Source organism: Chryseobacterium sp. MYb264 (assembly GCF_035974275.1).
In the GTDB taxonomy this organism is placed as follows: domain Bacteria; phylum Bacteroidota; class Bacteroidia; order Flavobacteriales; family Weeksellaceae; genus Chryseobacterium.
The window spans coordinates 576,714-634,384 of the sequence record NZ_CP142422.1; the positions used below are offsets into that span (position 1 = coordinate 576,714).

The window sequence follows — 57,671 nt, forward strand, 5'->3', positions numbered from 1 at the left end:
CACCTAATAAAGTTTTTCCAGGAAAAGCAGTAATTAATGGTTCCATGGGGGCATTGGGCACTTGGGGAGGCACCGCGGGAGCTATTTACAGTCTTTTTTATTTTGGAGTAGATGCATTTTATGGAAATGGTACAGGATGGGATGGTGTAATGAATGACATAGAGTCGGCAGAGCAAAAAGGAAATTATAATATTGATTGGGGAACAATGGCACCGAATGGAGCATAAAAATTAATGTCATGATAAAAAAAGCATATCACTATTTTTACTACAAAATATACAAATCCATCGAGTTTACTTCAAATGAAATTGGGGGAAGTTTTTTGATTGATTGGAAAGCCTCTTTGGTAGTAGATGCTCTCATTTATTCTATAATTTGTACATTATTCATTTATTACACTATTTTTTTTGACAGGTACATTCATCTAAGCGAAAGTAACATTGATGTATTAATAATTGTTATTCCTGTTTTTTTGCTTAATTATTTCGTTTTTCATCATCAAAATAAGTGGAAAAATATTATTATTTCTTTTGATCAATTACCTAAAAAAAAGAATATCATTGGAGGGTGGATTGTGTTTATCATTATTGTCTTCATCATAGGTAATCTGATCTATTCATTTTACCTAATGAGCCTGATCGATTGGAGCAAGTACCCATAATATTATGTGTAGTAAAAAGCAGATTATTTTTAGTCATTCCAACATCGAAAAGCTAAAGAAAATGGATGGAGAGTATAAAAATGGGAAATAATCAGCTGCTTTTTTCATATTTAAAGTAAATAAATTCAGCACCATTTTATAAAGCCTTATGAATTAGGGCATTTACACAATGCCCTAATTTTGATTTAATCATGATGAAAGGATATTCGGCAATATATCCTTATGGATCTCAAAAATTTTAAATTATGAAAAAAGCTTATTATTACTTTTTCTATAAGTTATACAAAATAATGTTGTGGACATCGTCGCCTTTTGAAAATTTCTATAGTAAGTTTAGAGCCAGCCTGGCTTTGATCGCTCTGGAGCTTTGGGTTATTTTCACAATTCGAAATTATTATCACATTGTGAATAATAGTAACCCAAAGCTGAGTTCTAATTTACTACTGTACGTAATAACAGCTCTTATTATAATTTCAAATTATATATCAATTGATTATTATAATTATGTATGGGAAAAATACAAAACTGAGTTTGATAAATTACCGAAGAAAAAAAATACTTTAGGAGGAATTATTGTATGGGGAATCATTTTATTTATAACCGTGAATTTTCTTTTATCAATACATTATTTATATCAAAAATTTTATGGTATATTAAAATAGTAAAGATGAAAATTGGTCAAGATTTATATTATTCAGAATATATAGGAATATTTCAAACAACAGAGACCGATTTTTCAGATAGCTATAGTGTATTTTATCTTATAAACCATCAAAGAATCACCCGATTTAAAATCATGGGATTGTATTATAGTAATATAGATGACATAGTAAAAAAAATACCTTTAACCTAGATTAAAAATACCTTGTCGATGAAAAAATATTTGTATTTATTATTTACAGGGAAAATAAGAATCGAAAAATGATAATTCTGCGATAAGAGTTTTAGTCTTATTTAACAGAATCATGCGAAGAGGATAAAGATGGTAAATAATTAATTATATTTTTAATACTTAGAGAAAACAATATATTAGGTAATCAATAATACCTTAATTTTGATCTAATCAGTATGATAAAATGTACATAGATTCAGCCGGGATCGATGTTTAATTATTTTGCCAATGGAGGAAGCGTAGATGGTCTTTCTTTTAATAAAGGATATGCCATATGGTCTACCATGGATGATGCTAAAAGCAATATGTATTATGACGGAGATCAGATGTTATCGGGAGATACGGGAGGTATTAGCTTTCATAGAGCAAAATTTAGTAGCGATTTTAGTCAAACTATGTCAAACATCTCATGGCTAGCAAATACGTTAATTGGAGCTGGTGCTACTGCCAATATCCCTGGAACTGGTGCATTTAGGCACAATGAGATTTGGCACGTTACTAAAACTAAAGGAACGTCTTTTGTGTGGCAAGATAGATGGCGTAACCCAGGAGCCAAATATTGGAGAGGGCAACAGGTAAGAGCTTATGAGCCCGCAAAACGGTTAGGAAATAAATTAACGAAAGCCAGAGGAGTACTTTTAGCCGCAGATATTGCAATGTCGGGGGAAGTAAAACCATCACATGCAATTAATGCCTTTATGCTAGGTATTTCAAGAACAGGAATTGGGTCAATAGTTGCAGGCGCTTGGTTTGTTGCCGATATGGGAACAGGGGGCAGTCAATTATTTAAACGGTAATGGTTTTAATACACTGTCTGATGTTATTGACAAATCAGTTGCAAATGAATATGGTAAACTTGAACTATATGATGGACTTTATTAAAAAAATAGGATCATGAAAAGCAAATTTAATACATCGCGTTTCCTTAATGTTTTATTGGTATTATTTGGTTTTATTGTTTTATTAATTTTTACAATTAAAATTTTAAATAAAATGTATATAAAAGGTGTTAGTACAAATGATTATATATTTCTCACTTTCTTTATTACACTCATTATATTCGCTATAAAACATCTAAATGATATTAAATATATTGTAGTACAGAAAGAGAAAATACGCTTTTTTTCAATTCTAAGACCCTTTGGTAAAGATTTATATTATTCAGAATATATAGGAATATTCCAAACAACAGAGACCGGTTTTTCAGGTAGCTATAGTGTATTTTACCTTATAAATCATCAAAGAATCACCCGATTTAAAATCATGGGATTATACTACAGTAATATAGATGAAATAATAAAAAAAATACCTTTAACCAATATCAAAAACACCTTGTCAATGAAAAAATATTTGTATTTATTATTTACAGGGAAAATAAGAATCGAAAAATGATAATTCTGCGATAAGAGTTTTAGTCTTATTTAACAGAATCATGCGAAGAGGATAAAGATGGTAAATAATGAATTATATTTTTAATACTTAGAGAAACAATATATTAGGTAATCAATAATACCTTAATTTTGATCTAATAAGTATGATAAAATGTACATAGATTCAGCCGGGATCGATGTTTAATTATTTTGACAATGGAGGTAGCGTAGATGGTCTTTCTTTTAATAAAGGATATGCCATGTGGTCTACCATGGATGATGCTAAAAGTAATATGTATTATGACGGAGACAATATGTTAACAGGAAATTCTGGAGGAATGACTTTTCATAGAGCAAAATTTGGGTCGGTTATGAATAACTGGTATGATATAGGCAGCAAAGCAAACTGGTTTGTATCAGCAGCGGGCTCCGGCATTGGTACTTTTGCAGATAGATTTTATATTGGTACAGCAAGACCCAATGCTCCCATTAGCTTTTTTGGCAGAAATTATTATGGTAATGGAAGAACTTTTATTAAAGCGGCGCCTGTAGCTGGTGCAATAGGTAAAATTTCTTTTTGGGGAGGCCTCATTATGGATGCTAAAGGAGTCATGAATTATGCAGAAGATCCGAATTCTCCTAATGCTGTTCATCCAGGAAAAGCAGGAATAAATACGGTTATGGGAATAATAGGTTATAAAGGAGGAGCATATGGGGCAGTAATTAGTACATTATATTTTGGAGTAGACGCTTTCTATCCTAGAGGATGGATTGGAGCTTCTGAGACTGCCGCAAGAACGGAAGCTTATGAGCAACAAATGACGGGTCATCCATTTTTCAGTAATTCAGCATTAAAATTTTAAAATTATGAGAAAAATAAACAAAATTTATGACTATTTTTTTTATAAAATGTATAAATGGGTAGAATATACATCAGAATTGGGAGGTGGAAGATTTTGGAATGATTGGAAAGCAAGCTTATCAATGGATATGTTACTATATTTTATTATAATGTCCATATTCATTTATTATAAGCTATTTTTTGGACATTATATTTATATGATTACTTATAATAAAAATGTGTATATTCTAGTAATTCCCATATTCTTATTTAATTATTTTGTTTTTAATCACAATGACCGATGGAAGTATATAATACAAAAATTTGATCATTTACCTAAAAAAAAGAATATCATTGGCGGATGGAAAGTATTTATCATCGTATTACTAATAATAAGTAATCTTATATTTTCATTTTATTTATTATCTCAACAGGCAAAACAAAATCAAACAGGACCTTATGCTCCGGAAGTTGTAAAAAAAGAAAGAAAAGAAGACTCTTTACAGAAAACTCAGCAAATTGAAAAGCTAAAGAAGATATATGGTGAGGATAAAAATGATAAGTAATCAATTATATTTTAGTAATTACAAGACAATAATTTTTAAAACAATAGAAATCATGGCGTTAGCGCAATGTTCTGGTTTTGGTTTAATCAGGATAGAACCATTGATATCTCTGGAAGAACGCCTTATTTTACTTCCGGTAGGCAGATGCATAATTCATTCTTGGGGATAAACCCCGGAGAGGGCGGCGGTGGCGGCGGATATTCCTTCAGCGGAAATTCAGCCGGGATCGATGTTTAATTATTTTGACAATGGAGGTAGCGTAGATGGTCTTTCTTTTAATAAAGGATATGCCATGTGGTCTACCATGGATGATGCTAAAAGTAATATGTATTATGACGGAGACAATATGTTAACAGGAAATTCTGGAGGAATGACTTTTCATAGAGCAAAATTTGGGTCGGTTATGAATAACTGGTATGATACAGGCAGCAAGGCAAACTGGTTTGTATCAGCAGCAGGCTCTGGCGTTAGTAGTTTTGCAAACAGATTTTATATTGGTACAGCCAGACCCAATGCTCCTATTAGCTTTTTTGGCAGAAATTATTATGGCAATGGCAGAACTTTTATTAAAGCGGCGCCTGTGGCAAGAAGTATTGGAAAGTTTTCGTTTGTTGTAGGGGTGGGTATGGATACAATAGGTACTTTAAATTATTTGGATAATCCTAGTTCCCAAAATTCTGTTCATCCTGGAAAAGCAGGATTAAATACCGTAATGGGAATAATTGGTTATGAAGGAGGAATACCCGGATCAATTATCAGCGCTTTATATTTTGGAATTGATGCATTTTATCCAGGAGGATGGGTTGGAGCATCACAAACAGCCGATAGAACTGAAAAATATGAGCAACAAATGACTGGACATCCATTTTTTAGTAATTCAGCATTAAAATTTTAGTCTATGGAAAGAATAAAAAAAGGTTATTATTATTTGTTTTATAAACTCTATAATCATTATGAAAATAGTTCGACACCTTGGTGGAGTGATTTTAAAGCAAGTACTTCAATCGCAGCTTTAGAAATATGGCTAATAATATCTATAGTAAATTATTTTTTATTGATTACGGGAAAAACGACTGGAAACCTAAATATTCGAGATCCTTATGTTTTAATTCCACTTATATTGCTTTTTTTAATCCATTACTTTGCTTTTATTAATACTGATATCTGGAAAAAATATAATAATGATTTTGATAAATTATCTAAAAAAAAGAATAATACATATGGTATTATTACTTGGTGTACTATAATATTTATAATCATTAATATGATATTTTCATTTTATTTATTATTTCAACGAGCAAAACATAATCAAACAGGACCTTATGCTCCGGAATTTGTAAAAAAAGATTCTTTACAAAAGGCTCAGCAAATTGAAAAATTAAAGAAGATATACGGCGAGGATAAAAAAGATAAGTAATCAATTATATTTTTTGTACTTAAAAAACCACATTTTATAAAACTCAAAAAATTAGGATATTCATACAATACCCTAATTTTGGTTTAATCATGATGACGAATGATATTCAATGGTCACAGGATATTATATATCCAGTACATCTCAAAAATTTTAAATATGAAAAGAGCTTATTATTACTTTTTCTATAATTTATACAAAATAATGTTGTGGACATCGTCGCCTTTTGAAAATTTCTATAGTAAGTTTAGAGCCAGCCTGGCTTTGATCGCTCTGGAGCTTTGGGTTATTTTCACAATTCAAAATTGTTACGAAATAGTTAAAGTGACTGATTCAAAATCAAACTCCAATTTATTTATATATATAATGGGTTTAGCTATTATAATCTCAAATTATGTATTATTTGATTATTATGACCATGTTTGGAAAAAATATAAAGGTGAATTTGATAAATGGTCTAAAAGAAAAAATAAAATTGGGGGAATTATTGTATGGATAATAATTTTATGTATAACGGTAAGTTTTTTCTTTTCGACATTTTATTTACATAAAATTAATTTTGGAACATATTAATAGAAATTATCTCTGTTGTCGTGAATTTATAACAAAATAGATTTGATTGTGAGCATCATAAACAGCCGATAGAACTGAAAAATATGAGCAACAAATGACGGGTCATCCATTTTTCAGTAATTCAGCATTAAAATTTTAAAATTATGAGAAAAATAAACAAAATTTATGACTATTTTTTTTATAAAATGTATAAATGGGTAGAATATATATCAGAATTGGGAGGTGGAAGATTTTGGAGTGATTGGAAAGCAAGTTTATCAATGGATGGAATTATATACTTTATCATTATTTCATTATTTATATATTGTAAAGTGATTTTCGGATACACTATAGATATAAATTTTGATAATAGATATGTATTAATATTGGTTATTCCTGTAGCTCTATTTAATTATTTTGTATTTAATCACAATGACAGATGGAGACGAATAATAAGTACTTTTGATGAACTACCAAGCAAAAAAAATGTAATTGGTGGTTGGATAGTGTTAGGAATTATTTTAATGATAATAAGTAATTTAATATTTTCATATTATTTATTATTTTCTCAAGCTAAAACGAATCAAGTTGGACCTTATGCTCCGGAAGTTGTAAAAAAAGAGAGAAGAGAAGATTCTTTACAGAAGGCTCAGCAAATTGAAAAATTAAAGAAGATATACGGCGAGGATAAAAAAGGGAAATAATCAGTTGCTTTTTTCATATTTAAAGTAAATAAATTCAACACTATTTTATAGAGCCTTATGAATTAGGGTATTTACACAATACCTTAATTTTCATTTAATTAAGATACTAATAGGAATTATTTCTAATGTCACGGATATCGGAAACGAAAATAAAGAATATTTATTACAGTTTGATTTAGAAGATACTTTTAAAATTGAAATTCCTGAAGGGGATTTTTATACGATAAAGAATTTAGGTGATGGGAATTATTTAGCTTTAAATAAAAAAGGAGAAGTTTATGAACTTATACACGAACCCTACTCTGTAAAAAAAATTGCTGATTCTATTGTAAATCTTAATATCTAATCCCGCTGCGCAAAGTCTCTCGTCTTTTAACAACAACGGAAAAGAGCTTCAGGAGACGGGTTTTTATGATTACGGCTGGCGCCAGTATATGCCTGATCTGGGACGATGGAACGGGATCGATCAGCTGGCGGAAATGTACCTCTCCACCAGTACCTACGCCTATGTTGCAGGAAATCCGGTCTCGTATGCGGATGTAGACGGAAGATGGTTTAATTCTGACGGCTCTATTGACACCTCGGGATATACGCCTCGGTTTACCTCTTCAAGACAGATGCGTAACTCGTTTTTAGGAATAAGCCCGAATGATGGCGGCGGTGGCGGCTACTCCTTTACTGGAAATGCCGCGGGATCCATGTATAACTATTTTGCGAATGGAGGAACCATAGACGGTCTTTCTTTTAATAAAGGGTTTGCCATGTGGTCTACCATGGATGATGCTAAAAATAGCATGTACTATGATGGAGATAATATGTTAACAGGAAATTCTGGAGGAGTGACTTTTCATAGAGCAAAATTTGGGTCAGATATGAATAACTGGTATGATACAGGCGGCAAGGCAAATTGGTTTGTATCAGCAGCAGGCTCTGGCGTTAGTAGTTTTGCAAACAGATTTTATATTGGTACAGCCAGACCCAATGCTCCTATTAGCTTTTTTGGCAGAAATTATTATGGCAATGGCAGAACTTTTATTAAAGCGGCGCCTGTGGCAAGAAGTATTGGTAAATTCTCGTTTGGTCTTGATGTAGTAATGGATCTTAAAGGTATGCAAATTTATGAAATTGATAAAACATCACCTAATGCAGTACATCCAAGTAAAGCACTATTAAATACTGTAATGGGTCTAATAGGAACAGAAGGTGGAACTTATGGTGCAATAATTAGCGCTTTATATTTTGGAGTTGATGCTTTTTATCCAGGAGGTTGGATTGGAGCTTCAGAAACTGCAGCTGAGACTGAAGCATATGAACAGCGAATGACTGGACATCCATTTTTTAGTAATTCAGCGTTAAAATTTTAGTTTATGGAAAGAATAAAAAACGGGTATTATTTTATGTTTTATACATTATACAGTAGAGGAAAGAAGTCAGCCACAATTTTTCCTTATGATTTTATAGCAAGTTTATATATCATTATTCTTGAAATATTAATTATAGTATCTCTCACAAATTATTATAATATTATCTTTAAAACAGATTCTGGTATATTATCAAATGAAATATGGATCTTGATTGTTATAACATTGACTCTAATTGATTATTTTTTACTTTATAGTAAAAATCAATTCAAATTTATTGTTAGAAAATTTGATTATTTTTCAAATGAAAAAAATAAAAGAAATAAACAAGTAGTTTATGCAATTATAATTTTGATAATTATGAATTTAATTTTCTCGTTTTATTTGTTGTCCCAACTTGCAAAACAGAATCAAACAGGTTCTTATGCTCCGGAAGTTATAAAAAAAGAAAGAAAAGAAGACTCTTTACAAAAAACTCAGCAAATTGAAAAGCTAAAGAAGATATATGGTGAGGATAAAAATGATAATTAATCAATTATATTTTAGTAATTACAAAATAATAATTTTTAAAACAATAGAAATCAAGGCGTTAGCGAAATGTTCTGGTTTTGGTTTAATCAGGATGGAACCATTGATACCTCTGGAAGAACGCCTTATTTTACTTCCGGTAGGAACATGCATAATTCATTCTTGGGGATAAACCCCGGAGAGGGCGGCGGTGGCGGCGGATATTCCTTCAGCGGAAATTCAGCCGGATTGATGTTTAATTATTTTGCCAATGGAGGAAGCGTAGATGGTCTTTCTTTTAATAAAGGATATGCCATATGGTCTACCATGGATGATGCTAAAAGCAATATGTATTATGACGGAGATCAGATGTTATCGGGAGATACGGGAGGTATTAGCTTTCATAGAGCAAAATTTAGTAGCGATTTTAGTCAAACTATGTCAAACATCTCATGGCTAGCAAATACGTTAATTGGAGCTGGTGCTACTGCCAATATCCCTGGAACTGGTGCATTTAGGCACAATGAGATTTGGCACGTTACTAAAACTAAAGGAACGTCTTTTGTGTGGCAAGATAGATGGCGTAACCCAGGAGCCAAATATTGGAGAGGGCAACAGGTAAGAGCTTATGAGCCCGCAAAACGGTTAGGAAATAAATTAACGAAAGCCGGAGGAGTACTTTTAGCTGCAGATATTGCAATGTCGGGACAGATAAGACCTTCTCATTGGATAAATGCAGCAATGTTAGGTGCGTCTACAACGGGAGTAGGATCAATAGTCGCAGGAGCATGGTTTGTAACAGATATGGGAGTTGGTGCGATTAATTATATGAGCGGAAGTGGCTTTACTACTTTATCAGACGTTATTGACCAAAGTGATTGGGGGCAAAGGAAGACCATAGAAATGTATAATGGATTATATTAAAATTTAAAAAAAATGATAAAAAGTAAAATTCATCTTAACTGGTACTTATGGTTTTTATTTTTGATTTTTTTATTTGTTTTTGGTTTTATTATGTATATTATAAAACCTATTATATCTTTAATAGAAGGTGAGGATAATTTTTCATATATCACATTTACTCTCCTCTTCTTTTTTTTTGAACTCTTTTTAATAGTTGTCATTAAAGATTTTAAATATTTGGTTATAGATCGGAAAAAGAATAATCTCAAATATTATTCTATTCTCGGTCCTCTTGGGAAAACTTTAGATTTAGATTCTTTTGACAATAAAATTATAACATCAGAAATAAGTATTCGAGGGCAGTATGACGTTATTCATCTGATAAAGAATGGATATACTGTTTTCAAAATAAATGGATTGTTCTATGATAACTTTAAAGAAATAAATTCTTCCATACCATTAAAAAGAGTCTACAACTATAAGTTTAACTTGAAATTATACCTGAAGCTTTTGTTTACGGGGAAAATAAAAATTGAAAAGGAGTAATTAAGATTACGATATTTAACAAAAAAGCACATGGAGAAGAAAGGAATAAAGTTGAGTAATAAGAAGTTTTTATTGTCTATGAAAGAAGTTTAATGTTTTTAATTGCATGTATTTTAATAATTTTTATTCCTGAAGTATTTATCAGAGTTTTAATGAAAAATACTTTAATTATAGACTTTATGAACAGGCAAAACGTTTAGGAAGTAGATTAACAAAAGCCGGAGGAGTACTTTTAGCCGCAGATATTGCAATGTCGGGGGAAGTAAAAGCTTCACACTACATTAATGGTGGTATGTTAATTCTTTCGGGAACAGGAGTTGGGTCAATAGTTGCTGGTGCCTGGTTTGTTGCAGATATGGGCACAGGGGCAGTCAATTATTTAAATGGTAATGGTTTTAAAACTCTTTCTGATGTTATTGATGAAAGTAGCTTTGGACAAAAAATAAGTTTCGAAATGTATGATGGATTATACTAAAAGTAAATTTTCAGGAGATACTTTCTTTTGGGGTATTTTTTCTATGGTTTGGTTAATCTTTGGAAGTATAATGATTGGTAAACTTTTAAGAAATTATTCTTTAAAAGTCAGTGATAGCTTAGTTTTATTATTACTAATTGCCCTATTTTATCTTTTGATAAATTTTCTAAAACATATCAAAATCATTAAGATAAAAGGAAATGAGTTGCGATATTATTCTATACTAAAACCTTTTGGTAAGTTGGTTTGTCTTTCAGATTACACAGGCAAAATAGTCCTTACAGAATCGGGAAGCCGGGGAAGTTATAGAGTAGTTTATTTAATTGATAAACAAAATAAAACTGCATTTAAAATAATGGAGCTCCATTACAAGAATTTTGATGAAATAAATAGAGCTTTAAATATAAATATTATAAAGTTTTATCCATCTATTGGCCAATACTTTAAGCTTTTGTTTTTTGAAAGAATAGCAATTAACAATACTGATCTTACAAATAATAATATAATCAATATTATTATTCGATTTTTTACTTTAATAAGTATTTTAGGAACAATATTATTTACATTATCAATTTTAATAAAAAGATTTTGATTATGATAAAAAGTAAAATTTCATAGAGCAAAATTTGGGTCGGTTATGAATAACTGGTATGATACAGGCAGCAAGGCAAATTGGTTTGTATCAGCAGCAGGCTCTGGCGTTAGTAGTTTTGCAAACAGATTTTATATTGGTACAGCCAGACCCAATGCTCCTATTAGCTTTTTTGGCAGAAATTATTATGGCAATGGCAGAACTTTTATTAAAGCGGCGCCTGTGGCAAGAAGTATTGGAAAGTTTTCGTTTGTTGTAGGGGTGGGTATGGATACAATAGGTACTTTAAATTATTTGGATAATCCTAGTTCCCAAAATTCTGTTCATCCTGGAAAAGCAGGATTAAATACCGTAATGGGAATAATTGGTTATGAAGGAGGAATACCCGGATCAATTATCAGCGCTTTATATTTTGGAATTGATGCATTTTATCCAGGAGGATGGGTTGGAGCATCACAAACAGCCGATAGAACTGAAAAATATGAGCAACAAATGACTGGACATCCATTTTTTAGTAATTCAGCATTAAAATTTTAAAATTATGAGAAAAATAAACAAAATTTATGACTATTTTTTTTATAAAATGTATAAATGGGTAGAATATACATCAGAATTGGGAGGTGGAAGATTTTGGAGTGATTGGAAAGCAAGTTTATCAATGGATGGAATTATATACTTTATCATTATTTCATTATTTATATATTGTAAAGTGATTTTCGGATACACTATAGATATAAATTTTGATAATAGATATGTATTAATATTGGTTATTCCTGTAGCTCTATTTAATTATTTTGTATTTAATCACAATGACAGATGGAGACGAATAATAAGTACTTTTGATGAACTACCAAGCAAAAAAAATGTAATTGGTGGTTGGATAGTGTTAGGAATTATTTTAATGATAATAAGTAATTTAATATTTTCATATTATTTATTATTTTCTCAAGCTAAAACGAATCAAGTTGGACCTTATGCTCCGGAAGTTGTAAAAAAAGAGAGAAGAGAAGATTCTTTACAGAAGGCTCAGCAAATTGAAAAATTAAAGAAGATATACGGCGAGGATAAAAAAGGGAAATAATCAGTTGCTTTTTTCATATTTAAAGTAAATAAATTCAACACTATTTTATAGAGCCTTATGAATTAGGGTATTTACACAATACCTTAATTTTCATTTAATTAAGATACTAATAGGAATTATTTCTAATGTCACGGATTTATAACCTAAGAGAACCGAGCAAGATTTGCTCCAAAATGGGTAAAAGAAGTGTATAATTTAACTTTTAAATAATATGTTTAGATTATTTAAAAAAAATAAAGAGAATAAATTTGGAGATGATGAATTGAAATTTTTTCAAAATATCATCAATATTTTACCTAGTCCATATTCGTATTTACGAAAATCAGTAACAAAAGATTTTATTTTAGGATGGAAGGCAAATGAATTAGGTTATTCAGATGCATATACTTTTTTATTAAATGCAAATCTTGAAAAAGAATTTAAGAATAAGAAATTACCACGTTTTTTCATTTTAAAAAATATTGGGATATGGGAAGCGTCTATGAAAAAATACATTCATGTTGAGTTAGATATTTTTACTGGATTTTTAGGTGGTTTTAAATCTGAAAGTATAAACTTTAAAAATTTTGATTTTACAAAAGTTGACTTGTCAGCATTTACCGAAAAGCATTTTAGCGAAGGATCTATTGGTGCATCTGTTGGAGTTATTTATTTTGGAGTAGATAATTTTTATGATGATCAAAATGGAAATAAAGGTTGGTCAGGATTCTTTAATAATGCAAACGCAACACAAAGTATGATAGATAATGGTTTTAACCAAGCAGGGCCTTATCGATATAGCATCATGGGAGCTCATGAACCTAAATAATTAATATTTATGGAAAAAATTAAAAGAGCATATTACTATTTTTTTTATAAAATTTATAAATCAATTGAATGTACTTCCGGATTAGTAGGAGGAGCATTCTGGACAGATTTTAAAGCTGGTATAGCTTTAGGAGTGTTGGAAATTTGGCTTTTGAGTTCATTATTAACTTACTATTCCTTATTAACTAATATAAAATTAAATTTAAGTATTACTAACCCAATAATTTTAATACCATTAACAACTCTTTTTATAATAAATTATTTTGCTTTCATTCATAAAAATATTTGGAAAGATTATAATAGAGAATTCGATAAGTTATCTGAGAGACAAAATAAAAAAGGAAGTATTATTGTCTGGATCATTGTTATATTTATTGCAGCTAATTTTTTTGGATCCGCATATTTATTACAAAAATATGTTTACAAAATATATTAAAAGAGTGAATATTTGCTATTTTCTTTAGAGAAAAACAAGTAACTCTGGAGATCTAAAACGCTCACAGCTTTATTCTTTTTAGGATCAAACACGTTAGCAGCTCTAACGTCTCAGCTGCGTAGAGTTTCCAAAGGGAAGGAGCTTCAGGAGACGGGTTTTTATGATTACGGCTTGCGCCAGTATATGCCTGATCTGGGACGATGGAACGGGATCGATCAGCTGGCGGAAATGTACCTCTCCACTAGTACCTACGCCTATGTTGCAGGAAATCCGGTCTCGTATGCAGATGTAGATGGCAGATGGTTTAATGCCGATGGAACCATTGATACCTCTGGAAGAACGCCTTATTTTACTTCCGGTAGGCAGATGCATAATTCATTCTTGGGGATAAACCCCGGAGAGGGCGGCGGTGGTGGCGGATATTCCTTCAGCGGAAATTCAGCCGGATTGATGTTTAATTATTTTGCCAATGGAGGAAGCGTAGATGGTCTTTCTTTTAATAAAGGATATGCCATATGGTCTACCATGGATGATGCTAAAAATAGCATGTACTATGACGGAGATAATATGTTGACTGGGAATTCTGGGGGAATGACTTTTCATAGAGCAAAATTTGGTTCGGTTATGAATAATTGGTATGATGTAGGCGGCAAGGCAAATTGGTTTGTATCAGCAGCGGGCTCCGGCGTTGGTACTTTTGCAGAAAGATTTTATATTGGTACTGCCAGACCCAATGCTCCCATTAGCTTTTTTGGCAGAAATTATTATGGTAATGGCAGAACTTTTATTAAAGCGGCGCCTGTGGCTAGAGCTATTGGTAGATTTTCTTTTGGTATAGCTGTTTTAATGGATTATGGAGCTCTTGAAAGAGGGGAAATATCTGAAAATAAATTTTATTTTAATACAGCGATGGGAGCTTATGGCTTAACCCCTGTAGGAGCTATACCAGCAATGCTGTACTTCGGTGTAGATGCTTTCTATCCAGGTGGATGGACAGGTAACGCAAAGTATCCCGGAGCAATAAAAGATACTGAAAGAAGGCAAGGACAATTTGACAGTATTATTAATGCAAATTCCGGAATGCCAAGACAGTATGTTTTTCCTTATGGATCACAAAAATTTTAAATATGAAAAGAGCTTATTATTACTTTTTCTATAAGTTATACAAAATAATGTTGTGGACATCGTCGCCTTTTGAAAATTTCTATAGTAAGTTTAGAGCCAGCCTGGCTTTGATCGCTCTGGAGCTTTGGGTTATTTTCACAATTCGAAATTATTATCACATTGTGAATAATAGTAACCCAAAGCTGAGTTCTAATTTACTACTGTACGTAATAACAGCTCTTATTATAATTTCAAATTATATATCAATTGATTATTATAATTATGTATGGGAAAAATACAAAACTGAGTTTGATAAATTACCGAAGAAAAAAAATACTTTAGGAGGAATTATTGTATGGGGAATCATTTTATTTATAACCGTGAATTTTCTTTTATCAATACATTATTTATATCAAAAATTTTATGGTATATTAAAATAGTAAAGATGAAAATTGGTCAAGATTTATATTATTCAGAATATATAGGAATATTTCAAACAACAGAGACCGATTTTTCAGATAGCTATAGTGTATTTTATCTTATAAACCATCAAAGAATCACCCGATTTAAAATCATGGGATTGTATTATAGTAATATAGATGACATAGTAAAAAAAATACCTTTAACCTAGATTAAAAATACCTTGTCGATGAAAAAATATTTGTATTTATTATTTACAGGGAAAATAAGAATCGAAAAATGATAATTCTGCGATAAGAGTTTTAGTCTTATTTAACAGAATCATGCGAAGAGGATAAAGATGGTAAATAATCAATTATATTTTTAATACTTAGAGAAAACAATATATTAGGTAATCAATAATACCTTAATTTTGATCTAATAAGTATGATAAAATGTACATAGATTCAGCCGGGATCGATGTTTAATTATTTTGACAATGGAGGTAGCGTAGATGGTCTTTCTTTTAATAAAGGATATGCCATGTGGTCTACCATGGATGATGCTAAAAGTAATATGTATTATGACGGAGACAATATGTTAACAGGAAATTCTGGAGGAATGACTTTTCATAGAGCAAAATTTGGGTCGGTTATGAATAACTGGTATGATATAGGCAGCAAAGCAAACTGGTTTGTATCAGCAGCGGGCTCCGGCATTGGTACTTTTGCAGATAGATTTTATATTGGTACAGCAAGACCCAATGCTCCCATTAGCTTTTTTGGCAGAAATTATTATGGCAATGGCAGAACTTTTATTAAAGCGGCGCCTGTAGCAAGAAGTATTGGACAGTTTTCGTTTGTTGTTGGTGTTGGCATGGACATAAGTGGAGTGGTAAATTATTATCGTAATCCAAATTCACCTAATAAAGTTTTTCCAGGAAAAGCAGCAATTAATGTTTCAATGGGTGCATTGGGCACTTGGGGAGGAACCGCGGGAGCTATTTACAGTCTTTTTTATTTTGGTGTAGACTCATTCTATGGCAATGGTACAGGATGGGATGGTGTAATGAATGACATAAAGTCGGCAGAGCAAAAAGGAAATTATAATATTGATTGGGGAACCATGGCCCCGAATGGTGCATAAAAATTAATGTCATGATAAAAAAAGCATATCACTATTTTTACTACAAAATATACAAATCCATCGAGTTTACTTCAAATGAAATTGGGGGAAGTTTTTTGATTGATTGGAAAGCCACTTTGGTAGTAGATGTTCTCATTTATTTTATAGTATCTGCATCATTGATTTATTATACTATTTTTTTTGATAGGAATATTCATTTAAACCAAAGTAATACTGATGTATTTATCATTGCAATTCCCATTTTTTTGCTTAATTATTTCGTTTTTCATCATCAAAATAAGTGGAAAAATATTATTATTTCTTTTGATCAATTACCCCAAAAAAAGAATGTCATTGGAGGATGGATTGTGTTTATCATTATTGTGTTCATCATAGGTAATCTGATCTATTCATTTTACCTAATGAGCCTGATCGATTGGAGCAAGTACCCATAATATTATGTGTAGTAAAAAGCAGATTATTTTTAGTCATTCCAACATCGAAAAGCTAAAGAAAATTGATGGAGAGTATAAAAAAGGGAAATAATCAGTTGCTTTTTTCATATTTAAAGTAAATAAATTCAACACTATTTTATAGAGCCTTATGAATTAGGGTATTTACACAATACCTTAATTTTCATTTAATTAAGATACTAATAGGAATTATTTCTAATGTCACGGATATCGGAAACGAAAATAAAGAATATTTATTACAGTTTGATTTAGAAGATACTTTTAAAATTGAAATTCCTGAAGGGGATTTTTATACGATAAAGAATTTAGGTGATGGGAATTATTTAGCTTTAAATAAAAAAGGAGAAGTTTATGAACTTATACACGAACTGGTTTGTTGCAGATATGGGCACAGGGGCAGTCAATTATTTAAATGGTAATGGTTTTAAAACTCTTTCTGATGTTATTGATAAGTCAGTTGCAAATGAATATGGCAAACTTGAATTATATGATGGGCTTTATTAAAAAATAGTATTATTGAAAAGTAAATTTAATACATCACGTTTCTTTAATGTTTTATTGGTGTTATTTGGTTTTATTGTTTTATTAATTTTTACAATTAAAATTTTAAATAAGATGTATATAAAAGGTGTTAGTACAAATGATTATATATTTCTCAGGGGAACAATGGTACCCAATGGTGCTTAAAAATTTATGATATGATAAAAAAAGCATACTATTATTTTTTCTATAAGATTTATAAATCAATAGAATATACATCAAAAGAATTTGGCGGAAAATTCATGACAACTTTTAAGGCAAGTTTAGTATTAATTGTATTGCAAATATGGTTTCTTTTCTCATTAGGCATTTATTATGCTATATGGAGTAAAAAAAGTATTGAATTATCTTTAAATATGCCAGTCATATATATTCCTCTGTTAATTATTGTATTTTCAAATTACTATGCTATAGATTATTTAAAAATTTGGAAAGAGTATAATAGTAATTTTGATAAGTTACCTAAAGAAAAAAATAAAATCGGAGGTTGGATAGTATTTGGAATTATCTTATTGATTATTTTAAATTTAATATACTCTTTTTATTTAATGAGCCAAATAGACTGGAGCCAATATCGATAAATAATTTAATGCTAATTATTATTTTCTGAAGAAATTATAATAAATGGCGCAACCCAGGAGCCAAATATTGGAGAGGGCAACAGGTAAGAGCTTATGAGCCCGCAAAACGGTTAGGAAATAAATTAACGAAAGCCAGAGGAGTACTTTTAGCCGCAGATATTGCAATGTCGGGGGAAGTAAAACCATCACATGCAATTAATGCCTTTATGCTAGGTATTTCAAGAACAGGAATTGGGTCAATAGTTGCAGGCGTTTGGTTTGTTGCCGATATGGGAACAGGAGCAGTCAATTATTTAAATGGTAATGGTTTTACTACTTAAAAGATCACAGAATTTGTGACAAATTCTCCTATGCCGATAATCAGAGGCAGAACCTAATTTTGACTACCACCGAAAAGTATATTCTTAAGTGGTAGCCAGGTATTAGGCCTTTCGCTCGTAATCCCTTTGATAAAAAGTTTAATTTATTTTGGTCGAAAATTCATGGATGGGTAAACGGGCTTTTGGAACTGCAGCCAGATAGTCATTTTCCGGATCCCTGTAACCTAACGAAATAATAACTGAGGCATGAAGCCCCTTTTCTGATAAGCCCAAAACGTCGTCAAATAATTGAGGATCAAATCCCTCCATAGGAGTGGCATCCACTTTAAGTTCTGCCGCAGCAATCAACGCTGTACCCAGTCCTATATATGCCTGTTTGCTCGCCCAGAGTGCATGTTGTGCCGGCGTTTGAGTAGAGAAATGATTTATTAAAGTCGTTGTAAAGTCATTAAGTGCCCCTTTTTCTAAATTACGCTGATCTTCCATCATTTCAACATAGTCTGTAATATAATGAGGTGTGATTTCATTGAATCCGGCAAAAACTACTAAATGTGAAGAAACGTGGATCTGCCCGTTAAAAGATCCTTTTCCTAATTTTTTTCTCACTTCAGGATTGGTGATGACGAACAGTCGATAAGGCTGTATTCCGCAGGAAGAAGCGGTAAGATTCACAGCCTCGATAATCTGGTCTATTTTCTCTTCGCTCACGATCTCATCTGAATATTTTTTAACCGCATATCGCCATTGTAAATTTTTAATTAAATCCATTTTTGTTATTTATAAATTAGATGGACAAAGTTATTGCTTCAAAGTGTATATTTGTAACTAAGTGACAAAAAGATATAGTGACAAACGGGTAACCAAGTGAACGGTATGGAACAGAATTTTGATTTAGTAAAAGATTGCAGCCAAAAAATATTGGCCATTAGCGATACAATGGAAATTTTAAATGGAAAATGGAAGATGTCTATTATAGCATGTTTGTGTTATAAGCCAATGCGGTACTCCGAACTGCTGAAAGAGGTTAAGGGGATTTCCGGTAAAATGCTCAGCCGTGAGCTGAAGGATCTGGAGATCAATGAATTGATTGAACGCCATGTCATGAGCACAACACCTGTTGCCGTGGAATATAGTATAACCGATTACGGAAAGTCGCTTAAAAATTTAACCAATACCATTGCAGAGTGGGGATCCATCCACAGGCAACGCATTATTGCCGGAATGAAGGCAACAAACTGACTTCAATTAAAGAAGCCGGATAAATGAATGGTAGAAAGGTTTAATCAATCAAAACCTTTCTTACCACTTTTTCGTTATTTACCTTCAAAATGCCTAAATAAGCACCCTTTGATAAAGATGAAACATCAATTTTTGTTTCGTTATTCCTTTGTAAAATTACCCGTCCTGAAAGATCAGTGATTTCAAACCGGAAATCTTTGATCTTAGAATCTGGAATTTCAATGTTGAGAATATCTTTTGCGGGATTGGGATAAATTTTTAATGCTTCCAGTTTATTTATAGAATTTTCTTTTGTTCCTAAAACTGATGTGGAAGCCACGGCAAAATGTTGAAGAGCTCCCAAAGAAGCCTTTCCTACATTGAAAATATAGGTTGGATCTGTGTTGGCAAAAGTATCATTTACAGTGTGAGGATAGTTGCTTCTGATTTTTTCAAAATAACCTGTTATCGTATAACCTTTCGCTTCAAACGGCATATAATCGGTATCTTCGGCTTCATCAATATCCGTTAAAAGAGGAGAGTATAATTGAGTGCAAGCAATCAATTCCTGAGTAGCAGCAACCGAAGCAGCTGTATTACTAGAATTTCCGCCCATATCTTCGTCACAATAAATGGTATTGTTGTTATTACCCATTTTACCACCCACCTGATCTAGATTGAAAACCAATTTGATATCTAAAACACGATTATTTCCGTTATAAGCAACGGTATTTGCGTAATGTGTACTGCCTCTCAAGCCTTGTTCTTCGCCAGAAAAGTGAATAAATTTAATAGAATATTCGGTAGGCACATCTTTCATAATTCTTGCCGCCTCTAAAATAATCGAGGTGCCGCTGCCGTTATCGTTTACTCCCGGACCATTTATACTATCGAAATGCCCGCAAATGATCACATATTGATTAGGATAAAGCGTTCCTGTTTTTGTAATAACCAAATTTTTAGAACTTGTATTTCCATAAGTAAATGGATCTTCTTCGATTTGGCTTGCTTCATATCCATACGAAATATATTTGTTTTTAAGCCAAATCAGGGCAGTTGCGTTGGCTGGTGAACCTGTAGTTTTTATACCTAAATTGCTGAATTCCTGTAAATTGGTTGTAATATTGGTTTGTGAAACCATATTTGCCCGATCTTTATAGGCCTGTACTAAGGTCTGTCCGTTTAAACCTAAAATAGATAAAGAAACAAATAATGAAGTAATGATCTTTTTCACTTTATATTTTTATTGAATTTTCAATAATTCCGCAAATGTAATCATAAAAAAGTCCCAAGCAAATACTTAGGATTTTAATTTGTTAGATTATTTATGAAATAGTCGATTATTTTTCAATAATAACTTTCTTGGTAACGCTGGAATTTTCTGTTTTGATTGTCGCCAGATAAGTTCCTGTAGATAATCCTGAAACAGCTACTTTCGTTTGATTTTCTGATTGTAAAAGAGAACGACCGGACATATCTGTTAATTCAAAACTAAATTTATTTATATAATCAGGTAGATCAATAGTAATAACATCTTTTGCTGGATTTGGGTAAATTTTTACAGATTCTAATGATTTTAAAGCTGTTTCATTAACGCCTAAAAGGTTTGTAGTTGCTACGGCAAAATGTTGTAAGGCGCCAACAGCAGCTTTACCTACATTATAAACATAGGTTGGATCTACATTTGCAAAAGTATCGTTTACTGTGTGCTCGGTATGACTTTCTGTATTTTCATAAAATCCGGTAATGATATCACCATTTTCTTCAAAAGGCATATAATCTGATGAATATGCATTAGACATCACAGTTTGAAGCGGTGAATATAAAGCAGTGCAGGCGGCAAGCTGCTGTGTAAAAGCAAGAGAAGCGGCATTATTGGACGACTGACCACCCTGGTCGCTTTCACATTTTACTTTGTCATTAATATTACCAATTTTTCCACCAACCTGATCGATATTAAATACCAATCGAATGTCCATTACACGGTTTCCATTTTGAAAAGCAACATTATCAGCATAATGATAGCTTCCATACAATCCTTGCTCTTCTCCTGAAAAGTGGATGAATTTAACAGAATATTCTGTTGGAATGTCTTTTAAAATTCTGGCTGCTTCCAAAAGGATAGAAGTTCCGCTTCCATTATCATTTACACCGCGCCCTGTAATGGTATCATAGTGTGCACAAATAATAACATACGTATTTGGATAAACAGTTCCTTGTTTAGTAATAACTAAATTTTTTGAACTCAGAGTTTGATTCACATAATTAAAGCTAAAAGGATCTTCCTGCATCTGATTGGCAGAATATCCCATTGCTGTATATTTTTCTTTTAACCAGTTTAAAGCATTGGTATTGGCCGTAGAACCAGTGGTTTTTACTCCAAAATCTCCAAAAGTCTGAAGATTATTGGTGATGTTTGCTTGTGAAACCTGATTGGCTCTGTTTTGATAAGCCGGAACAAGAGATTGTGCCTCTAAGCCATAATTTATTAATGAAAAGAGTAGAAGAGTAGTTAATTTTTTCACTTTTAAAGAAAGTTTTATATATCCGATAATTTTAGCAAATGTAGATAATAAAAAAATCCCGGGCAAAAAACCCGGGACTATATTGATAACAAAAATTCTACATTATTTTACTTGATCTACAACAGCTTTGAAAGCTTCAGGGTGATTCATTGCTAAATCCGCTAAAACTTTTCTGTTAAGTTCGATGTTGTTCTTTTTAAGAGCTCCCATAAATTGAGAGTAAGACATTCCGTGTACTCTGGCTCCCGCGTTGATACGAGTGATCCAAAGTGATCTGAAGTTTCTTTTCTTCTCTTTTCTACCACGGTAAGCATATTGCATTGCTTTTTCTACCGCGTTTTTAGCTACAGTCCAAACGTTCTTTCTTCTACCGAAAAAACCTTTAGCTTGCTTTAAAACTTTTTTTCTGCGAGCTCTTGAAGCTACGGAGTTTACTGATCTTGGCATAATTTAAATTGTTTTTTTGAAATGTGCGGTACCTGTTTCAGTACTCTTAGTGGCTCCATTTCAGGGTTAAATTGTTGAATTTGTTTTGAATTCTTATAAACCGAATATAGATTTATAAAAACTACTTAATGGCTAATTGACGTTGAACGCTTTTCTCATCCACTTTAGCTACATAAGAAGTGCTAGTAAGATTTCTCTTCTGCTTAGTTTCTTTTTTAGTTAAGATGTGGCTTTTGTAAGCATTTTTTCTTTTGATCTTACCTGTTCCAGTAAGAGCAAAACGCTTTTTAGCACCTGATTTCGTTTTTAATTTTGGCATTGTTTTGCTTTTTATGTTTTGTTATCAATATCTGTATTGGCTTCCTTACACGAATGTTTAGGAATAATAGTCTGCAAAATTACAAAAAAATATTGATACATGAAAGGAATTTTTGGGATAGAAAAAGAGTGGTGTAGCTTATTTTTTTGCCACGAATGCACGAATTTTCTATTTCCACAGATCGCACAGATTTTCACAGATGATGCCGTTGATTTTTTTATTGCTTCATCTTTCTGGTCTTTTATCAATAGAACGGCTTGGTGAGACTTAAAACGATTAGTAGTAAAGGACCTTAGAGAAATCTTTGTGTTCAAATAATAAAAGTATACGACAGGATTATCATTGGCTGAGTAGAACGCCGTTGCGAACGGAAAATCAGCAGTATCATTTAAAAATATCCTGGCGAACTTAGCGTTAGAAATAATGATTTGCCACGAATGCACGAATTTTCTATTTCCACAGATGCCACAGATTTTCCTTTATGCTGCTCATATTTTTATTGCTTCATCTTTCCAGTCTTTTATCGATAAAACGGTTTGGTGAGACTTAAAACGAGAGTTGTCAAAAAACTTGGCATGGCTTTGTGTTCAATATGTAAAGTGTAAAGAAAAGAATCTGCCTTATTTGCAAAATCTGCGAGAGCAAAAAAATTCATTTTACATGATCTAAACTTTTTTGCTTAGTCCCCAACTTTTGTACTTGATCTGTTTTGTATTGAATCCCTGTCTTCACCGCACTAAAAAACAAAAAACCTCAAAGTAATTTGAGGTTTGATATCGTAAATGAGACGGAATCCCGTCATAATACTTATTTAGCTGGTTTTTTAGGACTCATCATCATAATCATTCTTTTTCCTTCAAGCTTAGGAAGCTGATCTACTTTTCCAACGTGCTCTAGTTCCTGAGCTAGTTTTAGAAGCAAGATTTCTCCCTGATCTTTAAAGATAATCGAACGCCCTTTAAAAAATACGTAGGTCTTTAATTTTGAACCTTCTTCAAGGAATTTCTCAGCATGCTTTTTCTTGAATTCATAATCGTGGTCGTCTGTTTGAGGACCGAAACGAATTTCTTTTACAACTACTTTTACCTGCTTAGCTTTTAATTCCTTCTGCTTTTTCTTTTGCTCATACAAGAATTTTTTATATTCAAGTACTCTTGCAATAAACGGTTCAGCCTTATCTGAAATTACTACCAAATCCAACTCTTGTTCCGCAGCAATTTGTCTTGCTTTGTCGATTGGGTAGATTCCAGGCTCTACGTTATCGCCCACCAAACGAAGCTCTCTCACACGAATTTTATCGTTGATCAAGTGTAAGTCCTCCTGTACCGGACGTCTCTGTGGGCCCCTGTTGTTAAATCTTTGTGCTATTGTCTTAAATTTTATTGGTTAACTTTCTAATTTTTTTGAAATTAAAAGAGTAAAATATTAAAGATTGAAAAATTACGAAAGCGTAAATTAATCTTTTAATTATTGAATTTTTAATCTTTTAATTTCATTTTATATTGCTGCTTCTTTCTTGAAGTACGCTACGAAATCTTCTATGCTCATTGCTCCAAGATCTCCTTCACCACGTCTTCTTACAGAAATTGTGCCATCTTTTTCTTCATTTTCTCCTACGACAAGCATGAACGGAATTTTCTTCAATTCAGCATCGCGGATCTTCTTACCTGTCTTTTCGTTTCTGTCATCAATCAGACCGCTAATATCGTGATTTTCTAACAATTGTGAAACTTTTTTAGCATAATCCACATACTTTTCACTGATTGGAAGAATGGTAAACTGATCCGGACTCAACCATAATGGGAAGTCTCCGGCAGTGTTTTCAAGCAAAATTGCAATGAAACGCTCCATTGATCCGAAAGGTGCTCTGTGGATCATTACCGGTCTGTGTTTTTCATTATCGTTTCCGATATAATGAAGATCAAATCTTTCCGGTAAGTTATAATCTACCTGAATAGTTCCCAACTGCCATTTTCTGCCTAAAGCATCTTTCACCATGAAATCCAGTTTAGGACCATAGAATGCTGCTTCACCATACTCAACCACAGTTTTTAAACCTTTCTTTTGAGCTGCATTGATGATTGCATTTTCTGCTTTTTCCCAATTCTCGTCAGTTCCGATATATTTTTCTCTGTTTTCAGGATCTCTCAATGAAACCTGAGTCACGAAATCTTCAAAACCTAATGATTTGAAAACATAAAGAGTTAAATCAATTACTTTCTCAAACTCTTCAGAAAGCTGATCCGGAGTACAGAAAAGGTGAGCATCATCCTGAGTAAATCCACGAACTCTTGTTAAGCCGTGAAGCTCTCCACTTTGCTCATATCTGTAAACAGTTCCGAATTCTGCATATCTTTTCGGTAAATCTCTGTAGCTCCATTGTGAAGTTTTGTATATTTCACAGTGGTGAGGGCAGTTCATCGGCTTTAATAAAAACTCTTCCCCTTCGTTTGGAGTTTTAATCGGCTGGAAGCTATCTGCTCCATATTTATCCCAGTGGCCAGAAGTTACATACAATTCTTTAGCCCCAATATGTGGTGACATTACGAATTCATAACCTCCTTTTTTCTGAGCATCAGAAAGGAAATTTTCTAATTTTCTTCTCAAAGCAGTTCCTTTTGGTAACCATAATGGTAAACCGGCACCTACTTTTTCAGAGAACGCAAAAATCCCTAATTCTTTACCTAATTTTCTGTGGTCTCTTCTTTTAGCTTCTTCTAATCTTTCAAGATATTCTGTTAATTCTTTCTGTTTTGGGAAAGAAATACCATAAACTCTTGTTAACTGAGGATTTTTTTCATTTCCTCTCCAATACGCTCCGGCAGCATTTAAAATCTTCATTGCTTTTACGATATTGGTATTCGGAATATGCCCTCCACGACAAAGATCTGTGAAATCATCGTGTGTTACAAAAGTAATTTCTCCGTCATTAAGATTAGAGATCAATTCTACTTTATAAGGATTATCTGCATAAGTCTTTAACGCCTCTTCTTTAGAAACAGGATATAATGAGAATGTTGATCCTTTTTTAGCATTTTCCAATACTTTTTTCTCAATTTTCTCAAAGTCTTTTTCAGATAAACTTTCGTCACCGAAATCTACATCATAATAGAATCCGCTTTCGATTGCAGGACCGATGGTTAACTTAGCATTAGGATAAAACTCAAGGATAGCCTGCGCCAAAAGGTGGGCTGAAGAATGCCAAAAAGCCTTTTTTCCAAGATCATCGTTCCAGGTCAACAATTGTACCGTAGAATCCGTGGTTATAGGTGTGGTCGTCTCTACTTGTTTGTCGTTTACAACTGCGGAAATGGTGTTTCTAGCCAATCCCTCGCTTATAGATTTTGCCACATCTAGCGGAGTAACTCCCGCCTCGAATTCTTTGACACTACTGTCTGGAAGTGTAATTTTTATCATTGTTTACTAAGAAATTTTAAGTTGCAAAAATACGGAATTTTTATTTAAAATACTACATTCATGTGTATTTGAAGCGATATTTAATACTAAAAACTCCAGAAAATCGTTTTTATTAATTGTGAAATATTCAATGTTCTAATTATGAATAAGTTAAAAAACAGGTTAATGTTTTCTTTTATATCGAACTTTCTCTTTGATAATTTCAATCACATCTACATTTCTTACTTTAGAAAGCACCCAACCATGGATATCAATATAAAATAAGGAACGTCTGTAGTATTCATTTTCAGCGAAAACTTCTAATTTTTTGTCAAATTCTTTAAATGCTTCAAGCTGTTTATTTGGAAGAAGATTATTTAAATTCTTAAAAAACTGAATGCTTTCGTAATGAAATTCATCTGGTTTTTTCATCTTTTTGGTGAATTTTAAAGTTGCTTTTATAAATTCATCATAATCTTCATCATTTCCGGATTCGTGTTTTGCCATCAAAATCAAAATGCGGGTATGAAATAATAGATCTTCCTGAACATTTCCTTTAGATTCAATGACTTTTAAAGAATACTTAATAGATGTTTCAAACTTCTTGCTTCCGAAAAACATCGCCGCCATTTTCAGGTATAAAATCATGAAATGATGCTCGTCAATTTTATCTCGAAATTTCTCCATCTTAAGTTCAATTTCAGGAATTAATTTTGAACCTGTAAAGAATTCGCCCTTCACGAAGTGAATATTCATTAAAGTGTTGTAATACGTCATGAAAACAAGAAGTTGTGTATTTTCATTTTGAGTAAAACTTGAAGAGTGAACCGTTTTGTTAAATCGCTGAAAACTCTCTTCAAGAATATCGATATTTCCGTAGAGAAAAAGTATTTTTAATAGGTACGTATTTCCTTTGATATACCAAACGGGATGACTTACTATCATATCCGGATTTTTATGAAAAAGATCCACCCATTGGAAAGCATATTTCAAAGTATATTTATATTCCTGAAGCAATTGATTTTTCCAGACATGAGCTTTAAAATACCATAATTTTTCCGTAAAATTCAATTTTTCAAAAGCAATTTTTTGAATCTGAGTATTAAAAATTTCCATGATTTCAGCTCGGTCTTCATCATTTTTTACATAACCGTGTGTCAGCATTTCACTGTATAATTTCAGCGAAAGATTAGACAATTCTGTAGCATAATGATTCTGTTTACTGATTTCCGTAGATTGTTTCATCAATTCATCAGCGCGTCCTTCAATACTTCGTGTAATAAATTGAGATTCAATTACTTTTTCTAAATCAATGATTTCCGAAGCGATACTTTTTTCATCAAGTTCTAAAGCGGTTTGTTTTGTTTTATCTAAAATTTTTAAAGCCTGCTTGTAAAGTCCTTTTTGATATAAAATATTCGCGAAATCAAGTTGTTCGCGCAATTGTATTCTGTAATTCTGATGACTCGGGTTCATTCTTAAACTCACCAGAATCTGTTTGTATAAATGAGCTTTAAGATTAGATAATTGCTGTTTTGTAGAGATTTTTTTATTGATAATTATATTTTCATCATATTCCGTCATCTTATCCATTTCTGAAAAAAGAAGCAAAAATTTGGCATCTACATTAATCCCGAGACGATTGACATATAATTTAAACTGACGCTTTTCGGACGTCGTTAATGATTTTATCAGGACAAATAAAAAATCTTTGTGCAATTCTGCCATTGTAAATTTAAGGGATTTAAAATTTTGATTATCAAATAAATATATTTAAAATTCAATATTTTGAGTATTGTAATTTTTAAAGAGATCGAAAGTTAAAAAACAAATCAACTTTCTAGTTTTGGGTCAAAATTAAGTAAAAAACTTCATTATGAATTCCGAAAAAATTGAAATTTTTGATACCACATTGCGTGATGGAGAGCAAGTGCCGGGTTGTAAATTGAATACCGAACAGAAGTTGGTAATAGCAGAGCAACTGGACGAGCTCGGGGTGGATGTTATAGAGGCTGGTTTCCCAATTTCAAGTCCGGGAGATTTTCATTCCGTTTCGGAGATTTCTAAATTGGTGAGAAATGCCAGGGTTTGCGGATTAACAAGAGCGAACCAAAAAGATATTGATACAGCAGCAGAAGCTTTAAAGTTTGCTAAAAGACCAAGAATTCACACAGGAATCGGAACTTCTGATTCTCATATTAAATTTAAATTCAATTCGAATAGAGAAGATATTATTGAAAGAGCGGTTCAGGCGGTAAAATATGCTAAAACTTACGTTGAAGATGTTGAATTTTACGCTGAAGATGCCGGAAGAACGGATAATGATTATTTGGCAAGAGTTTGCGAAGCTGTCATAAAAGCCGGAGCTACCGTTTTAAATATCCCGGATACAACAGGTTACTGCTTGCCCGAAGAATACGGCGCAAAAATAAAATATTTGAGAGAAAATGTAACTGGCATTGACAAGGCGATTTTGTCTTGTCACTGTCACAACGATTTGGGATTGGCAACGGCGAATTCAATTTCGGGAGCGATCAACGGGGCAAGACAGATCGAATGTACCATCAATGGGCTTGGTGAAAGAGCTGGTAATACGGCTTTGGAGGAAGTGGTGATGGTTATTAAGCAACACAATCATTTAAAATTACATACTGATATCAACTCCAAAATGCTCAACCAAATGAGCGTTTTGGTTTCTGATCTGATGGGAATGGCGGTTCAGCCAAACAAGGCGATTGTTGGAGCCAATGCTTTCGCGCACAGCTCTGGAATTCATCAGGATGGCGTTATCAAAAACAGAGAAACGTATGAAATCATCGATCCTGCTGAAGTGGGTGTAAATGCTTCATCGATCATTCTTACAGCAAGAAGCGGACGCTCTGCGCTGGCTTACCGATTCAAACATATTGGTTTTGATGTAACTAAAAATGAACTTGATTTCTTATATCAGGAATTTTTGAAAGTTGCCGACGATAAGAAAGAGGTGAATAATGATGATTTAAGCATGATCATCGAAAACGTGACAAGAAAAATAGGATAATATTTCCTTGCAATTTAGATTAAACTATAATGAACAACGATAAAAAAACACTTTTTGATAAAGTCTGGGACGCTCATGTTGTAGAAACGATTCCTGACGGACCTCAAATTATATACATTGACAAACATTTGATTCACGAAGTGACAAGTCCACAGGCTTTTGCGGAATTGGAATCAAGAAATCTGGAGATTTTCAGACCGACCCAAATTGTGGCAACAGCCGATCATAATGTTCCGACGTTGGATCAGGATCAGCCGATTCGTGATGAGTCTTCCAGAAATCAAATAGAACAATTAACGCAGAATTGCCGTAAAAATAATATTGAATTGTATGGTCTTGGTCATCAATACCAGGGGATTGTTCATATCATCGCTCCCGAGTTGGGTGTTACTCAGCCGGGAATGAGCATTGTTTGCGGAGACAGTCATACTTCAACGCACGGCGCTTTTGGTTCGATTGCTTTTGGAATTGGGACGAGTCAGGTGGCACAGGTTTTTGCGAGCCAGTGTTTGTTGCTGAATAAGCCAAAGTCAATGCGTGTAAATGTGAATGGTAAACTGAATAAAGATGTTCAGCCAAAAGATGTGATTCTGTATGTGATCTCGAAAATCGGAACCGATGGCGGAACAGGATATTTCTGTGAATATGCCGGAAATGTTTTCGAAGAAATGTCGATGGAAGGGAGAATGACAGTTTGCAATATGAGTATCGAAATGGGTGCCCGCGGCGGAATGATAGCTCCTGATGAAACCACTTTTAACTATGTGAAAGGAAGAACTTTTGCGCCAAAAGGTGAAGAATGGGAAGAAAAAGTGGAGTATTGGAAAACGTTGAAAACGGATGATGAAGCGACTTTTGATGCTGAATTTTCTTTCGATGCTGCAGATATTTATCCGATGATTACCTACGGAACCAATCCGGGAATGGGAATTTCAATCAATCAAAATATTCCGACGCCACAAAATGAGTCTGAGGAAAAAGCCTTGAAATACATGGGTTTACATGCAGGGCAGTCTGTTTCGGATATTAAAGTCAATTTTGTGTTTATCGGAAGTTGTACGAATGCCAGAATTGAGGATTTCCGTTCTGCGGCTAATTATATCAAAGGGAAAAGCAAATCGGAACATGTTCAGGCTTTGATTGTTCCTGGTTCTCAACAGGTGGTAAAGCAGATTTTTGAGGAAGGTTTAGATAAAATCTTCAACGAAGCTGGTTTTCAGATCAGGCAGCCGGGATGTTCGGCGTGTCTGGCGATGAATGACGATAAAATTCCGGAAGGTGAATATTGTGTTTCTACTTCTAACCGAAATTTTGAAGGAAGGCAAGGACAGGGCGCAAGAACAATTCTCGCAAGTCCGTTAACGGCTGCAAAGGTGGCTATTGAAGGTAGAATTGCTGTTCTTGAAAATTATAACTGAAACCCTAGCCCCGATTGAAACGGCATCCTTTTGTGTAGCGAAGCGTAACAAAAGATATAGTGGAAAGCGGGATTCAGCTTCTGAAAATTAAAAAATAATTAAAACTATTTTGATCTAAAAAATGCAAAAATTAGTTATCCTAAAATCCCGCGCAATTCCGTTGCCGGTTGAAAATATAGACACCGACCAGATTATTCCGGCTCGTTTTTTAAAAAGTATTGATAAAAGCGGTTTTGGAAACAATCTGTTCCGTGATTGGCGATATAATGTTCACACGAACGAAGAAAATCCTGATTTTGTTTTAAATAATAAAAAATATTCAGGTGAAATTTTAGTGGCGGGAAATAATTTCGGTTGTGGAAGCAGTCGTGAGCACGCGGCTTGGTCGCTTACCGATTATGGTTTTAAAGTGGTTGTTTCAAGTTTCTTTGCAGATATTTTTAAAGGAAATGCTTTAAATAACGGATTGCTTCCTGTAAAAGTTTCTGAAGAATTTTTAAAGGAAATCTTAAATGATATTACCGAAAATCCGGAAAATGAAATTACTGTTGATGTAGAAAAACAAACGATCACTTTTAAAGATAAAACCGAAAATTTTGAACTGGATTCTTACAAAAAGATCTGTTTAATGAACGGTTATGACGATATTGATTTTTTAATCAGCAAAAAACAGGCGATCCAGGAATTTGAACTAAAAACACAGAAAGTATATGAAAACTGATTTTAAAATTGCAGTATTGGCCGGAGATGGAATTGGTCCGGAAGTCGTTGGAGAAAGCATCAAAATTTTAGATGCTATTGCGGAAGCTTTTCATTATAAATTCGATTTTAAATTCGGATTAACGGGAGCTGAAGCGATTTACAAAACAGGAAATCCTTTGCCGGATGAAACGCTGGAAATCTGTAAAGAATCTGATGCCGTGCTTTTCGGAGCGATTGGAGATCCAGCATTTGACAATAATCCTGATGCAAAAGTGCGTCCTGAACAAGGATTACTAAAACTTCGTAAAGAACTTGGGCTTTTTGCGAATATCAGACCTTTGAAAACTTATTCTTCTTTAATTGAGAAAAGCCCGTTGAAGCAGGAAATTATTGAAGGAACGGATATTCAGATCTTTAGAGAATTGGTGAGCGGAATTTATTTTGGTGAAAAATTTACAGATGAAGAAGCTGGTTATGCTTATGATATTTGTAAATACAGCAAAGATGATATTGCTCCGATTGTTCATATGGCTTTTCAGGAAGCGCAAAAAAGAAGAAAAAAATTAACTTTAATTGATAAAGCTAACGTTTTGGATACTTCCAGATTATGGCGAAAAATATTCAAGGAAATTGCTGCAGGATATCCGGATGTAGAATTGGATTTTATGTTTGTGGATAACGCTGCAATGCAATTGATTCTTAATCCGAAACAGTTTGATGTGATCGTTACTGAGAATATGTTTGGAGACATTATTTCCGACGAAGCGAGTGTGATTGGAGGTTCGATTGGGTTGCTCCCGTCCGCTTCGATTGGGAATGGAAACGCGATGTTTGAGCCTATTCACGGTTCTTATCCGCAGGCAAAAGGAAAGGGGATTGCCAATCCTATTGCTTCAATTTTAAGTACAGCGATGATGCTTGATTATTTAAAATTAGACCATGCTGCAGAAAAATTAAGAGAATCTGTAGAGCATGCCATTGAAAATAAATATGTTACAGTAGATCTTAATTCTCAACAACCTTATTCTACAAGTGAAGTGGGAAGTTTTATTGCCGATTATATTAAATATTCCGAGAAGTCATATTACAATTTTGAAAATGTGAAGATCGGAAAGTCAACCATTGTTTAAGGTGGGCTGTGAATTTTTGCTTCGTGCGTCTCCTCAATTTTTTTAAGTCCATAAAAATTTGCAAGCGAAGCGAAATTCACAGATCACTTTCAACTGAAGTGTTTGATTTTATTTGTGTATTTTTTTCTAGAAAAAGGTTCCGTCTCGTTGGAGACAGAACCTTTTTTATTTTTCCGTATTATCTGTTTTTCCTGATTTATTTTTCGAAGATTTCTGAACTTCTTCCTTCTTTACATCAGGAGGATTGCTCTTTTCCGATGAAGACGGAATATTCTGGAAATCCTGATTTTGCTTCTTCGTTTCTGCGCTGTTGGCAGATTCTTTCTTTTTGTCATTTCCTTTGGTGTCCATAACTTTAAATTTTATAATTAATAATATTCAAAGTGTTTGCCAAAGAGAAAATTTTTAAAGACCTAAGATTCCAATTTTTCCTGTCTGATCTTCAATTTTATAATTTAAGGCTTTTGCTAAAACGAAAATATTATTAAGGTTTTCCAATAATTGTTTATGTCCTTCATCTCTCAACTTATTTTGATCGATAGAATTAATTGCAGTAATTTTTGCTTTCTGCGTAACATTTTTAATGTCTTTCTCCGAAATTCTGTTAATGAACGAGTCGTCCATCGACTGAATTTCAACGCTTGGCGTAATTCTTATATCTGCATTGGGCAATTCTGTGATAACGAGTTTTTTATTAATAGAATCTACCTCGATCTTCATTTTATTTAAATCATAAGAAACCTGAGCATTAGTTTTTGTGTAGGTAATAATACTGTTGCTGGAAACCTCTTTACCAAAAAACTCAATACCAAGTTTTGTTTTTTGCATAGAAGACGTGTTCTGCTCTATAACCACCAATTTGTTCATTTTGGCAATCTGATTGGTGAGGATATAATAATCGGATTTTTCAGTTTTTCCACCTGTATTCAGGCAGGATCTGAAGCCGAAAAATAAAAGCAATACAAGCAGGGCTCCTGCCAAAAAGGATCCTATGATTTTATAATTTCTCAAGCTCTACAGTTTAAAAATTTCTTTAATTACAGAGGAATCATCCTTTTTCATAATTTCAACCAAATCTCTTTCAATATATCCGCTCTTAGGCATTTCAATAATTCTGCCTATTTCTTTATTGTATCTCTTTACAATAATCGTGGGGACTTTCTGTATATTGTACAAGCCTTCCTCTCCGGATGGAGATTCTTTTTTGCGATTTACCGCAATAATGGTTAATTTACTTTCCGGGTATTTAAGCTCATCCAGAATTCTCATCAGCCTTGGAAAGTCTCTATGGCTGTCTTCGCACCACGTGCCCATGAAAACCACAAGGTCATAGCTTGTAAACTTGGCCTTTCTGAGTTCTCCGATGGCTTTTTGATCCAGTGTATATTCACTGTATTCTTTTGTGTACCAGTCTGCATATGGCTCCCTGGAAAACTGTGATCTCAGCTGATTGCCCAAAAGCATCTTTCCGTCATTGGTAGTTTCCACCTCACGGTTTACCACTACTTTTTGAGCACTCAGTTGTTGGGTTGCCAGGAACAAAGCCGAAACGGCAAGAGTATTTGTAATAAATTTTTTCATATTATTTTTCGATAATCGTTTTCAGATCGGCAGGAGAGTAGTATTTGTTTTTTAATACTTTATGATCTGCAGTTCTGTAAACATTAAATTTTTCACCAGATTTTTCATAAAAAGATTCTACCTCTTTTGCTTTATAAAATTCAACGGTTTCCTGTGCCTGTTCCTCATTATCGCAAGCTTTAGACATATTCGAACGCTGAACTTCGTTGAACAACTCTACAAATTTGTTGCCAAGTCCGAATTCTAGTGTCGCACCACTCAAAACATACTGTAAATCACATAGTGCATCGGCAATTTCTACGATATTATTGTCAGCGATAGCTTGTTTTAATTCGTTTAATTCTTCCTGTAAAAGTTCAACTCTAAGGTTGCATCTTTCCGGAGAAGGAATTTGTGGAGTATCTAAAATAGGGGCTTTAAAGGTTGTGTGGAATTCTGCTACTTGGTTCAGACTATCAATTTTATCCATGAATATTTTTAATTTAACGCAAATATAATGATTGGGTTTTAGATTTTAGGAATTAGGACTTGGGTTTTTGCTGAATTATTTTAGTCAATTATAATATTAAAATAGATTTTTGCTTCGTTAAAAAGAGAATGGTATTGGTGGTTTTTCTACTACGAATTCACGAATTTTTAACAATAATAAAGGCTGTTTATATTTAAAATAAGTGAAAAAAATATAAGATATTCATCATCAAAAATATTGCTCATTACCTATTGCTTATTACTCATAAAAAAGGCCGTCCGTTTCCGAACAGTCTTTTGATCTCAACATTGAATAGAGCGGTTACTTAGTTTTTAATGAATCTCTTAGAGATTTCTCCAATTTGGATCATGTAAGCGCCTTTTGGAAGGTTGGCTACATTTACAGAACCTCTGTCAAGTTTTCCTGAGTTGATTAGTTTTCCACCCATTTCGAAGATTCTATAATCTTCATTCGTTGTATTGGAAATGTTTAAAATGTCTTTTACCGGATTCGGATATAATTTAATTTCAGTCAATAAATCTTTTGTGCTAGGTAAATCTCCTCTTCCTGAAGAGATAATATTTAATGTGTAATCTTCAACCTGTCCGTACGTGTAAGATGCACAAGGAGATGAAGGGATGGAGCTGTACTGCATCATTACTCTCATTCTTGTGTTTCCAAGTGTTGCAGTTGAAGGAATTGTGATTGTTCCCGTAACCGGACTTACCGTTGACCCTGTTCTTGTCCAAGCTAATTCTCCACTGTCTGTAAAGTCGCCGTCGCCGTTGTAATCAATATATACTGCGTAAGCTTCATTATATTTAGTAGAAGTCCAAACCGGAGTTACGGAAATTGTGTAGGAACTTCCTCTCGTAACATTTGTTGAAAGAGACGTGAAGTTTTCGTATCCTGCAGTTCCTGTTGAAGTATTGTTAATCGATCCGAAAGTTACATTGCCAATTCTTTCATCCGCCGTATTTGTAGAAGTTGCAGAACAATAAGAAACTGTACTTCCTGCAAGGGTTGTTACACTTACTGAATTACTGGAAACGGAAGTGTTTCCTGCTGCATCTTTTGCTCTTACAGTGAAATTATAAGTGGTTGAAGGGCTTAAGCTGGTTACGGTGTAAGATGTTGATGCTGTTGATCCAATTAATGATGAACCTTGGTATACGTCATAACCTGTAACGGCAACATTATCTGTTGCGCCAGACCATGAAAGATTAGTGCTTGTAGCAGTCGTTCCAGAAGCGGCAAGAGTAGGTGCTGTAGGAGCAACGGTGTCGGATGTTCCGGAACCTGCATTTACGGTAATGTTAGCATTATTTACATCAAAGAAAATATGGTTCGAACCTTTTACCATAATTCTTCCCGTTGTTGTAGAAGTATTTGGAATGGTTACGGCTTGGGATCCGTCATTTGGAGTTCCTGCTAATAAGGTAGTCCATGTTGTACCTGAATTCGTTGACCAAAGAATATCTACGTTCGCTGCATTGACGCCGTTTGTAGTAGTGCCTGCCACGTTCCATGTTACGGTTTGTGAACTTCCTCCTGCGTAAGTTGTTGCTGAATTTTGGGAACTTACAGAGAACGGGCCAGCGGTTCCGTTTACTGTAATAAGTGCATCATCTGAATTGTTTCCAGAACCGCCAGCTCGGTTATCGCGAACTGTAAATCTAAAGTTATATGACCTTGCTACATTTGATAAAGCTTCTACGGTGATTTCAGAACCTGCCGTTGTGGTTGCGCCTGCTAAAATAGAAGCCATTCTTGGGAAATATCTTACCGGTGTTGTCTGTGGAGTCCATGATCTGAAAGTGGGTCCAGATGCTTTTGTGGCACTGGCTGCAGAGCTTGCTCCCGTTTGAGAGGAAGATGCGTTATCCATTTGCTCCCAGATATAGGTTAAAGAATCTCCATTGGCGTCGGTTCCAGTTCCGGTTAGCATAAATGGAGTTCCTTTCGGAATTGTGTAATCTAAACCTGCATTTGCTGTCGGAATAGAATTTCCTGTATTGGTGCTTACAGGGCAGGTTTTAGCTTTAATATTATTAGTAATTTGCTGAATACTTACTGCGTGGAAGAAAGAATCTGAATGCGCCTGAATATCCTGACTCGTGATTCCTGCATAGCCCATGATCGTAGATCCTGAACCAGGTTCCATATTTACGCCTGTACCTTCGTTGCCATGAGAGAACGTATGGTTTCCTCCGAATTGATGTCCCATTTCGTGAGCAACATAATCGATATCAAAATTATCACCAGATGGAATCGCATCTGCCGGAGAGGTATATCCACTTCCTTTTGATCCGTTTGTGCAAACACAACCGATGCAGCCTGCATTTCCACCGCCGCCTGAAGCGCCGAATAAGTGACCGATGTCGTAATTTGCTTCACCAATCACTGAAGTTAAGGTGGATTGTAACTGGGAATTCCAACTACTCATTCCCGAAGCTGCAGAATAAGGGTCTGTTGAAGCATTTGTATAAATTACCGCGTCGTTATTGGCAATTAAAACCATTCTTGCAGAGAAATCTTTTTCGAAAACTCCGTTTACTCGGGTCATGGTGTTATTCATTGCGGCTAAAGCGTTGGCTTTCGTTCCTCCAAAATAGGCTGTATATTCTCCTGTGCTTGAAAGAGCCAGTCTGAATGTTCTCAGTTTGGCATCATCTGCATTGGGTCTTGCGGCAATATTGCTTGTATTTGCCACGCCTTTTTGCGCAACATCAATTACGGTACATTCAAATTTATTAAGATCATCTTTTTTGTCTGATTTTTTATAAACCACATAGCTCGAAAGATCTTTTGTATAGGGCTCAATGAAAACCGCAGATTTGTCGCCGTAAATTTCCATTGAAGATAAACCTAATGGAGAAACACTAAAATAAACCGTAGAATTTGGATCGTCTAAACCTTCACCAACATATGATTTGATATCTGGAAATTTAGCCGCCAGTTGAGGGTCAAAATTAGAATTTTCTTTTACCTTAAAGTTTTCCATTTTCCCTTCGGAATTCGGGAAAGAAATGATGATTTCAGATTTTTCACCTGCCGCGAGTCTTTTAGGAGCTCTTGATAAGGCATTTTTTAAACCAATAATATCAAGGTTATAAACTTTAGGATTGTTGATGCTCATCTTGTTTTCAAAGATTTCTGAAGGTGATTTTCTGTTTCCTTCAGTCCAGAGCCGGTCTGTCTGCGCGAAAGAGATGCCGGTTATCAAAAGCATCCCAATCATCGATAATTGTTTTTTCATATAAAAATATTATTTGATTATGGTAGATCAAAGCTAAACAATTTTAATTACGAAAAACAAAATTTTTTAAGAAAATTTTGGATAATTTATTTAAATAATTATGTAATACATTGAATTAATATTATGTGTAAATATTTTATGTAAAAAAAATAACACCCGCAAAATACGAGTGTTATTCAGTTTTAATAATATAATTCTAAATTTTTCTTTCGATAAATTATTTAGTAATATCTCTTCCGATGACCAATCTTTGGATCTCAGAAGTACCTTCACCGATTGTACAAAGTTTTGAATCTCTGTAGAATTTTTCAGCAGGGAAGTCCTTTGTGTATCCGTATCCTCCGAAGATCTGAACCGCGTTGTTTGAAATTCTTACACAAGCTTCAGAAGCGTATAGTTTTGCCATAGCACCTTCTTTTGTCATTTTTTGCTTAGAATTTTTCAATGTTGCTGCTCTCTGGATCAATAATTCAGAAGCATCGATTTCTGTTGCCATATCTGCCAACATAAAGTTGATTGCCTGAAATTCTGAAATAGATTTTCCGAACTGGTGTCTTTCTTTAGCGTATTTTAAAGCTGCTTTGTAAGCACCTCTTGCTGTTCCCAAACTTAAAGCTGCGATAGAAATTCTACCACCATCTAAAATTTTCATAGCTTGTTTGAAACCTTCTCCAACTTCTCCTAGTCTGTTGGCATCAGAAACACGAACGTTATCGAAAATTAATTCTGCCGTTTCAGAAGCTCTCATTCCAAGCTTGTTTTCTTTTTTACCTGAAGAAAATCCTGCCATTCCTTTTTCCAACACAAAAGCGGTTGAATTGTTTTTTGCACCAATTTCTCCCGTTCTTGTCATTACAACAGCAATGTCACCAGAAATAGCGTGAGTGATGAAGTTTTTAGCTCCATTGATGATCCATTCATCTCCGTCTTTTACCGCAGTAGTAGACATTCCTCCTGAATCTGAACCTGTATTGTGCTCTGTTAATCCCCAAGCTCCGATTACTTTTCCGGAAGCCAGCTGAGGAAGCCATCTGTGTCTTTGCTCTTCGTTTCCAAACTCATAAATATGGTTGGTGCAAAGTGAATTGTGTGCGGCAACCGAAAGGCCGATGGAAGGATCTACCTGAGAGATCTCATCAAGAATGGTAACGTATTCATGGTATCCAAGACCGGAACCTCCATATTGTTCGGGAATTACAATTCCCATGAAACCCATTTCTCCTAACTGATGAAACAGATCTTTTGGAAACGTCTGACTTTCGTCCCACTCCATAATATTAGGTCTAATATTTTTCTCAGCAAACTCTTTTGCTGTTTCTGCGATCATTTTGATATTGTCAATGGTCTCTGTATTCATATAGATAATAGTTAGTTCCCAAAGATAAATAAATTGGTGGAACGTCCAAAAAAATTATAATATCCGCGTAATTTATTTCACAAAAGTTTAATTTTCAAATTTTTATAAAGTGAGAATTAATGATTTTTTAATCCGTGATACAGCAGGTGGAGGAGAAGTATTTACTATTTTAGTGTCCCAATTTTTAAAATATGAGAAAACTTCTACTGCCAATAATCCTTTTTTCATCCTGTTTTTCAGCTCAGGTACCTGCGGGATACTATGATGGAACGACAGGTTTGACGGGATATGCATTAAAGTCAAAAATCCGCGATATTATTTCTGTGAAAAATACCAACTGGAATTATTCGGATCTTCCGAATTTTTACAGCCAGACAGATCTTGACAGGTATTATGACCATGACGCCAGCAATACCACGATTTTATTGGATATTTATTCTGAAAAACCTCTGGAAGCAGACGCGTATGAGTATACTGCTGCCAATCTTATCAGCTCTTCAAGTGGAGAAGGTTCAGGGTACAACAGAGAACATGCGGTTCCTCAAAGTACCTTTAACAGTAATTATCCCATGTTTTCAGATTTACACTTTGTAATTCCTACAGATGCGAAAATTAATCAGTTAAGGAGCAATTACCCCTACGGAATAGGGAATTCTACCGTTCATCATACTTTTACCAACTCTTCAAGGATCGCCAACAGTGCAATTCCGAATTATGCTTATACCAACAGGGTGTATGAACCTATTGATGAGTTTAAAGGAGATATTGCCAGAATGTTGCTGTATTTTGCGGTGAGATATGAAGGTAAATTACCCTCATTTAATCATTCTACGAATTCCAATCCTGCATCTGACCGTTCTGCGTTAGACGGTACGGCAGAAAGAGCTTTTGAACCTGCATATCTTGCCATGCTGCTTCAGTGGCATAATCAGGATCCTGTCTCTCAAAGGGAAATCGACAGAAATAATGCCGTCTATACCATTCAGAACAACAGGAATCCGTTTGTAGATCATCCAGAATGGGTAAGTGAAATCTGGATTCAGAATCCTGATACGGCGGCACCGGACTCGCCGTCCAATTTAACTTCAGGACAGTCGGGGGCGTATTACACAACGCTGTCATGGTCTCCAAGCACAAGCTCTGATGTTTTAGGGTATTATATTTATCAAAACGGAACCCTGTTAACCTCTACAAAATCGACCTCACTGGTTATCGATCATTTAACTCCCTCCACGTCGTATTCTTTTACTGTAAAAGCCTACGATCAGGGGTATTTGCAATCCTCAGACAGTAATACCGCGGTGGTTTCTACTTTAGCCTCCGACACCAACGCTAAAGATCTTCTTATTGTTAAATATATTGAGGGAACAGCGAATAATAAAGCATTGGAGATTTTGAATCGTACCGGACATGAAGTAGATTTAAACAACTATACTGTAAGAGTACAATTTTATAATAGTACCTACAGTTCTTACTACTACGGAAACAGCTACGAACTGGAAGGTAAAATTGCGAATAACGAGAGTTTCGTCATTCTTAATCCTAAATCTACGCTGTCCTGTTATACAAATAATGATGCTCAGTTCCTTACGGCTGGCGATGCATTGTCGTTCTCAGGAACGCAATATATTGATTTAGCTTATAAATCAGCAACAGTTGATGCCGTAGGTTTTAAAGGGATCGCCAATACCAATGGAGATGTTTCTCTCTACAGAAAAAGCAGCGTTTCACAACCCAGTACCTTATTTACAAGCAGTGAATGGGATTCCCATAACGTTGACTACTGTCAGGATTTAGGGGTGCTTTCCACTTCTGATGTAATTCTGGCTGGAAATAATGAGATTAAAATTTATCCAAACCCTGCAGGCGAAAATATTTTTGCAAGCGGAGTAATAAGAGATGTAAAAATAGCCAGGATTTTGGACTATTCAGGAAGAATGATCTACTCCGAAAATCAACCTTTTAAACATAAAAATATGATTTCTGTACAAAATCTGAAATCGGGATCATACTTACTGCAGCTTGATGATAAAACATATCCGTTTATTAAAAAATAGCTCATTTCAACATGATTAGAAAAGCGGAATCATTAAGGGTTCCGCTTTTGTTTTTCTAAGTATCCGTTGCTCTTAATCCACGTTGTAAAAAGATCAAACCATGAACTGACAGGAGAGCCTGATTTCCCCACTCCCCATCCGTGACCGCCTGTTTGATAAATATGTATTTCGACAGGAAGCTGAAGGTTTCTAAGGGCAGCGGCCATCAGAAAGCTATTATCAACAGGAGAAATAGGGTCATCCGCAGCTTGTGCGAGAAAGGTGGGCGGAGTGCCGGTATTAACCTGCTTGTCTACGGAAAATCTTACTTCATCTGCTTCGGAGGGAGATTCTCCGATTATTTTTTTTCGAGATTGCGTCTTGTTGTTCGGCGGAAGCATAGAAATTACAGGATAAATGAGTCCCGAAAAGTCAGGCCTGGATGAAACGGAATCTTTTGCATCGACAGGAGAATAAAAAGGTACTTCATAAAGAGAAGAGCTGATGCCAGCCAAATGTCCGCCTGCCGAAAACCCCAGAACCCCAATTTTATCAGGGTCTATATTGTACTTTTGAGCATCGTGCCGAATAATTCTGAGGGCTCTCTGAGCATCTTCAAAAGGAACGGTCTTACTTTTCCAGCCTTCACCGGGTAATCTGTAGATGAGCTCAAATGCCGTTATGCCTTCTTTTTGAAGTCTTCTGGAGGCCGGAGTCCCCTCTTTGCCCGACTCAATATGAGCATAACCGCCACCACTGATGACTAAAATAGCTGTACCGTTGGGCTGTGCGGGACGATACACTATCATTCTGGGTTCGGATACCTGTGTTATTGAGCCTTTTTCATTTCTTATTTCCGGCCCTCTGCTGCCTCCCTGGTCGGGAAGTACAGAGGGCCAAAGTTTTACTTCCTCATTTTTAACCTGGGCAGGCACAAGAAATGGTGGGAAAAGAAAAAGCAGGGCTGGTATCAAAAAGGTCTTCATAGGATTCGTATTTTATTCCGAATACATGCAAAAAGGATGCGGCTCTTTTTTAAGCCTTTTAACATCTGCCTTTTTGTGAAAACATTCTTAAGAGTTCCTCAGAAATTTTTTTCAGATTTTACAAAGTTTATTTCACAAAATAAAAAGCCTTTTGTGATAAAAATACAAACCCTATTTTTCGTGCTGACGGGTCTTATAATAATCCTTATTTTAGGGATTTACGGAAGCTGCTAAATAACTTATTCATTATGAATTTGTTAATTATCAAAACTTATTGCTAAATATTTCATTTAAAATCACTATTTTTGCACCCGTAAAAATCCTATATGCAAAACATTAGAAATATTGCGATTATCGCACACGTTGACCACGGGAAGACGACTTTGGTTGACAAGATCATTCACGCTACCAATATTTTCAGAGAAAATCAGGAGAGTGGAGAATTAATTATGGATAACAATGATCTTGAAAGAGAAAGAGGGATCACCATCTTATCCAAGAATATTTCTGTTACTTATAAAGACACTAAAATTAACGTAATTGATACTCCTGGTCACGCCGATTTTGGTGGGGAAGTAGAGAGAGTATTGAAAATGGCTGATGGAGTTATTTTGTTGGTGGATGCGTTCGAAGGACCAATGCCACAAACAAGATTCGTACTTCAGAAAGCTTTGGAATTAGGTTTAAGACCATTGGTTGTAATCAACAAAGTAGATAAACCAAACTGTCGTCCGGACGAAGTTCACGATCAGGTATTTGATTTATTCTTCAACCTTGAAGCTACTGAAGAACAATTGGATTTCCCAACGTTCTACGGTTCTTCTAAGCAAGGATGGTTCAACACTTCATTAGAGCAAACTGATAATATTATGCCATTATTGGATGGTATTTTACAATATGTTCCTGAGCCTAAAGTAACTGAAGGTAACCTTCAGATGCAGATTACTTCTCTTGATTTCTCTTCTTTCTTAGGAAGAATTGCTATCGGAAAAGTAACAAGAGGTGAACTTAAAGAATCTCAATGGATCGGTCTTGCACAGGCAGACGGTAAAGTTGTGAAAGGAAAAGTAAAGGAACTTTACGTTTTCGAAGGTTTAGGGAAGAAAAAAGTAACTGAAGTAGGTGCTGGAGATATCTGTGCTGTAGTAGGTTTCGATGCTTTCCAGATCGGAGATTCTTTCGTAGATCTTGAAAACCCTGAGCCATTGGAAAGAACTGCAATTGATGAGCCTACGTTGAACATGACGTTCTCTATCAACAATTCACCTTTCTTCGGTAAAGATGGTAAATATGTAACTTCAAACCACCTTAAAGAAAGACTTTACAAAGAATTAGAGAAAAACTTGGCATTGAGAGTTCAACAAACTGATGATGCAAACACTTTCTTGGTATTCGGTAGAGGTATTCTTCACTTGTCAGTTTTAATTGAAACAATGAGAAGAGAAGGGTATGAGATGACAATTGGTCAGCCACAAGTTATCTTAAGAGAAGGTGAAAATGGTGAGAAGTTGGAGCCGTATGAATCTTTAGTTGTTGACGTTCCTGAAGAGTATGCTTCAAGAGTTATCGACTTGGCAACGCAGAGAAAAGGTGATCTTCACATTATGGAAACTAAAGGGGAGATGCAGCACATGGAATTCGAAATTCCTTCAAGAGGTTTGATCGGATTGCGTTCTCAAATGTTGACAGCTACTGCAGGTGAAGCTATTATGGCACACCGTTTCACAGAATATAAGCCTTTCAAAGGTGCTATTCCTGGAAGAAGTAACGGGGTATTGATTTCTAAAACTCAAGGTCCTGCAACTGAATATTCAATTGCTAAACTACAAGATAGAGGTAAGTTCTATGTTGATCCGGGTGAGGAGATCTATGCAGGTATGGTTATCGGTGAGCAAAACAAGCCGGGTGACTTGGTTGTAAACATCGTAGAAGCAAAACAGTTGAACAACATGAGAGCTTCAGGTAAAGATAAAGATACTGGTGTAGCGCCAAAAATCTTATTCTCTCTTGAAGAATGTATGGAATATATCCAAGCTGATGAAGCGATTGAGGTGACTCCAAACTTCATCCGTATGAGAAAGAAATTACTTTCTGAAGAAGAAAGAAAAAGAGTGGAAAGAGGAGCAAAAGCATAATCTCATTCTTATCAATATACAAAAGCCCCGAATTTCGGGGCTTTTTTATTGTTTTTACATTGAATGGGCATTGACTTAGGAACTAGAAGCCTTAAGAAAATTGAGATTTATCTTTTAATTATTCGGTCAAACTTTTTATTCATAATTAATAATATCCAGATAGTATTAGCGATGTCATGCTGAGCGCAGTCGAAGCATTTTTAATGCTTTTAAATCTATACTTATTAAATCCATTTAACTAAAAATAATAATTGCCATTCCTTTTTGGGGCTTCTAAAACCCCATTTCCTTATAAAAAACATCAATTGAGATGATTTTTATCATTAAATTTCAAAAAAATTGCTAAGTTAATATATATAGATTTTAAAAATATCATATATGTTTGATTAATTCATAAAGTGTAAGATTCCAGTAAGTTTTAGTCTTTTTATTTAGTAATTATAATTGAAAGTTTGAGTTATTGTTAATTATTTAATAAAATAGTTTTTCTTTTTAAAAACTAACTAGCATTTGTTAGTGTCGCAAATAATTGTATGTTTGAAAGCGAAGCATTGAGAAAAACAAAAATTAAATACTAATGGATAAAAAGATAACGCAATTATTGGTGGGTGTGGGCTTGCTGTCGACTTTACAGATTGCGGCTCAGCAGAATCCCGGTCAGAAACTTCCATCTGATTCGCTTTCGATCATTCAGTCTAAAACTTCAGAACTTAAAAAAGAACCAGCTGTTAAAGTCAGTTTTTATGGATTTATCAGACATGATGCGTTTTACGATACCAGACAGAATATTGGTGCAGGAGAAAACATTGTTCCGTTATATCCGAGAGATAGAGCATTAGACATCAATGGAGTTGATATTAATGACGCTCCGAAATTTCACATGCTTTCTGTAGTTTCCCGTGCAGGAATTAATGTTAAAGGTCCTGAAGTTTTAGGAGCAAAAACAAACGGTATATTAGAAGCTGAATTTTTTGGTGCGACAGAAGGAGGAATCAATGAATTAAGGCTTCGTCATGCGTACGTTACTTTAGACTGGGAAAAAACACAGTTGGGAATCGGGCAGTATTGGCATCCGATGGTGATTCTCGATTGTCTTCCGAACGTGGTAAACTACAGTACAGGTTCGCCGATTTTTGCTTTAAATAGAAATCCACAGATCCGTTTAACCCAAAAGCTGAATGACAATTTTAAAGTGATCGCAGCAATCAATTCGCAACGTGATTTTACTCCGAATACCGCACCCTATCGAGATAGTGGAGTTCCTTCTTCGCATTTGCAGTTTCAGTATAAATCATCAAAATTTGTAGCGGGTATTGCCGGACAGTATGAAGTGCTAAGACCTCAGTTGTCATCAGGAAATCCACCGATTGTTAATAATGAAACGGTGAAAAGCTTTACAGCTTTAGCTTATGCAAGAGTTATCACAAAACCTCTAATGATAAGTGCTTCTGCGATGATGGCGCAAAATGCAGCCTCACTGGTGATGCTTGGCGGTTTTATCGGCTACTCGGCACCGGGAACCTATGATCTGTACCGGACTATGAATACCAGAAGTGCCTGGATTGACTTTCAGCAGACAACCGATAAAAAAGTAGCTTTCGGATTATATGCCGGAATTGTTAAAAATAGGGGAGCAGATGATCCGGTGGAGGGAAGGACTGCGACAACGTATGGGGTGACTTCCTCATGGGGAGCCGTTTCTGCAACGCCGGGCGGACGAAGTGTCGATCAGCTTTGGCGTGTGGTTCCGAGAGTCGACTGGTCTTTAAGCAAAACCATTAAACTGAGATTTGAGGTTGAAAATACCGTTGCAAAATGGGGTGATGCACAAAGCAACGGACGAGGAATAGGAAATGAATTTAATGCCAGAAACAACCGCTTCCATTTGGCGACCTTCTTTATGTTCTAAAATGATCTTTAAATAAAAACGAAAAACTACTATGGATATTACTACACAAACTCCTCCTAAAAATAACATCCTGACGGTGATTATTGCGTCCTCCGCAGGCACACTTATCGAATGGTATGATATGTTTTTGGCTATTATTCTGGCAGGTTCTCTGTCGGTGAATTTATTTCCGTCCGAAGGCTCTCATTTCTTGGAAACATTGGCTGTTGTGGCTTCGTCATTCATGTTTCGTCCGATTGGTTCGCTTATTTTCGGAAACATCGGAGATAAGATCGGGAGAAAATATTCTTTTCTTTTATCCTTGATTTTAATGGGTGCTTCCACGTTTTTAATTGGCTGTATTCCTAATTTTGGAAGTATCGGCTGGGCGGCCCCGATTTTACTTTTACTCTGCAGATTAATGCAGGGATTAGCAATCAGCGGTGAATATGCAGGAGCCGTGATCTATGTTGCCGAGCATGCTCCGGCGAATAAAAGAGGTTTTTACACCGGATTTATTCAGGCAACGGTTCCTATTGGGCTGTTGGTTTGTCTAAGCGTGATCTTTATAACAAGAAGTGTAATGACAGAAGCCGATTTCAACAGCTTTGGATGGAGAATTCCGTTTTTATTAAGCTCGGTGCTGGTGTTGCTAAGTTATTTCGCAAGAAAAAAACTTCATGAAAGTCCGGTTTTTGAAGAATTAAAGAAAGCAGGAAAAACGAGTAAATCTCCTGTGAAAGAAGCATTTACCACAAAAGGGAACGTAAAGTTAATGCTCAAAGCTATTTTCGGTGGAAATGCTGCGCAAAGTTCTGTGATGCAGACCAGTTTATTCGTGACACTTTTCTTCATGCAGCGTGCCGTGAAAATTGATGATACAACAGTATTGTTGATTACAGGGGTTGTTACCTTATTCAGTGCTTATTTTTACCAGTACTTTGGAGCTTTGAGTGATAAGGTAGGACGTAAAAAAGTACTGATCAGCGGATTGGTTGCTAGTTTAATCTTAATTCCTGTTTCATTTTATCTTTTCATGAAAATAGGAAATCCGGACGGTCTTAAAGAAGTTCATTCCATTAGTATAGCCGCGACCTTGAAAATTATGGGAATCAGCTTTTTGCTTTCTGTAGCGGGAGCAGCAACGTATGGTCCGCTGGGAGCTTTCATGCTGGAGATTTTCCCTACTAAAATTCGTTATACAAGTATGGGATTTGCTCAGAATATGGGAAATGGGTTCATCGGAGGAGCCACAACTTTTGTGACTGAATTTATCAAAACATCATTTGTGGTAAGTGCTGCATTGACCCCTTTTATCGGTTTGGTTTATCCCATGTTGCTCGTGGTAATTGCCATCGTTGTCAATGTTTTATTTATTCCTGAAACTTACAGGACAGATCTTACAGAGCAAGATGTTAATCCCTGAAAAATAGAAAAAAAGCTGTGGAATCTTGTTGACAGTTGTGAACAGAAAGCGAGATGCGACCGCTTCCCTGAGGATTTCCGGAATTTTATTTAAAATAAAGGTCATGCTAATGATGGGCGTGACCTTTATTCTTTAGTTAAAGATAGTATTCATTTCTGTTAGAATAAAGGGTTTACCGTCTGTTACAATGAGGGTATGTTCATGCTGAGCCATATATCCTCCCTTATTTCCTACCATAGTCCAGCCGTCATTTAATTCTATGGCCAGAGTAGATGTTGTAGAGATAAAGGTTTCAATGGCTACTACGGAGTTTTTTCTGAATCTCCGGGAATCATAACGGTTTCTGTAATTAAGTAGTTCATCGGGTTCCTCATGAAGACTTCGCCCAACACCATGCCCGCCAAGGTTTTTAATTACTTTTAAACCTTTCTTTCGGGCTTCTGTTTCCATGAGATGGCCTATGTCGGCGATCTTTACGCCCCCTTTTATATGATTAATAGCTTTTTGTAAAATTTCTTTAGAAGCGTTTACCAATTTCTGATGCTGGTGAATATCCTTTCCTATCACAAAAGAATTTCCATTGTCTGCCCAAAAACCATTCAGCTCCGCTGAAACATCGATATTAATTAAATCTCCATCCTTCAAAATCCTTGAATGGGTAGGTATGCCGTGACAAAACTCGTCATCCACACTAATGCAGGTACATCCCGGAAATCCGTAAGTGAGATGAGGGGCAGATTGCGCACCGAATTCTGAAAGGATCCCGGCTCCATAGTCATCAAGTTCCTTGGTCGTCATCCCCGGCTTCGCATAACGTGTCATTTCACGAAGGGTATAAGCTACCGCCTCACTCACTTTTTGCATACCGATCAATTCGGTTTCATTAGTAATGGACATATATAGATTGATTTTATTTTTTGCTGATATTGTATTGTCTGACTTTCAGAACATATTTAAAGCTGTTCATTGTCTAAATTTCTGTAAAAATCTAAAGATTTCTGAATATTCTGTTGGCTGCACTGATGATCAAAATTACAAGATCCTACATCCGTAAGCAGAGAAAAATTGATCTTGCTGTCGGCATTCTTTTTATCATTTAATAATAAACTGAAAATATCTTCGTCTTTAAAATCGCTGATGTCAAGATATGGATAATATTTTTGAATGTTTTCAATAATCATTTCTGAATCTTCTTTGGAAATCAAACCTTCGAGATAGGAAAGATGGGTTTCCGAAATCATTCCCATGGCTACTGCTTCTCCGTGAAGAATAGGGTTTCCCTGGCTCAGGCATAAACTTTCAACAGCGTGACCAATGGTGTGTCCGAAATTAAGTGTTTTACGGATGTTCTTTTCATGAAAATCAAGATCCACTACGTTTTGTTTAATACTCATTGAGGTCTGGATATGGGGAGTTATCCCTTCAGTATCTAATTTGTGAATTTTAATTAAACTGTCCCAGTGGGATCTGTCGGCAATTAATCCGTGTTTCAGCATTTCCGCAAATCCGCTTCTCACTTCTTTAAAAGGAAGGGTTTCTAAAAATTGAGGATATACAAATATTTTTTCGGGAAAGGTAAAGGTTCCGACCATATTTTTATAATGCATCAGGTCGATTCCGGTTTTTCCTCCAATGGAAGCATCACACATCGACAGAAGGGTTGTCGGAATATTAATGAACTGAATACCTCGTTTGTAAGTAGAAGCAACAAAACCGCCCATATCTGTAATGACGCCACCCCCAAGGTTAATGACCAGTGCTTTACGGTCCGCCCGCATTTCTGTAAGAATTTCCCAAAGCTGATTGGCAGTCTGAATATTTTTCATTTCTTCCCCGGCCTCAATCTCCAGAATTTCAAATCCAAGATCCGTTTCCATATTTCCCAAAAGGATAGGAAGACAATATTCATGAGTGTTTTCATCAACTAAAATAAAAATTTTGCTGAAGGATTTTTCGTGAAGAAAGCCGTTTAACTGAGAGAAATTATCGTCTACAATTGTTATCATTTTTGGATTTTATATCAGGTTAAAAAATAAACTATCCTGCAAAGTTATGATTCTTAATTTTTAACTCGTAACTAAATTACTATCTTTGCAAAAATATTTTATAATGAGCAGAGATAATAATTCAGGAAAACCCAAAAGACCAAGAACTTCAACAAGAAATAATTCTGATGATTCTCGTGCTTCTAGATCTGGAAATTCTTCAGGATCAAAATCTTTTAAAAAGCCTTTCCCGAAAGCCGGTGAAAGAAATTCAGAACATAAAGGGTCTAACTCTAGATTTGAAAAGAAACCTTTCGCCAGAGGTGAAAGAGATTCTGATACTACTTCTTATTCCGGGAGAGGTGACAACAGTTACCAGGCCCGTATGGATAAGAAATATGGAAAAACTGAACAAGAACCATTCATTACGAATTCAGGGGAAGGAAAAAAATCTTTCGGAAAGCCAGCTCCAAAAAGAGGAGGCAGCAGAAATACTTTCGACACCAGAGATAAGTATGAAAGAGGCAGTTTAAAATATGGAAAAAGACCTTCTGGTAGTGAAGAAAGAGATGATAAAGCAAAATCTTTCGTACAGAAAAGAAGATTAAATAAGATTGATAAGGATGTACATAAGGATACCATCCGTCTTAATAAATTTATTGCTAATTCAGGAATTTGCAGCAGAAGAGAAGCTGATGAACTTATCACCCAAGGATTGGTAGAAGTCAACGGGAAGGTAGTAACAGAGATGGGGTATCAGGTTCAGAAAACAGATAAAGTGGTTTTTGACGGACAGAGCATAACTCCGGAAAAGCCCGTATATGTATTGTTAAATAAGCCCAAAGGCTATATTTCTACCACAAAGGATGATAAGGCGAGAAAGACTGTAATGGATCTGGTAGCGAATGCTTCTCCTTACCGTGTTTTTCCTGTAGGAAGGCTGGATCGTTCTACCACAGGGGTTATCTTATTGACCAATGACGGGCATATGACTAAAAAGTTAACACACCCTTCTTTTGACGCAAAGAAGATTTATCATGTGACCCTGGATAAAAAATTAACCCATGAAGACATGAAGCTGATTGCTGAAGGTATCCGTCTGGATGAAGGGGTAGCAGTGGTTGATCAGATTTCTTTCATTGAAGGTAAGCCTAAAACTGAAGTGGGAATTGAGATCCATATCGGATGGAACCGTGTAATCAGAAGAATTTTCCAACGTTTAGGATACGAGGTGGAAGCTCTGGATCGAGTGATGTTCGCTGGATTGACAAAGAAAAATATCAAACGAGGACACTGGAGAATTCTTACAGATCAGGAAGTTAATAATCTTAAGATGCTTTAGGAAAGGTATGTTTACGGAAGATAAAGCTTCTTTCATAATAAACATGATATCATAAAAAAACGGGCAGCTGTCATCTCAGCGCCCGTTTTCTGTTACCGGAATGCCGGTTCCTTATCTTTTTCTATATAAATATATCTGCTTTTGATACCTTTCTGAAGCATTCCTTTTTTACGGTTAAGTTCCTCAATACTTTCGATGGTTTCATTTTTAAAAGAAGGCTTTTCTCCTTTTTTTATTCCTTCCGCAAGATCTTTAGTAGGATTAGCATAAAAATCTTCTATAAAAGTATTGAATTGAGCATTCGTAGTTGCTAAAGCTGGCTTTCCGTAATGAGTTTCAACAAAATTTGTACTATCATAAGTTTGTGCCAGTTTTGTATTATGGATGAGCTTATAAATAAAGTTTTTGTCGGTATCTTCTACAATAAATATCAATCCGGGAAGTCCGCGGAACTTGTAAGGACCTTCTTTAATATTGATATCATTTGAGAACCATGCAATCCAGCTTCTGCCACCAAAATCGGCAGTTGCTTTTTGTAATTTATAACCATTGTATTCCTGAGTTTCAGAAGATAAATTCCATTTGATATCATCATCGGTTTTTATCACGAAATATTCAAAGAAATCGCGATACTGACTGTTTTTTGAAGAATTCAGCTTTCGGCTGAGAACCTGATCGGTCTTTGTACTGTACCTCGAGACAGCCTGTTGATGACTTGTGTTGACTGAATCGTACTCCGCGAATTTTTTATCATAAAATTTTACAGATTCCGGATTGATGTCGAGATTCATTAATTCTTTTCGGTATTCCTCAGAAGCTTCTCTTCTGTATTGTAGCTCATAAGTGAATCTATTGGTTTGCGATTGGTAAAAAGAGGCAATACACAACCCTAAAAGAAGCATTGTTTTTCTCATTCTTTGATTTCTGATTTTAATAGTTTTAAGGGATACAAAGATAGATAATATTCTTATTTGATGGATTGTTTGAAAGATTTGATAAATAAAAAAAAGCGATCCCAAAAGACCGCTTTATATATTATGCATTCTGCTTTACTCTTTTCGCAGACATATTTAAAAATCGTTTGACGAGCATTACTGCAGATACCGTTAATCCTAATCCTAACGCAATCCACATTCCGAAAGCTCCCATTTTCAAGGTTACACAAAGGAAATAACCTAATGGAATCGTAATTACCCAATACGCGATAAAGGTATAAATAGAAGGAATTTTCACATCCTGCAAACCTCTCAGCATACCCAAAGCTGTTACCTGAATTCCGTCTGAAAGCTGGAATAAAGCAGCGATGATCATCAATTTTGAAGCTAATGTAATTACTTCTACTTCCTCTTTTTTAGTAAAGAAAGTCGGAAGGATATTTCTTCCTAAAATAAATACAATACCACAAATACACATGAAAATGAATGCTATTTTCAAGTTGTTGATTCCTATTTGTCTTAGTTCGATGAAGTTTTGTTCGCCTAGTTTTCTTCCGATCATTACAGTTGATGCCACACTGAAACCAATACATAAATTAAAGGTGAATGAAGCCATACTCAATGCGATCTGGTGAGAAGCAATATCGTGCGCGGAAATCAAACCACAGATAAAAGCAGCTCCTGCAAAAGCGGTTACTTCGAAGAACATCTGTAAAGCGGTTGGTAACCCCAATCTCAGCATTTTATCAAACATTTTTTTGGAGAAAACCTCCATTTTTAAAGAAAAATCCTTGATGTATTGCTTTGTTTTCTTTTCATTTAATAAAACAAAATACAGGAATATCACCATGAAAACTCTGGAAATCAAACTCGCCAAAGCAGAACCTTTTACACCCATTTCAGGGAAGATCCAAAGTCCTTTGATGAAAACATAGTTTAAAACAATGTTGATGACATTCGCAATAATGGTTGCTTTTGTAACTCCGATGGTATAAGATAATCCTTCGGAAACCTCTCTCAATGTCTGAAATGCCATGAAAGGCACAATGCTGATCAGCATAATGGTAAGGAAATCTACCGTATCTGGTATGATCTTCGCCGGCTGCCCGGAATGATAGAGTAGTGGCATTGCCAATAGCAATAAACCCATCAGTAAAATCCCAACCGACATATTGATGATAAACCCGTGACTGAAAACAGAGTTGATCGTTTTATGATCATTCTGAGAATGCGCCTGAGAAACCAATGGCGGAATGGCAAAAGAGAATCCCAATGCCAATACAAACACGGAGAAAAACACCGCATTTCCCAATGAAACAGACGCCAGTGCATCTGCTCCTAATAACTGCCCGACAATAATATTGTCGAATAAATTCACCGAGACTTGCCCCACCTGCGTCAACATCACAGGAAGAGCCAAAGTAAGGCATTCTTTTGTATATTTTTTATTTAAAAAGTTCATAATAGTTTATTCATATATAGTTTAGATCAAAAAAAAAATTTGCAGTAATGTTACTGCAAATTTTTATAATTTATTTTAAATAATAATTAAATTATTTCCTTACAAAACTTGCAACGTCTTCGGCGGATACAGTACTTCCTCCTAAAATAATTAACCTTTCTACAACGTTTCTCAATTCCCTGATGTTTCCAGTCCATGACAATGCTTTTAACGCATCAATAGCCTTATCGTCGAATTTTTTCGATGCATTACCGTGCTCATCAGCGATCATTCCAGAAAAATGCTCTACCAATAACTGGATATCTTCTTTTCTGTCATCCAATGGCGGAACGTAGATTTCGATTACAGAAAGTCTGTGATAAAGGTCTTCTCTGAATCTTCCTGCTTCAATTTCTTTCTGCATATTCTTGTTGGTTGCTGCAAGTACTCTTACATCAACTTTTATTTCTTTATCGCTTCCTACAGGAGAAACTTTGCTTTCCTGTAATGCTCTCAAAACCTTTGCCTGAGCGATTAAGCTCATATCTCCGATTTCATCTAAGAAAATAGTACCTCCGTTAGCCTGCTCAAATTTTCCTTGCTTATCCTTGATTGCTCCTGTAAAAGATCCTTTTACGTGGCCGAAAAGTTCAGACTCAATAAGTTCAGACGGAATAGCGGCACAGTTTACCTCTACCATTGGGCCTCTTGCTCTTTCACTTTGATTGTGAATCGCATGTGCAACCAGTTCTTTTCCGGCTCCGTTAGGACCCGTGATTAAAACTCTGGCATCAGAAACTGCTACCTTTTCAATCATATCCTGAATTTTTTGTAATTCAGCGGACTGACCGATCATCTGGTATTTTTTGTTGACTTTTTTCTTTAATGTTTTGTTTTCAGTCTGAAGATTTTTGTTTTCTTTCTTCAGAGTTTCCTTTGCTAAAGCATTTTTTACGCTGGTAATCAATCGGTTGATGTCAATCGGCTTGGAAATGAAATCATACGCACCTTCTTTAAGACAAGAAACTGCAGAATCGATATCTGCGTGTCCTGAAATCATGATAAAAGTGGTTTCAGGTTTTAAAGCCATGCTTTGCTTTAAAAGTTCGGTACCCGAAAGTTTAGGCATTTTGATATCGGAAATTACTAACGCGAAGTCTTCTTTTTCGATATGTTTGTAACCTTCCAGGCCGTCCTCGGCGATAACAAATTCATAGTCAGTTAGTTCATCAGAAAGAATACTGTGAAGTACTCCTGAGATTGCTTTTTCGTCTTCTACAATAAGGATTTTTTGCATAGGTGCAAATTTAGATTTTTTGATTGAATTATTAGCAAAAACTATACCTAAATCAAAGAGTTTGAATAATCTCTTCTCCCAAAAATTGCCGAACCTACACGCACCGAATTAGCACCCGCTTCAATGGCAATCGGGAAATCATCACTCATTCCCATTGATAATGTTTGTAAAGATTTTAGTTGATTTAATTCATCAAAAATTCTTTTTAGCGTTAAAAATTCCTTTTTAACCTGGTTTTTATCGTCTGTAAAGGTTGCCATTCCCATCAAACCGGTGATTTCTACATTCGGAAATTCTCCGTTGAGGTACTTTTGAAACAAATTTTTCGCTTCTTCAACCTCCAAACCGAATTTTGTATCTTCTGCTGCAATTTTCACCTGAAGCAATACTTTAATCGTTCGGCTATGTTTTCCGGCTTCTTTATTGATTTCCAACAGCAATTTCTCAGAATCTACACTTTGGATGGTGTCTACAAACTCAGCAATATATTTTACTTTATTGGTTTGTAAATGTCCGATCAGATGCCACTGAATGTCTTTGGGAAGAAGCGGATATTTCTCCACAACTTCCTGAACTTTATTTTCACCAAAAACTCTTTGTCCAAGATCATACACTTCCTGAATCGCCGAAACCGGATGTGTTTTTGAAACCGCAACCAACTGAACATCGGAAGGAAGCTGGCTTTTTATATCATTGTAATTTTCCTGAATACTCATAATTGCAAATTTCTGAATTTTAAAAGCAAAAAACGAATGAAATGTGAATTTAGTTGATGGCTTATGGTTCTTAGTTATTGGATTGTGATTTAACCTTAAACTTTTTACCACAAAAGATGCAAAAGATTTTAATACTTAGATCCTGTTTAAAAATTAATCAAAATGAATTTTAGGTTGTTTTTTTGCAAAGGGACAAAGTTATTTAGCCTGTAGCGTGCTTTAAGACACAAGGATTTTATCTACGATTAAATTGATCATCACCATTACAAAAGAAAATCTTTGATTTTTATCTTTGTAGACTTTTGACATACTTTAAATAAATCCAATAAGGTCTTTTGTTTCTTTTGCGGTTAAATTTAAAATGAGTTTAAACAAATTTCTTAAAAGTTCAATGATAAAAAAGCTTCGACAAAGCTCAGCATGACATTCCTAATAATTTTCAGCAATGTCGTGCTTGTCTTGTCGAGGCATTTATATTTTCAGTGAAGAAATTAATTTAAAATTTCATTAATCTCAGGATATTTTGAAATTTTTCTAAATACAAAACGGTTGGTTTTTTGTAGTTTTTCAATAAACATGTCTAATTCATTAATAGAATCAGCATCGGTTAAATATTGATCGTGTGTAAGAAAAACAAGATGTCTTGATGTTTTTTCCAGATCATTGAAAAATATACTGTCAACCTTTTTTAACATCGCTTCATGACTTCCTTTTAAAGCCATTTTATTGGTGGGTCTCCATTCCAAATCCCAACCCACGACTTTGTAGCCAGCTTGTTTTAATCTGTTGGCAGCCTGTGTTGAACTTTTAATATCGGTAACGTTAATATTTTTCAGCCTCCAGATATTTCTTCCGGGCGTTCTTGCAATTTTATTATACAATTTTAAGCTGTCTCTTGCTGCATCAAAATCTCGGACAACAGCTTCATAATTTTTGTAAAAATCACTGTATTTGTTGTGCGCGTGGGTAAAGCTGTGATTAGCAAGTTCGATAAGCGGATCTTTCTTTAAAAGTTCCATATCATCTTTTTGCTTTTTGCTGCCATACGCGTGCTGCCCGACTACAAAAGCAGTGGCAACAACATTTCTTTTATTAAGGATTTTGAGAAGGTTTTCTGTTCCCTGGTTTGGGCCGTCATCAAATGTCAGGTAAATCACTCTTTTATCAGTAACTACACTTTCATCATCAACTTTGGGGACAATTTTTGCGTCGGGATAATTATTTGAAATCAGGCTTTCTGAATCTTTTTTGTCGATTTGTCGGTTACAACCGTTAAGTATAATTGAAGTTGCACTCATCAATGCAATCATCCCCAGAAAAGTCTTGTTTCTAGACTTTCCCGCAAAAGTTTTTCTCATAAAATTTGAAAGGAATTTGTGTTGTTAAAATATGTTAAATTTCCCACCGAATTTTGAGCAAATTATGTGCCATATTTTCATCAGTTTTCACTTTTTAAGGATATTTTAATAACTTTATTTTGAGTAGTTTTTACTCTAAAAATGATTGTGATTTTACATAAATGTTTTATGATTGAAAATCGGTAAAAATACCTTTAATAAAATGTTAAAAAAAATCAAAATTTCAATTTATGATATTGATTTGTAAAGAACTTTTATTTTAAAATTTTAATTTCTTTACTTCATCTAAAGTAGTTTGATTCGTATATTTGATACATTAGAAAATATTCAGATCCTGATGAGTGCAGAACTGCGAAAACATTTTGAGGAAATAGTACCTCTAACCGATGAAGAATTTGAATATGTAAATTCTTTTTTCAAGTTTAAAAAGCTTAAAAAACATCAATATCTAATACAGGAAAATGAACAGGTAACCCATATTTATTTTGTTATCAAAGGTTTATTGAAAGCTTCTTTCATCGATCAGGAAGGTAAAGAACATATTGCTCAGTTTGCGATGGAGAATTGGTGGGTTTCAGATTTTAATTCATTTTACAATAATATGCCGTCTGTAATGACGATTGATTGTCTGGAAGATGTGGAATTGGTTTATATTTCAAAAGAAAATTTAGAAAAAATATGTGCTGAAAATCATAAAATAGAGCATTTTTTCAGATTAAAGAATAGTTTTGGCTATGTCGCATTGCAGCAAAGAATTTTATCATTGCTTACCACAAATGCTAAAGAACGGTTTGAGCAGTTTTCCCATCAGTATCCGCAGCTTCTGCAGAGAATTTCTAAAACTATTATTGCTTCGTATTTGGGCGTTTCAAGAGAAACTTTAAGCAGAATTTCAAACAAATTGTGACATTCATCACAGAAAATATGTGACTTTTGTCCTGTTTTAAATTCACGAATAGCACCAACTTTGTACTATTAATTAATAAAAATAGTAAAATGAACAAAAAAGTTTTAT

The 57,671-nt window shown here is 34.7% G+C and carries 60 protein-coding genes (2 of these 60 cut by a window edge); 38 read left to right on the plus strand and 22 right to left on the minus strand.

Annotated elements, in window-relative coordinates; genetic code table 11:
• From VUJ46_RS02460 to VUJ46_RS02585, 26 genes are all read left to right on the plus strand, one after another.
• Window positions 1-227: the 3' portion of a DUF6443 domain-containing protein gene (locus VUJ46_RS02460; RefSeq protein ID WP_326983429.1), read on the plus strand. 3,466 nt of this gene lie to the left of the window's left edge; 227 of the gene's 3,693 nt are visible here — the last part of the coding sequence; its start codon lies off the left edge, out of view; its stop codon occupies window positions 225-227.
• Between the two features lie 679 nt (window positions 228-906).
• Window positions 907-1,323, plus strand: coding sequence for a hypothetical protein (locus VUJ46_RS02465; protein ID WP_326983430.1), 417 nt, complete (start codon window positions 907-909; stop codon window positions 1,321-1,323).
• Between the two features lie 439 nt (window positions 1,324-1,762).
• A complete protein-coding gene (locus VUJ46_RS02470) occupies window positions 1,763-2,350 on the plus strand; it encodes a hypothetical protein (RefSeq protein WP_326983431.1) in 588 nt (195 codons plus the stop codon).
• Between the two features lie 97 nt (window positions 2,351-2,447).
• On the plus strand, window positions 2,448-2,945 hold the full coding sequence (locus VUJ46_RS02475; RefSeq protein WP_326983432.1) for a hypothetical protein: 498 nt from the start codon (window positions 2,448-2,450) through the stop codon (window positions 2,943-2,945).
• Between the two features lie 175 nt (window positions 2,946-3,120).
• On the plus strand, window positions 3,121-3,786 hold the full coding sequence (locus VUJ46_RS02480) for a hypothetical protein (RefSeq protein WP_326983433.1): 666 nt from the start codon (window positions 3,121-3,123) through the stop codon (window positions 3,784-3,786).
• 4 nt (window positions 3,787-3,790) lie between these two features.
• Window positions 3,791-4,330 carry a hypothetical protein gene (locus VUJ46_RS02485; protein WP_326983434.1) on the plus strand — a complete coding sequence of 180 codons (540 nt, stop codon included), beginning with the start codon at window positions 3,791-3,793 and terminating at the stop codon, window positions 4,328-4,330.
• A 66-nt stretch (window positions 4,331-4,396) separates the two neighbouring features.
• Complete coding sequence (locus VUJ46_RS02490) at window positions 4,397-4,567, plus strand: hypothetical protein (protein WP_326983435.1); 171 nt, start codon at window positions 4,397-4,399, stop codon at window positions 4,565-4,567.
• Entirely contained in the window at window positions 4,518-5,225 is a 708-nt protein-coding gene (locus VUJ46_RS02495) for a hypothetical protein (protein ID WP_326983436.1), read from the plus strand. Before VUJ46_RS02490 ends, VUJ46_RS02495 begins: the two co-directional genes overlap by 50 nt.
• A gap of 3 nt (window positions 5,226-5,228) precedes the next feature.
• A complete protein-coding gene (locus VUJ46_RS02500; RefSeq protein WP_326983437.1) occupies window positions 5,229-5,747 on the plus strand; it encodes a hypothetical protein in 519 nt (172 codons plus the stop codon).
• A gap of 156 nt (window positions 5,748-5,903) precedes the next feature.
• Window positions 5,904-6,317 (plus strand): hypothetical protein, encoded by a 414-nt coding sequence (locus tag VUJ46_RS02505; protein WP_326983438.1) that lies wholly within the window; start codon window positions 5,904-5,906, stop codon window positions 6,315-6,317.
• Between the two features lie 143 nt (window positions 6,318-6,460).
• Entirely contained in the window at window positions 6,461-7,000 is a 540-nt protein-coding gene (locus VUJ46_RS02510; RefSeq protein WP_326983439.1) for a hypothetical protein, read from the plus strand.
• Between the two features lie 338 nt (window positions 7,001-7,338).
• A complete protein-coding gene (locus tag VUJ46_RS02515) occupies window positions 7,339-8,364 on the plus strand; it encodes an RHS repeat-associated core domain-containing protein (RefSeq protein WP_326985067.1) in 1,026 nt (341 codons plus the stop codon).
• 3 nt (window positions 8,365-8,367) lie between these two features.
• The gene (locus tag VUJ46_RS02520; protein ID WP_326983440.1) at window positions 8,368-8,892 is read left to right on the plus strand and encodes a hypothetical protein; all 525 of its coding nucleotides are present in this window, start codon (window positions 8,368-8,370) and stop codon (window positions 8,890-8,892) included.
• 66 nt (window positions 8,893-8,958) lie between these two features.
• On the plus strand, window positions 8,959-9,792 hold the full coding sequence (locus VUJ46_RS02525) for a hypothetical protein (RefSeq protein ID WP_326983441.1): 834 nt from the start codon (window positions 8,959-8,961) through the stop codon (window positions 9,790-9,792).
• A gap of 12 nt (window positions 9,793-9,804) precedes the next feature.
• Window positions 9,805-10,317: a hypothetical protein gene (locus tag VUJ46_RS02530; RefSeq protein WP_326983442.1), complete on the plus strand. Its 513-nt coding sequence runs from the start codon at window positions 9,805-9,807 to the stop codon at window positions 10,315-10,317.
• Between the two features lie 250 nt (window positions 10,318-10,567).
• On the plus strand, window positions 10,568-10,792 hold the full coding sequence (locus VUJ46_RS02535) for a hypothetical protein (RefSeq protein WP_326983443.1): 225 nt from the start codon (window positions 10,568-10,570) through the stop codon (window positions 10,790-10,792).
• Window positions 10,776-11,384 carry a hypothetical protein gene (locus VUJ46_RS02540; protein ID WP_326983444.1) on the plus strand — a complete coding sequence of 203 codons (609 nt, stop codon included), beginning with the start codon at window positions 10,776-10,778 and terminating at the stop codon, window positions 11,382-11,384. Before VUJ46_RS02535 ends, VUJ46_RS02540 begins: the two co-directional genes overlap by 17 nt.
• A 45-nt stretch (window positions 11,385-11,429) precedes the next feature.
• Window positions 11,430-11,921 (plus strand): hypothetical protein, encoded by a 492-nt coding sequence (locus VUJ46_RS02545; protein ID WP_326983445.1) that lies wholly within the window; start codon window positions 11,430-11,432, stop codon window positions 11,919-11,921.
• Window positions 11,922-11,925: 4 nt separating this feature from the next.
• Complete coding sequence (locus VUJ46_RS02550) at window positions 11,926-12,465, plus strand: hypothetical protein (RefSeq protein ID WP_326983446.1); 540 nt, start codon at window positions 11,926-11,928, stop codon at window positions 12,463-12,465.
• Between the two features lie 211 nt (window positions 12,466-12,676).
• Window positions 12,677-13,273 carry a hypothetical protein gene (locus VUJ46_RS02555; protein ID WP_326983447.1) on the plus strand — a complete coding sequence of 199 codons (597 nt, stop codon included), beginning with the start codon at window positions 12,677-12,679 and terminating at the stop codon, window positions 13,271-13,273.
• A 9-nt stretch (window positions 13,274-13,282) separates the two neighbouring features.
• Window positions 13,283-13,708: a hypothetical protein gene (locus VUJ46_RS02560; protein WP_326983448.1), complete on the plus strand. Its 426-nt coding sequence runs from the start codon at window positions 13,283-13,285 to the stop codon at window positions 13,706-13,708.
• Window positions 13,709-13,822: 114 nt separating this feature from the next.
• Window positions 13,823-14,833 (plus strand): RHS repeat-associated core domain-containing protein, encoded by a 1,011-nt coding sequence (locus VUJ46_RS02565; RefSeq protein ID WP_326985068.1) that lies wholly within the window; start codon window positions 13,823-13,825, stop codon window positions 14,831-14,833.
• A gap of 858 nt (window positions 14,834-15,691) precedes the next feature.
• On the plus strand, window positions 15,692-16,357 hold the full coding sequence (locus VUJ46_RS02570; RefSeq protein WP_326983449.1) for a hypothetical protein: 666 nt from the start codon (window positions 15,692-15,694) through the stop codon (window positions 16,355-16,357).
• A gap of 11 nt (window positions 16,358-16,368) precedes the next feature.
• On the plus strand, window positions 16,369-16,791 hold the full coding sequence (locus tag VUJ46_RS02575; RefSeq protein WP_326983450.1) for a hypothetical protein: 423 nt from the start codon (window positions 16,369-16,371) through the stop codon (window positions 16,789-16,791).
• Between the two features lie 369 nt (window positions 16,792-17,160).
• Window positions 17,161-17,313: a hypothetical protein gene (locus VUJ46_RS02580; RefSeq protein ID WP_326983451.1), complete on the plus strand. Its 153-nt coding sequence runs from the start codon at window positions 17,161-17,163 to the stop codon at window positions 17,311-17,313.
• Window positions 17,314-17,507: 194 nt separating this feature from the next.
• Window positions 17,508-17,930 (plus strand): hypothetical protein, encoded by a 423-nt coding sequence (locus VUJ46_RS02585; protein WP_326983452.1) that lies wholly within the window; start codon window positions 17,508-17,510, stop codon window positions 17,928-17,930.
• A gap of 458 nt (window positions 17,931-18,388) precedes the next feature.
• On the opposite strand, the gene VUJ46_RS02590 is transcribed toward VUJ46_RS02585, so the two are convergent.
• Window positions 18,389-19,018 carry a nitroreductase family protein gene (locus VUJ46_RS02590; protein WP_326983453.1) on the minus strand — a complete coding sequence of 210 codons (630 nt, stop codon included), beginning with the start codon at window positions 19,016-19,018 and terminating at the stop codon, window positions 18,389-18,391.
• 168 nt (window positions 19,019-19,186) lie between these two features.
• Between VUJ46_RS02590 and VUJ46_RS02595 the strand changes: the two genes are divergently transcribed.
• Window positions 19,187-19,489 carry a winged helix-turn-helix transcriptional regulator gene (locus VUJ46_RS02595; RefSeq protein ID WP_326985069.1) on the plus strand — a complete coding sequence of 101 codons (303 nt, stop codon included), beginning with the start codon at window positions 19,187-19,189 and terminating at the stop codon, window positions 19,487-19,489.
• 40 nt (window positions 19,490-19,529) lie between these two features.
• On the opposite strand, the gene VUJ46_RS02600 is transcribed toward VUJ46_RS02595, so the two are convergent.
• From VUJ46_RS02600 to VUJ46_RS02630, 7 genes are all read right to left on the minus strand, one after another.
• Window positions 19,530-20,702 carry a M28 family peptidase gene (locus tag VUJ46_RS02600; RefSeq protein WP_326983454.1) on the minus strand — a complete coding sequence of 391 codons (1,173 nt, stop codon included), beginning with the start codon at window positions 20,700-20,702 and terminating at the stop codon, window positions 19,530-19,532.
• A 106-nt stretch (window positions 20,703-20,808) separates the two neighbouring features.
• Window positions 20,809-21,993 (minus strand): M20/M25/M40 family metallo-hydrolase, encoded by a 1,185-nt coding sequence (locus VUJ46_RS02605; protein ID WP_326983455.1) that lies wholly within the window; start codon window positions 21,991-21,993, stop codon window positions 20,809-20,811.
• Window positions 21,994-22,095: 102 nt separating this feature from the next.
• The gene (gene rplT, locus VUJ46_RS02610) at window positions 22,096-22,440 is read right to left on the minus strand and encodes a 50S ribosomal protein L20 (protein WP_047402053.1); all 345 of its coding nucleotides are present in this window, start codon (window positions 22,438-22,440) and stop codon (window positions 22,096-22,098) included.
• A 121-nt stretch (window positions 22,441-22,561) separates the two neighbouring features.
• On the minus strand, window positions 22,562-22,759 hold the full coding sequence (rpmI, locus tag VUJ46_RS02615) for a 50S ribosomal protein L35 (RefSeq protein WP_034694453.1): 198 nt from the start codon (window positions 22,757-22,759) through the stop codon (window positions 22,562-22,564).
• Window positions 22,760-23,566: 807 nt separating this feature from the next.
• Window positions 23,567-24,067: a translation initiation factor IF-3 gene (gene infC / locus VUJ46_RS02620; protein ID WP_027372223.1), complete on the minus strand. Its 501-nt coding sequence runs from the start codon at window positions 24,065-24,067 to the stop codon at window positions 23,567-23,569.
• Between the two features lie 189 nt (window positions 24,068-24,256).
• Window positions 24,257-26,176, minus strand: coding sequence for a threonine--tRNA ligase (gene thrS / locus VUJ46_RS02625; protein ID WP_326983456.1), 1,920 nt, complete (start codon window positions 26,174-26,176; stop codon window positions 24,257-24,259).
• 162 nt (window positions 26,177-26,338) lie between these two features.
• Window positions 26,339-27,883 (minus strand): hypothetical protein, encoded by a 1,545-nt coding sequence (locus tag VUJ46_RS02630; RefSeq protein ID WP_326983457.1) that lies wholly within the window; start codon window positions 27,881-27,883, stop codon window positions 26,339-26,341.
• A gap of 148 nt (window positions 27,884-28,031) precedes the next feature.
• Here VUJ46_RS02630 and VUJ46_RS02635 point away from each other — a divergent pair, with 148 nt between their 5' ends.
• The 4 genes from VUJ46_RS02635 to leuB all read left to right on the plus strand — a co-directional run bounded on the left by VUJ46_RS02635 (window position 28,032) and on the right by leuB (window position 32,445).
• On the plus strand, window positions 28,032-29,195 hold the full coding sequence (locus tag VUJ46_RS02635; RefSeq protein WP_326983458.1) for a 2-isopropylmalate synthase: 1,164 nt from the start codon (window positions 28,032-28,034) through the stop codon (window positions 29,193-29,195).
• 29 nt (window positions 29,196-29,224) lie between these two features.
• Window positions 29,225-30,613 (plus strand): 3-isopropylmalate dehydratase large subunit, encoded by a 1,389-nt coding sequence (gene leuC / locus VUJ46_RS02640; protein WP_326983459.1) that lies wholly within the window; start codon window positions 29,225-29,227, stop codon window positions 30,611-30,613.
• A gap of 121 nt (window positions 30,614-30,734) precedes the next feature.
• Entirely contained in the window at window positions 30,735-31,334 is a 600-nt protein-coding gene (leuD, locus tag VUJ46_RS02645) for a 3-isopropylmalate dehydratase small subunit (RefSeq protein ID WP_326983460.1), read from the plus strand.
• Window positions 31,324-32,445, plus strand: coding sequence for a 3-isopropylmalate dehydrogenase (leuB, locus tag VUJ46_RS02650; protein WP_326983461.1), 1,122 nt, complete (start codon window positions 31,324-31,326; stop codon window positions 32,443-32,445). Before leuD ends, leuB begins: the two co-directional genes overlap by 11 nt.
• A 165-nt stretch (window positions 32,446-32,610) precedes the next feature.
• On the opposite strand, the gene VUJ46_RS02655 is transcribed toward leuB, so the two are convergent.
• From VUJ46_RS02655 to VUJ46_RS02680, 6 genes are all read right to left on the minus strand, one after another.
• Window positions 32,611-32,796, minus strand: coding sequence for a hypothetical protein (locus VUJ46_RS02655; RefSeq protein WP_326983462.1), 186 nt, complete (start codon window positions 32,794-32,796; stop codon window positions 32,611-32,613).
• Window positions 32,797-32,850: 54 nt separating this feature from the next.
• The gene (locus VUJ46_RS02660; RefSeq protein WP_326983463.1) at window positions 32,851-33,456 is read right to left on the minus strand and encodes a DUF4230 domain-containing protein; all 606 of its coding nucleotides are present in this window, start codon (window positions 33,454-33,456) and stop codon (window positions 32,851-32,853) included.
• Between the two features lie 3 nt (window positions 33,457-33,459).
• Window positions 33,460-34,026, minus strand: a complete 567-nt coding sequence (locus VUJ46_RS02665) for a TlpA family protein disulfide reductase (RefSeq protein ID WP_326983464.1) — start codon at window positions 34,024-34,026, stop codon at window positions 33,460-33,462.
• Window position 34,027: 1 nt separating this feature from the next.
• A complete protein-coding gene (locus VUJ46_RS02670) occupies window positions 34,028-34,495 on the minus strand; it encodes a nucleoside triphosphate pyrophosphohydrolase family protein (RefSeq protein ID WP_326983465.1) in 468 nt (155 codons plus the stop codon).
• Window positions 34,496-34,820: 325 nt separating this feature from the next.
• Window positions 34,821-37,754 carry a reprolysin-like metallopeptidase gene (locus VUJ46_RS02675; protein WP_326983466.1) on the minus strand — a complete coding sequence of 978 codons (2,934 nt, stop codon included), beginning with the start codon at window positions 37,752-37,754 and terminating at the stop codon, window positions 34,821-34,823.
• A 217-nt stretch (window positions 37,755-37,971) separates the two neighbouring features.
• Entirely contained in the window at window positions 37,972-39,111 is a 1,140-nt protein-coding gene (locus VUJ46_RS02680) for an acyl-CoA dehydrogenase family protein (RefSeq protein ID WP_326983467.1), read from the minus strand.
• 191 nt (window positions 39,112-39,302) lie between these two features.
• Here VUJ46_RS02680 and VUJ46_RS02685 point away from each other — a divergent pair, with 191 nt between their 5' ends.
• The gene (locus VUJ46_RS02685; RefSeq protein ID WP_326983468.1) at window positions 39,303-41,168 is read left to right on the plus strand and encodes an endonuclease; all 1,866 of its coding nucleotides are present in this window, start codon (window positions 39,303-39,305) and stop codon (window positions 41,166-41,168) included.
• A 32-nt stretch (window positions 41,169-41,200) separates the two neighbouring features.
• Here the strand turns inward: VUJ46_RS02685 and VUJ46_RS02690 are convergent, their stop codons facing one another.
• Window positions 41,201-42,133 (minus strand): alpha/beta hydrolase, encoded by a 933-nt coding sequence (locus VUJ46_RS02690; RefSeq protein ID WP_326983469.1) that lies wholly within the window; start codon window positions 42,131-42,133, stop codon window positions 41,201-41,203.
• A 326-nt stretch (window positions 42,134-42,459) separates the two neighbouring features.
• Here VUJ46_RS02690 and typA point away from each other — a divergent pair, with 326 nt between their 5' ends.
• The 3 genes from typA (at window position 42,460) to VUJ46_RS02705 (ending at window position 47,582) form a co-directional block, all read left to right on the plus strand.
• Entirely contained in the window at window positions 42,460-44,268 is a 1,809-nt protein-coding gene (gene typA, locus VUJ46_RS02695) for a translational GTPase TypA (protein ID WP_326983470.1), read from the plus strand.
• A 577-nt stretch (window positions 44,269-44,845) separates the two neighbouring features.
• Entirely contained in the window at window positions 44,846-46,177 is a 1,332-nt protein-coding gene (locus VUJ46_RS02700) for a DcaP family trimeric outer membrane transporter (protein WP_326983471.1), read from the plus strand.
• 31 nt (window positions 46,178-46,208) lie between these two features.
• The gene (locus VUJ46_RS02705; protein WP_326983472.1) at window positions 46,209-47,582 is read left to right on the plus strand and encodes an MFS transporter; all 1,374 of its coding nucleotides are present in this window, start codon (window positions 46,209-46,211) and stop codon (window positions 47,580-47,582) included.
• A 132-nt stretch (window positions 47,583-47,714) separates the two neighbouring features.
• Here VUJ46_RS02705 and map read toward each other — a convergent pair whose 3' ends face one another.
• Both map and aroB read right to left on the minus strand, forming a co-directional pair.
• On the minus strand, window positions 47,715-48,479 hold the full coding sequence (gene map, locus VUJ46_RS02710; RefSeq protein WP_326983473.1) for a type I methionyl aminopeptidase: 765 nt from the start codon (window positions 48,477-48,479) through the stop codon (window positions 47,715-47,717).
• 56 nt (window positions 48,480-48,535) lie between these two features.
• Window positions 48,536-49,588 carry a 3-dehydroquinate synthase gene (gene aroB, locus VUJ46_RS02715; RefSeq protein ID WP_326983474.1) on the minus strand — a complete coding sequence of 351 codons (1,053 nt, stop codon included), beginning with the start codon at window positions 49,586-49,588 and terminating at the stop codon, window positions 48,536-48,538.
• Window positions 49,589-49,952: 364 nt separating this feature from the next.
• On the opposite strand from aroB, the gene VUJ46_RS02720 reads away from it, so the two are divergent.
• Window positions 49,953-50,909, plus strand: a complete 957-nt coding sequence (locus VUJ46_RS02720; protein ID WP_326985070.1) for a pseudouridine synthase — start codon at window positions 49,953-49,955, stop codon at window positions 50,907-50,909.
• Window positions 50,910-51,001: 92 nt separating this feature from the next.
• Here VUJ46_RS02720 and VUJ46_RS02725 read toward each other — a convergent pair whose 3' ends face one another.
• The 5 genes from VUJ46_RS02725 to VUJ46_RS02745 form a co-directional block, all read right to left on the minus strand.
• On the minus strand, window positions 51,002-51,823 hold the full coding sequence (locus VUJ46_RS02725; protein ID WP_326983475.1) for a GLPGLI family protein: 822 nt from the start codon (window positions 51,821-51,823) through the stop codon (window positions 51,002-51,004).
• Between the two features lie 121 nt (window positions 51,824-51,944).
• The gene (locus VUJ46_RS02730) at window positions 51,945-53,306 is read right to left on the minus strand and encodes an MATE family efflux transporter (protein ID WP_326983476.1); all 1,362 of its coding nucleotides are present in this window, start codon (window positions 53,304-53,306) and stop codon (window positions 51,945-51,947) included.
• 91 nt (window positions 53,307-53,397) lie between these two features.
• Window positions 53,398-54,582, minus strand: coding sequence for a sigma-54-dependent transcriptional regulator (locus VUJ46_RS02735; protein ID WP_326983477.1), 1,185 nt, complete (start codon window positions 54,580-54,582; stop codon window positions 53,398-53,400).
• A gap of 47 nt (window positions 54,583-54,629) precedes the next feature.
• Window positions 54,630-55,298, minus strand: a complete 669-nt coding sequence (locus VUJ46_RS02740) for a YggS family pyridoxal phosphate-dependent enzyme (RefSeq protein ID WP_326983478.1) — start codon at window positions 55,296-55,298, stop codon at window positions 54,630-54,632.
• 491 nt (window positions 55,299-55,789) lie between these two features.
• The gene (locus tag VUJ46_RS02745) at window positions 55,790-56,656 is read right to left on the minus strand and encodes a polysaccharide deacetylase family protein (RefSeq protein WP_326983479.1); all 867 of its coding nucleotides are present in this window, start codon (window positions 56,654-56,656) and stop codon (window positions 55,790-55,792) included.
• 295 nt (window positions 56,657-56,951) lie between these two features.
• On the opposite strand from VUJ46_RS02745, the gene VUJ46_RS02750 reads away from it, so the two are divergent.
• Window positions 56,952-57,563: a Crp/Fnr family transcriptional regulator gene (locus tag VUJ46_RS02750; RefSeq protein WP_326983480.1), complete on the plus strand. Its 612-nt coding sequence runs from the start codon at window positions 56,952-56,954 to the stop codon at window positions 57,561-57,563.
• 89 nt (window positions 57,564-57,652) lie between these two features.
• Window positions 57,653-57,671: the start of a type 1 glutamine amidotransferase domain-containing protein gene (locus VUJ46_RS02755; protein ID WP_326983481.1), read on the plus strand. Its footprint extends 659 nt past the window's final position; only the first 19 of its 678 coding nucleotides appear in the window; its start codon is at window positions 57,653-57,655; its stop codon lies beyond the right edge, outside the window.

Bases quoted from the DNA above. Each gene is read 5' to 3' on its own strand.
- VUJ46_RS02465 (WP_326983430.1), top strand. From the start codon at position 907: ATGAAAAAAGCTTATTATTACTTTTTCTATAAGTTATACAAAATAATG.
- VUJ46_RS02470 (WP_326983431.1), top strand. From the start codon at position 1,763: ATGTTTAATTATTTTGCCAATGGAGGAAGCGTAGATGGTCTTTCTTTT.
- VUJ46_RS02475 (WP_326983432.1), top strand. From the start codon at position 2,448: ATGAAAAGCAAATTTAATACATCGCGTTTCCTTAATGTTTTATTGGTA.
- VUJ46_RS02480 (WP_326983433.1), top strand. From the start codon at position 3,121: ATGTTTAATTATTTTGACAATGGAGGTAGCGTAGATGGTCTTTCTTTT.
- VUJ46_RS02485 (WP_326983434.1), top strand. From the start codon at position 3,791: ATGAGAAAAATAAACAAAATTTATGACTATTTTTTTTATAAAATGTAT.
- VUJ46_RS02490 (WP_326983435.1), top strand. From the start codon at position 4,397: ATGTTCTGGTTTTGGTTTAATCAGGATAGAACCATTGATATCTCTGGA.
- VUJ46_RS02500 (WP_326983437.1), top strand. From the start codon at position 5,229: ATGGAAAGAATAAAAAAAGGTTATTATTATTTGTTTTATAAACTCTAT.
- VUJ46_RS02505 (WP_326983438.1), top strand. From the start codon at position 5,904: ATGAAAAGAGCTTATTATTACTTTTTCTATAATTTATACAAAATAATG.
- VUJ46_RS02510 (WP_326983439.1), top strand. From the start codon at position 6,461: ATGAGAAAAATAAACAAAATTTATGACTATTTTTTTTATAAAATGTAT.
- VUJ46_RS02520 (WP_326983440.1), top strand. From the start codon at position 8,368: ATGGAAAGAATAAAAAACGGGTATTATTTTATGTTTTATACATTATAC.
- VUJ46_RS02525 (WP_326983441.1), top strand. From the start codon at position 8,959: ATGTTCTGGTTTTGGTTTAATCAGGATGGAACCATTGATACCTCTGGA.
- VUJ46_RS02530 (WP_326983442.1), top strand. From the start codon at position 9,805: ATGATAAAAAGTAAAATTCATCTTAACTGGTACTTATGGTTTTTATTT.
- VUJ46_RS02535 (WP_326983443.1), top strand. From the start codon at position 10,568: ATGTCGGGGGAAGTAAAAGCTTCACACTACATTAATGGTGGTATGTTA.
- VUJ46_RS02540 (WP_326983444.1), top strand. From the start codon at position 10,776: ATGATGGATTATACTAAAAGTAAATTTTCAGGAGATACTTTCTTTTGG.
- VUJ46_RS02545 (WP_326983445.1), top strand. From the start codon at position 11,430: ATGAATAACTGGTATGATACAGGCAGCAAGGCAAATTGGTTTGTATCA.
- VUJ46_RS02550 (WP_326983446.1), top strand. From the start codon at position 11,926: ATGAGAAAAATAAACAAAATTTATGACTATTTTTTTTATAAAATGTAT.
- VUJ46_RS02555 (WP_326983447.1), top strand. From the start codon at position 12,677: ATGTTTAGATTATTTAAAAAAAATAAAGAGAATAAATTTGGAGATGAT.
- VUJ46_RS02560 (WP_326983448.1), top strand. From the start codon at position 13,283: ATGGAAAAAATTAAAAGAGCATATTACTATTTTTTTTATAAAATTTAT.
- VUJ46_RS02570 (WP_326983449.1), top strand. From the start codon at position 15,692: ATGTTTAATTATTTTGACAATGGAGGTAGCGTAGATGGTCTTTCTTTT.
- VUJ46_RS02575 (WP_326983450.1), top strand. From the start codon at position 16,369: ATGATAAAAAAAGCATATCACTATTTTTACTACAAAATATACAAATCC.
- VUJ46_RS02580 (WP_326983451.1), top strand. From the start codon at position 17,161: ATGAACTTATACACGAACTGGTTTGTTGCAGATATGGGCACAGGGGCA.
- VUJ46_RS02585 (WP_326983452.1), top strand. From the start codon at position 17,508: ATGATAAAAAAAGCATACTATTATTTTTTCTATAAGATTTATAAATCA.
- VUJ46_RS02590 (WP_326983453.1), bottom strand. From the start codon at position 19,018: ATGGATTTAATTAAAAATTTACAATGGCGATATGCGGTTAAAAAATAT.
- VUJ46_RS02595 (WP_326985069.1), top strand. From the start codon at position 19,187: ATGGAAATTTTAAATGGAAAATGGAAGATGTCTATTATAGCATGTTTG.
- rplT (WP_047402053.1), bottom strand. From the start codon at position 22,440: ATGCCAAGATCAGTAAACTCCGTAGCTTCAAGAGCTCGCAGAAAAAAA.
- rpmI (WP_034694453.1), bottom strand. From the start codon at position 22,759: ATGCCAAAATTAAAAACGAAATCAGGTGCTAAAAAGCGTTTTGCTCTT.
- thrS (WP_326983456.1), bottom strand. From the start codon at position 26,176: ATGATAAAAATTACACTTCCAGACAGTAGTGTCAAAGAATTCGAGGCG.
- VUJ46_RS02630 (WP_326983457.1), bottom strand. From the start codon at position 27,883: ATGGCAGAATTGCACAAAGATTTTTTATTTGTCCTGATAAAATCATTA.
- VUJ46_RS02635 (WP_326983458.1), top strand. From the start codon at position 28,032: ATGAATTCCGAAAAAATTGAAATTTTTGATACCACATTGCGTGATGGA.
- leuC (WP_326983459.1), top strand. From the start codon at position 29,225: ATGAACAACGATAAAAAAACACTTTTTGATAAAGTCTGGGACGCTCAT.
- leuD (WP_326983460.1), top strand. From the start codon at position 30,735: ATGCAAAAATTAGTTATCCTAAAATCCCGCGCAATTCCGTTGCCGGTT.
- leuB (WP_326983461.1), top strand. From the start codon at position 31,324: ATGAAAACTGATTTTAAAATTGCAGTATTGGCCGGAGATGGAATTGGT.
- VUJ46_RS02655 (WP_326983462.1), bottom strand. From the start codon at position 32,796: ATGGACACCAAAGGAAATGACAAAAAGAAAGAATCTGCCAACAGCGCA.
- VUJ46_RS02665 (WP_326983464.1), bottom strand. From the start codon at position 34,026: ATGAAAAAATTTATTACAAATACTCTTGCCGTTTCGGCTTTGTTCCTG.
- VUJ46_RS02670 (WP_326983465.1), bottom strand. From the start codon at position 34,495: ATGGATAAAATTGATAGTCTGAACCAAGTAGCAGAATTCCACACAACC.
- VUJ46_RS02675 (WP_326983466.1), bottom strand. From the start codon at position 37,754: ATGAAAAAACAATTATCGATGATTGGGATGCTTTTGATAACCGGCATC.
- VUJ46_RS02680 (WP_326983467.1), bottom strand. From the start codon at position 39,111: ATGAATACAGAGACCATTGACAATATCAAAATGATCGCAGAAACAGCA.
- VUJ46_RS02685 (WP_326983468.1), top strand. From the start codon at position 39,303: ATGAGAAAACTTCTACTGCCAATAATCCTTTTTTCATCCTGTTTTTCA.
- VUJ46_RS02690 (WP_326983469.1), bottom strand. From the start codon at position 42,133: ATGAAGACCTTTTTGATACCAGCCCTGCTTTTTCTTTTCCCACCATTT.
- typA (WP_326983470.1), top strand. From the start codon at position 42,460: ATGCAAAACATTAGAAATATTGCGATTATCGCACACGTTGACCACGGG.
- VUJ46_RS02700 (WP_326983471.1), top strand. From the start codon at position 44,846: ATGGATAAAAAGATAACGCAATTATTGGTGGGTGTGGGCTTGCTGTCG.
- VUJ46_RS02705 (WP_326983472.1), top strand. From the start codon at position 46,209: ATGGATATTACTACACAAACTCCTCCTAAAAATAACATCCTGACGGTG.
- map (WP_326983473.1), bottom strand. From the start codon at position 48,479: ATGTCCATTACTAATGAAACCGAATTGATCGGTATGCAAAAAGTGAGT.
- aroB (WP_326983474.1), bottom strand. From the start codon at position 49,588: ATGATAACAATTGTAGACGATAATTTCTCTCAGTTAAACGGCTTTCTT.
- VUJ46_RS02720 (WP_326985070.1), top strand. From the start codon at position 49,953: ATGGATAAGAAATATGGAAAAACTGAACAAGAACCATTCATTACGAAT.
- VUJ46_RS02725 (WP_326983475.1), bottom strand. From the start codon at position 51,823: ATGAGAAAAACAATGCTTCTTTTAGGGTTGTGTATTGCCTCTTTTTAC.
- VUJ46_RS02730 (WP_326983476.1), bottom strand. From the start codon at position 53,306: ATGAACTTTTTAAATAAAAAATATACAAAAGAATGCCTTACTTTGGCT.
- VUJ46_RS02735 (WP_326983477.1), bottom strand. From the start codon at position 54,582: ATGCAAAAAATCCTTATTGTAGAAGACGAAAAAGCAATCTCAGGAGTA.
- VUJ46_RS02740 (WP_326983478.1), bottom strand. From the start codon at position 55,298: ATGAGTATTCAGGAAAATTACAATGATATAAAAAGCCAGCTTCCTTCC.
- VUJ46_RS02745 (WP_326983479.1), bottom strand. From the start codon at position 56,656: ATGAGAAAAACTTTTGCGGGAAAGTCTAGAAACAAGACTTTTCTGGGG.